This window comes from Stenotrophomonas sp. 22385 (assembly GCF_052045085.1).
Classification (GTDB): domain Bacteria; phylum Pseudomonadota; class Gammaproteobacteria; order Xanthomonadales; family Xanthomonadaceae; genus Stenotrophomonas.
In genome coordinates, this window is the sequence record NZ_JBQEOG010000001.1 from 57,672 (window position 1) to 113,046 (window position 55,375).

Here is a 55,375-nt window from a genome sequence, read left to right on the forward strand (position 1 = left end):
TACCCGCAATCCCGTCACCGGGGCGTGGACCAACGTGGCCAGCAACAGTGACCGCGGCTCTCTGCCGGACCTGACCCTGCGTTATGGCTGGAAGGGCGACTGGGGCACCTTCGGCGTCGGCGGTATCGTGCGCCAGCTCAAGGTCGACAACCAGGCCACCGGCGCCGACGCCGACAAGATCGGCGGCGGCCTGACCCTGGGCGGCAAGTGGGTGATGGGCGGCAGCGACCAGCTGCACTACCAGATCAGCGGTGGCGAAGGCATCGCCCGTTACGTAGGTCTGGGGGTCACCGCCGATACGGCCTACGACGTGGCCCAGGACGAGTTGAACCCCACCGGTGTACTGGCCGGCTATGTCGGCTGGCGCCACGCCTTCACCCCGAAGCTGCGCACCAACCTGATCTACGCCCGCAGCGATTACGACAACGACAGCGTGCTGGGCCCGCTGGTCACCAAGAGCGTGCAGAGCATCCGCGGCAACATCTTCTACACGCCGATGCCCAAGGTCGATATCGGCGCGGAGTACATGTACGGCGTGCGCGAGATCGAAGATGGTCGGAAGGGCGACATCAACCGCGTGCAGTTCACCACTAAATACAGTTTTTAAAGGAGTGCCGACCAACAGTCGGCGCTACCGGAACACAACACGAACGCCGGCACACAGTCGGCGCTACCAATGATTGCTTCGGAGGGGAAGCGTCTTATGTCCACCACACCCGTACCTGCAAAAGCAGAACTTACCAAGGGCCACAAGAAGGTCATCTTCGCGTCCAGCCTTGGCACCGTGTTCGAATGGTATGACTTCTTCCTGTATGGCTCGCTGGCGGCGATCATCGCCAAGCAGTTCTTCAGCGGGGTCAATGAAACCACGGGCATGATCTTCGCCCTGCTGGCCTTCGCGGCCGGCTTCTTCGTGCGCCCGTTCGGCGCGGCCTTCTTCGGCAGCCTCGGCGACCGCATCGGCCGCAAGTACACCTTCCTGGTCACGATCCTGATCATGGGCATCTCGACCTTCCTGGTCGGCGTGCTGCCCAACTACGCGTCCATCGGCTTCGCCGCGCCGGTGATCCTGATCATCCTGCGTCTGGCCCAGGGCCTGGCCATGGGTGGCGAGTACGGTGGTGCGGCGACCTACGTGGCCGAGCACGCACCGGCCAACAAGCGCGGCCTGTACACCAGCTTCATCCAGTGCACCGCCACGCTCGGCCTGTTCATGTCGCTGCTGATCATCCTGGCCTGCCGCTACTTCCTGGGCAACGAGGCGTTCGAAGCCTGGGGCTGGCGCATTCCGTTCCTGGTTTCCATCATCCTGCTCGGCATCTCGGTGTGGATCCGCCTGCAGCTGAGCGAGTCGCCGCTGTTCCAGCAGATGAAGGCCGAAGGGAAGGGCTCCAAGACTCCGTTCCGTGACAGCCTCAAGGACGGCAACCTCAAGCTGATGCTGCTGGTCCTGCTCGGCGCTGCGGCCGGCCAGGCCGTGGTGTGGTACGGCGGCCAGTTCTACGCGCTGTTCTTCCTGAGCAGCATGCTGAAGGTCGATGCCACCACCTCCTACCTGCTGATCGCCGGCGCGCTGGCCCTGGGTACGCCATTCTTCATCTTCTTCGGCTGGCTGTCCGATCGCATCGGCCGCAAGAAGATCATCCTGGCCGGCTGCCTGTTGGCCGCGGTGACCTACATCCCCGTGTTCAAGGGCCTGACCCACTTCGCCAACCCGGCCATCGAAGAAGCCCGCAGCAACTCACCGGCCCTGGTCATCGCCGATCCGAACACCTGCTCGTTCCAGTTCGATCCGGTGGGCCTGCGCAAGTTCACCAGCTCCTGCGACGTGGCCACCGCCGCGCTGACCAAGGCCGGTGTGCCGTACGACGTGCAGCCTGCCGCCGCCGGTTCGCTGGCGATGGTGAGCGTGGGCAACACCCAGGTGACCTCGTTCGAGGCCGCCGGCCTGACCAAGGATGAGCTCAAGGCCAAGGGCGATGCCTTCGGTGGCGAGCTCAAGGCGGCGCTGACCGCAGCGGGTTACCCGGCCAAGGCCGACAACGCGCGCATCAACATCGCCGGCACCGTGCTCATGCTGTGGATCCTGGTGCTGTACGTGACCATGGTCTACGGCCCGATCGCGGCCTACCTGGTCGAGCTGTTCCCGACCCGCATCCGCTACACCTCGATGTCGCTGCCGTACCACATCGGCAACGGCTGGTTCGGTGGCTTCCTGCCGGCGATTTCCTTCGCGCTGGTGGCGGGTACCGGCAACCTGTACTACGGCCTGTGGTACCCGATCATCATCGCGCTGATGACGGTCGTGGTGGGTGGCCTGTTCCTGCATGAAACCAAGGGCGTGGACATCACCAAGTAACCGGTGATGGCGTGAACCAGAAGGGCCGTGGCATTGCCACGGCCCTTTTCGTTTGGGTAACCGGGCATTGTCTCGCCGGTAGGGTCGCACCCCGATCGACTGCCGATGGCCCCACCACGGGCGATGGTGGTGGCATGACCGTGGATTGGAATGCGCTCTGCATCCTAAATCATGTGGGCTTGATCACGTTCATCCTATCTAAGACCTGATGCGCGGCATGGGTGGTCGATAGGGAGCCGACTCAACCAAGACCCCAATCAATCATTTCAATGCCACAACCCCTTTTCAATTCCAGATGATGACGCTGCCGTCTGGTCCGTTCAGCTGCATCGCCTCTGGCCCATCGTACCCGCTGTCGCTGAGGTCAACTTGCAGAGCAGATCCGTCATCAAACGCCAGCGTCATTGTTGTTCCATCGATGGTGCAACCCTTCAAATTCAGCAGGATGGAATTCTGCAAAGAATGCTCAAACGATGCTCGGTTGTAGATATGCAGTGACCACCCGTCGTCAGTACTGAGAGCGATTTGGTCTTCCAAGCGTGCAAGCGTCACGGTCTTTCCCTTGAAGGCGTGTAGGAGGTCCAAGCTGGGATCACTCATATCGAGGCTCCAGGACTACTTGATGGGGAAGTGGGATTTCGAATTTGGAAGGGTCTTTCCAGACAATGGATCAACACCCTGTTTCCCTGCATTCTCATATTTGATGTATCCACCGGGGTAGCCAGGACTATTGCCCTTGGCCGGTGTTGGATCCATGATTCGCATCGTTGAAACCTGCCCGTTCTCGCCGCCCTTGCCTCCAGTGAATGCAACTCCGGTCTGCTTGCCGCTGGGATTGATTACCGGCGTGGGCCCGGTGGATCCCGCAGGAACCGGAAATGCAGTGCCGTTCGATGAAACCACAAAGTTTGGCGCAGGCGTTGGAACAGCCGGTGTGGCGGGGGCTGGAGAGACAGATGGTGCCGGAGCGACAGGTGACGGGCCTTTCGGTTGCGCAGAGTCAACTGAGCTCGCCAATGCCGACGCCATGGCAGGGCCAACAACGGGTGTTGCCCGAACAATCACTGTCGTGACAGCAATAGCTGCCGGACCAAAGGCATCGTAAGCGCTGGGGTCACTTGCGACAGAGTCGCTGTGCCGCTCGGCAGCACGCTCCTGACGTCCGTCGGGGTCGTTGAACGTATAAGGATTGTTGGCTGCGTAGCTGTATCTATTGAATGCACCGCCAGATCGTTGCAGCGGTGTTACAGGGTCTGACGATAAGAACCTACCAAGCGCCGAGTCGTAGTAACGCTGCTGCATGTAGCTGAAGCCAGTGATCGAATCGGATACGTGGCCAGCATACCCAGGCATATCATTTTGTATCTTCTCGACCGTTTCGCCGAATGGTTGATAGGTGGCACGCCCAATAACGTTTCCAGCCTGATCAGTGATCGCTACCGGGGAACCAAGTGCATCTGTGTGGATGTACTCGACAGTCTCCTGTGCGAATGTCGATGCGCAAAATGCAAGTGAAATGATCGCAGCAAACATCAGTCTGATCAGAGCTTCCATATCAAGGTATTCCTCCGGTTGATGTAGATTCCTACGAAAGCGGATGCATCATCTTGCGCCAAGCGGCCCGGCCGTCTGAAGAACATCGAGCGAAAGAACGGCCGGTTTGGTCCGCATCGCATCAGCAACCCCGATTGCGCCACGCATGGTCTGTTGACAAGCGACCCCAATTGAAAAGAATCAGCGGGACTCTGGAGCCGCTGTCAGGAATTTTGGACAATGAATGATCGTCATACTGATGTCGAGAACCTGCCAACTGTCCTCCAATCGCTTAGCAGGTCGTGGCGGAAGCGGCGACCGCAGTATAGCCAGCGCCGCGCAGACCTTCAGCGCCTGCGCTCCGCGCTCAAGGCGCGCCTGCCGCAGATGACCGAGGCCATCGCCGCCGATTTCGGCCACCGCTCCACCCATGAGTCGCTGATCGCCGACGGCATGACCGTGCTCAATGAGATCGACCACCTGTTGCGGCATCTGGGCGGCTGGATGCGCCCGCGCCGGGTCGGGGTGGGCTGGCGGTTCTGGCCGGCGCGGGCGCAGACCCGGCCGGTGCCACTGGGCGTGGTCGGGGTGATCTCGCCCTGGAACTACCCGGTGAACCTGGCGCTGATCCCGCTGGCCACTGCGATTGCCGCCGGTAACCATGTCCTCCTGAAACCCTCCGAACACACCCCGCGCACCAGCGCCTTCCTGCAGGACCTGCTGGCCGAGGTGTTCCCCGCCGACCGGGTGGCGGTAGTGCAGGGCGATGCCGCGTTGGCAGCGGCGTTGGCCGGCTCGCCGCTGGACCACCTGGTGTTCACCGGCTCCACGGCCGTGGGCCGCAAGGTCATGGCCGGCGCCGCGGAGCACCTGACCCCGCTCACCCTGGAACTGGGCGGCAAGTCACCGGCCATCGTGTGCAGCGACTATCCGCTGGACAAGGCCGCCGCGCGGCTGGCTACCGGCAAGTGGTTCAACGCCGGCCAGACCTGCATCGCGCCGGACTACGTGCTGATCGACGGGCTCCGCCAGCGCGAGCTGGTGCAGCAGCTGCAGACCCAGGTGCACGCGCGCTACGGCGATTTCAGCAACACCGACGACTACACCCGCATCATCAATGAAGGCCAGTACCAGCGCCTGCTCAGTTACCTGGCCCAGGCGCGCGAACGCGGCGTGCCGGTGATCGAACTGGCCAGCATCGATCCCGAGCGCGCGCGCCGCGAGCGGCTGATCGTGCCCACCATCGTGCTCGACCCGCCGGCCGACCTGGACCTGATGCAGGAGGAAATCTTCGGCCCGATCCTGCCGGTCTGCGCCTATCCCGACCTGGATGCCGCCCTGGAATCCGTGCGGGGCCGAGACCGCCCGCTGGCGCTGTACATCTTCAGCGAACAGCGGCCAGTGGTGGAGCGCGTGCTCGGCCAGATCGTGGCCGGCGGCGTCACCGTCAACGACACGCTGCTGCATTTCGCCATCAACGGCCTGCCATTCGGCGGCGTCGGCCCCAGCGGCATGGGCGCCTACCACGGCCGCGCCGGCTTCGACGCCATGAGCAAGCAGCTCCCGATCCTGTGGCAGTCACGCTGGGCCGCGAGCGACCTGCTCAAGCCGCCTTATTCAAGAATAGCCACCTTGCTGAAGGCCATCCTCCGGTAGCGCCGGCCGTTGGCCGGCCCATGCAGGACCATCGGAGCCGATGAGGCCCGGGCAACGGCCGGCGCTACCGGCGGTGCGCCGACGCTACAATGCTCCCCATGAAAATCGCCTCCTGGAACGTAAATTCGCTCAACGTGCGCCTGCCGCACCTGGAACAGTGGCTCACCGCGTTCGCGCCGGACGTGGTCGGTATCCAGGAAACCAAGATGGAGGACCACAAGTTCCCCGACGCGGTGCTGGCCGGGCTGGGCTACCGCAGCGTGTTCGCCGGGCAGAAGACCTACAACGGCGTGGCGCTGCTGTCGCGCGAGCCGGCCCAGGACGTGCAGATCGGCATTCCCGGTTTCGAGGATGAACAGAAGCGGGCCATCGCCGGCACCGTCAACGGCGTGCGCATCATCAACCTGTACGTGGTCAACGGCCAGGACGTGGACACCGACAAGTACGCCTACAAGCTGCGCTGGTTGGACGCGGTGCATGCCTGGGTGGCCTCGGAACTGCAGAAGTACCCGGAACTGGTGGTGATGGGCGATTTCAACATCGCCCCCGACGCGCGCGACGTGCACGACCCGCTGGTCTGGAACGAGAACCACATCCTGACCTCCACCGCCGAACGTGGCGCGCTCAACAAGCTGCTGCAGCTGGGCCTGCACGATGCCTTCCGGCTGCACAGCGAGGACGAGGGTGTGTTCAGCTGGTGGGATTACCGCGCGGCGGGGTTCCGCCGCAATCTGGGCCTTCGTATCGACCTGACCCTGGTGTCCGATGCGCTCAAGGCACGTGCGCTGGCCTCGGGCATCGACCGCGAGCCACGGACCTGGGACCGGCCCAGCGACCATGCGCCGGCGTGGGTGCAGCTGGGGTAGAACCAGCAAGGCCCGGCGGGTGCCGGGCCTTGCTGGAAAGGGGCAACGACCAACGGTCGTTACCCACCCTGTCGGTTATCGGACGCTTCGGCGGGTGAAGAGGTTCACGATGGCCAGCAGGATCACGGCACCGATCAGCGAGAACAGGAACGTTCGGATGGTGATCGCCTCATTGATGCCGCCGCCGAACAGGAATCCGGCAATCAAGGCACCCACGATGCCGACCACGATGTTGAGGATGATGCCCTGCTGCGCGTCGCGTCGCATGATGATGCTGGCAAGCCAGCCCACGATGCCACCGACGATCAACCAGATGATGATGCCCATGTTGTTGACTCCAAGTGTCAGTGTGTGGATGAGACGCAGCCAGTTGACGGCAGCGCCTGTGAAGTCATCGTGCAGCCGCGTTGTCGGCCCGTTCGCATGACCCTCCCCGACACCCTCCCGGCAACCCTGGACGGCCCTTGGCGATTCGGCCCGGTCACCGTCTGGCGCCTGCCACACGTGCCCGGTACCCGTGGCGAGCCGCAGGCGCGGCTGCTGCTGGCCCAACAGCTGGGGGGCAGCCCGGAGCGCCTGCCGCTGCAGCGCGATCGGCGGGGCCGCCCTGAGCTGCATGGCCCGCTGGCCCATATCGGCACCGGCTGGAGCCACAGCCATGGCCTGCTGCTGGTAGGGCTGGGCGAGGGCGTGCGGCTGGGCGTGGATCTGGAGCCGCTGCGCCCACGGCCGCGCATGGCCGAGATCATCGAACGCTTCTTCCACCCGGCTGAAGTGGCCTGGCTGCTCGGCCTGGACGAGGATGCCCGTACCCATTGGTTCTTCCGGGTCTGGTGCGCAAAGGAAGCCATCCTCAAGGCGCAGGGGCAGGGCATCTCATTCGGCCTGCACCGCCTGCAGCTGGCGCCCGGCAGCGACGGCGCCCTGCACCTGGCCTGGTGCGACCCGGAACTGGGCCCAGCCCAGCGCTGGCACCTGCACGAATGGCAGGCCGCGGACGACTTCCGCGCCGCGCTGGCCTGGCACGCGCTCTGACCAAGCGCACCGAATCCGCGCAGTCAGCGGGCCGCCGGCCTGCGATAATGGGCGCATGACCGAACACACACTCCCGGCCGGCGTGGCCGAAGCGCTCGAGCGCGGCTTGGCCGCCATGGGCCTGGAGGCGGCCCTGGCGCCGCCCCTGCTGACCTACCTGGCCCTGCTCGACCGCTGGAACCGCACCTACAACCTCACCGCCATCCGCGATCCGATGGAGATGGTCACCCGCCATCTGCTCGACTCGCTGGCGATGCAGCCGTACCTGGAGCAGGGCACCCTGGCCGACCTGGGCACCGGCCCCGGCCTGCCCGGCATTCCGCTGGCGATCGCCCGCCCGCAGCTGCAGGTGACGCTGGTGGAGAGCAACGGCAAGAAGGCCCGCTTCATGCGCGAAGCGGTGCGCCAGCTGGGGCTGACCAATGCACGCGTGGCCGAATCCCGTGCCGAAGCGCTGGCCGAACCGGGCGCCTATGACCACCTGACCGCCCGCGCCATGGACACCCTGGCCGGCATCATCGCAGTTGGCGGGCACCTTCTTCGCCCCGGCGGACGCCTGCTGGCCATGAAGGGCGTCCATCCGCACGATGAGATCGCCCAGCTGCCGGCCGGCTGGCAGGTTGAACAGGTGCTGCCGCTGCACGTTCCGGGCCTGACCGGCGAGCGACATCTGGTGGTGGTGGCCGGTCCGTGAGACACGACACGCCCCATGCCCGCATAATGCCCAGTCCCACCCCCTGCCGATGAGGCTCACCCGCATGGCCCGCATCATCGCCATCGCCAACCAGAAAGGTGGCGTCGGCAAGACCACGACTGCCGTCAATCTGGCCGCCGCCCTGGCTGCTGCGCCCAAGCGCGTGCTCCTGGTCGACCTTGATTCCCAGGGCAATGCGACCATGGGCAGCGGCGTGGACAAGCGCGAAGTTGCCGCCTCCACCTGCGACCTGCTGCTGGGCGAAAGCACCGCAGCCGAAGTCCGGGTGACCACCCCGGAAGGCTTCGACCTGCTGCCGGGCAACATCGACCTGACCGCCGCCGAGATCCAGCTGATGGATCAGGGCGAGCGCGAACAGCGCCTCAAGCGCGCGCTGGCCCCGATCCAGGACGAGTACGACTTCATCCTGATCGACTGCCCGCCGGCGCTGTCGCTGCTGACCCTCAACGCGTTGGCCGCCGCCGATTCGGTGATCGTGCCGATGCAGTGCGAGTACTACGCGCTGGAAGGCCTGAGCGCGCTGGTGGAAACCATTGATGCGCTGCGCGCCAACCTCAATCCCAGCCTGGAGATCGAGGGCGTGCTGCGCACCATGTTCGATGTGCGCAACAACCTGGCCAATGCCGTGTCGGCCGAATTGACCGACCACTTCGGCGACCGCGTGTTCCGCACCATCGTGCCGCGCAACGTGCGCCTGGCCGAGGCGCCCAGCCACGGCCAGAGCATCGTCGGCTACGACCGCGCCTCGCGCGGCGGCGTCGCCTACCTCGGCCTGGCCGGCGAGATCATCCGCCGCCACCACCAACGCAACACGGCCGGCAAGGCCATGGAGACCGACTGATGAGCACCAAGCCCGCCCCCGGCAAGAAACGCGGCCTCGGCCGTGGCCTCGATGCGCTGCTGGGGCCCAAGGGCGCGGTGACACAGGTGCAGGCCGCGGCCGTGATCGAGCCGCTGCCGGGTGAAGTGCTGCGCAAGCTGCCGGTCAAGCACCTGCAGCCGGGCAAGTACCAGCCGCGCCGCGACATGGACGAAACCAAGCTCGCCGAGCTGGCCGACTCCATCAAGGCGCAGGGCGTGATCCAGCCGATCCTGGTCCGCCAGCTCGGCCCGGACAGCTTCGAGATCGTGGCCGGCGAACGCCGCTGGCGCGCGTCGCAGCTGGCCGGCCTGGACGAAGTGCCGGTGGTGGTGCGCGAGCTGGAAGACCGCACCGTCATCGCGATGGCGCTGATCGAGAACATCCAGCGCGAAGACCTCAACCCGCTGGAAGAAGCCGAAGCCCTGCAGCGGCTCATCAGCGAATTCGCCCTGACCCACGCCGAGGCCGCCCAGGCCGTAGGCCGCTCGCGCGCAGCGGTGTCCAACCTGCTGCGCCTGCTGGAGCTGCCGGTGGCGATCCGCCTGCTGCTGGAAACCCGCCGGCTGGAAATGGGCCATGCCCGCGCGCTGCTGACCCTGGCGCCGGAACTGGCCAGCAAGCTGGCCCAGGAAGCAGCCGACCAGGGCTGGTCGGTCCGCGAAGTGGAACACCGTGCGCAGCAGTTCGCCGCCGGCAAGGTGCCTGCCTCGCTGCGCCGCAAGCCGGGCGCGGCCGCCCCGCAGGCCGACATCGCTTCGCTGGAAACCGAGTTGTCCGAATCGCTGGGCGCCCGCGTGGCGATCAACCACGGCCGAGGCGGCAAGGGCAAGCTGATCATCCATTACACCGACCTGGACACGCTGGACGGCGTGCTCGAGAAGCTCCGCGTACGCAAGGGCTGAGTCCCCCACCACGCAAGAGGAACCCACCCGCCTGATGAACCCCTCCAAGGTCGATCGCAACCATCTGTTGCGCCTGACCGACCTGCCAAACGTCGGGCCGGCCTGTGAGAAGGATCTTCGTCTGATCGGCATCCGTGTTCCCGCGCACGTGCGCGGCCGCGATGCCTACGACATGTACGCACAGCTGTGCATGCGCACCGGCGTGCTGCATGACCCCTGCGTGATCGATGTGTTCCTGTCCATCGTGCGCTTCATGCAGGGCGAAGCCCCCCGTCCCTGGTGGGATTTCAGCAAGGAACGCAAGGCCACGCTGGCGCGCGAAGCGCCGCTGAGCCTGTAGTGACGTACGGGTAACGGCGCTATCCTGTCGCCTGGAATTCCCGGGACGATTGCCATGACGCTTCTTGTGACCGGCGCTGCAGGCTTCATCGGCGCCAATACCGTGCGTGCGCTGCTCGATGCCGGGCACACGGTGGTCGGCCTGGACAACTACAACGACTACTACGACCCGCAGATCAAGCGTGATCGCGTGGCCGCGCTGTGCCCGGAAGCGGATATCCGCGTGCTCGACCTGACCGACCGCGACGGCCTCGCGGCGCTGTTCGACGAGGTCCAGCCGACCCGGGTGATCCACCTGGCCGCGCAGGCCGGCGTGCGCTATTCGCTGGAGAATCCGCACGCCTACGTGGACAGCAACCTGACCGGGTTCGTCAACATCCTGGAACTGTGCCGTCATCGCGGCGTGGCCCACCTCGTGTACGCCTCCAGCAGCTCGGTCTACGGCGATTCGGCCACCCCGCCGTTCTCCGAAGACCAGCGCATCGACAAGCCGCGCTCGCTGTACGCGGCCACCAAGGCGGCCAACGAGCTGATGGCCTACACCTACGCGCAGCTGTACGGCCTGCATGCCACCGGCTTGCGCTTCTTCACCGTGTACGGCCCGTGGGGCCGCCCCGACATGGCGCCGCTGCTGTTCGCGCGCGCGGTGCTGGCCGGGCGCCCCATCGACGTGTTCAACGACGGCAGGATGCAGCGGGACTTCACACATGTTTCCGACATCGTGGCCGGTATCCTCGGCGCGCTGGCGCATCCGTCCGGCGAGGACGTACCGCACCGTGTCTTCAACCTGGGCAACCACACCCCCATCGAGCTGGAACATTTCATCGGGATCATCGAGGCCGCCGCTGGACGCCCGGCGCAGAAGGTCTACAAGCCGATGCAGCCCGGCGACATGGTCCGCACCATGGCCGATACCCGTCGTGCCCATGACGCTTTCGGCTATGAGCCGGTCACCCCGATCGAGCGCGGCCTGCCACCGGTGGTGGCCTGGTGCCGCGATTATTTCGGTGAGCGCGCCTGACTTACATGCCCGGGTTCATCTTCGGATAACCTTCATCTCGGAAAATGCGCGGTCTTTTTCATTCCTGGCCTTTCGCAGAGCCCGATCATGAGCCAACCCCAGTTGTCGGTCGTCGTCCCGGTATTCAATGAACGCGACAACGTGCAGCCCCTGATCGAGGAGATCACCGCGGCGCTGCGCGGCAAAGTGGATTTCGAGATCGTCTACATCGACGACCACTCACGTGATGACACCCTGGCGGTGCTGGAATCGTTGAAGCCGGCCAATCCCGAACTGCGGGTGCTGCACCATGTCACCCAGAGTGGGCAGAGCACGGCGGTGAAAAACGGGGTCAAGCACGCCCGCGCGCCGTGGATCGCCACGCTTGATGGCGACGGCCAGAACGACCCGGCCGACATTCCCAGGCTGCTGGCTGCACGTGCGACCGCCGAGCCCCAGGTCAAGCTGTTCGCGGGCTGGCGCGTCAACCGCCAGGACAGCGGCAGCAAGCGCTGGGCCAGCAAATGGGCCAATGCTATCCGTGCCCGCATGCTGCGCGACAACACCCCGGACACCGGCTGCGGCATCAAGCTGTTCGAGCGCGCCGCGTTCCTGGAGCTGCCGTATTTCGATCACATGCACCGCTACCTGCCCGCGCTGATGCAGCGGGCGGGCTGGAAGACGGTGAGCGTGCCGGTCAACCACCGCCACCGCACCGCCGGCGTATCCAAATACAACAACCTGGGTCGTGCACTGGTCGGCATCCGCGATCTGCGCGGCGTGGCCTGGCTGATCACGCGCAGCAAGCGCACGGACGTGGAAGAACGCTGATGGAACTGCATTGGCTTGATCAACCGCTGACGTGGCTGTTCTGGACCGGGCTGCATGTAACGGGCTGGAAGCTGATCGGCTATACCGGCGCGCTGATGTTCGGCGGCCGCTGGCTGGTGCAGTTCGTCGCCTCGCGCCGGGCCGGCAAGCCGGTCATCCCGCGGCTGTTCTGGTACATGAGCGTGGTGGGCAGCCTGATGACGCTGAGCTACTTCCTGTTCTCGGCCAAGCAGGACTCGGTGGGAGTGCTGCAGAACCTGTTTCCGGCGTTCACCGCGCTCTACAGTCTGAAGCTGGATATCCAGCACCGCGGGTGGAAGCGGGACAAGGCGGAACATTGAACGCCTGACCCGATTACCGCGCCTTTGGCGCGTGGGCCTCGGCTTGGGGCCGATCCCCGGTCCTGCCCGCTGCGCGGGCAGGACCTTTGATCCATGCGCGGGGGGGGATGGGGTGCCATGATCGGGGTTTGCCGCCCCTCGGGAACCCCTGCTCGTGAAATCACCGCTCGTTGCTGCGTTGCTGCTCGCCCTGGCCCTTCCTGCCCCTGTGGCGCTGGCCGCACCGCCGTCGGCACCGGCTGCCGCGCCGGCCAGCCTGGCCACCGGATCGCCCGCCGACGCCGCGTTCCGCGCCATCTACGAGAAGGAATGGGCCTGGCGCCAGGCCGGTGGGGGGGAAGCCAGTGAAGACGGCGACGGTCCGGCCACGGCCACCCGCATGCCCGACGTGGGCGCGGCGGCGCAGCAGGCACGCCTGGCCGTGTGGGATGACGTCCTGGCCCAGCTCGACAAGCTCGATACCCGGGCGCTCTCACCCACCAACCAGGTCAACCATGCGATCTACCGCGACCAGGTGTTCAACCTGGCCCAAGAAGTGCGCCTGCGCGGCTACGAAATGCCATTCAATTCGGATTCTTCGTTCTGGTCCAACCTGTCGTTCATGGCGCGCCGCGAGATGAAGACCGCTGAGGACTACCGCAACTACATCGCTCGTCTCAACGACGTGCCGCGCTACTTCGACCAGCAGACCGACAACATGCGCGCCGGCCTGAAGCGGGGATTCAGCGTGCCGCGCGCGGTGCTCGATGGCCGTGAAGTTTCCATCGCCACCGTGGCCGAGCTGAAGGATCCGACCCAGTCGCCCCTGTATGCGCCCTTCAGGAAGCTGCCTGCCAGCATTCCCGCCGCCGAGCAGGCCGCGCTGCAGGCGCAGGCACGCCAGGCCATCAGCGCCAGCGTGGTGCCGGCCTTCGTCAAGCTGCGTACCTTCTTCGTGAGCGAGTACGTGCCACAGGCACGCACCACCCTGGCCGCCGAAGCACTGCCCGATGGCAAGGCGTACTACCAGCAGCAGATCCACGAATACACCACGCTGGACCTCACCCCGCAGCAGATCCACGAGATCGGTCTGAAGGAAGTGGCGCGCATCCAGAAGGAAATGAACGACGTCATCAAGCAGGTGAAGTTCAAGGGCAGCTTCGCTGAGTTCCTGGCCTTCCTTCGAACCGACCCCCAGTTCTACGCCAGGACGCCGGACGAGCTGCTGCATCGTGCCGCCTGGATTTCCAAGCGGGTGGATGGGGTGATCGGCAAGTACATGACGCTGCCGCGTGCGCGCTTCACCATCGTGCCGGTGCCGCCGGATATCGCCCCGTTCTGGACCGCCGGCCGGGGCGGCATGGGGACCTACTGGGTCAACACCTACAACCTGCCGGCGCGACCGCTGTACAACCTGCCGGCGTTGACCCTGCACGAGTCAGACCCCGGCCACGCGCTGCAGGGCGCGCTGGCGGCCGAACAGGGCGAGCAGCCCGAGTTCCGCCGCAACGCCTACATCTCCGCCTATGGCGAAGGCTGGGGGCTGTACAGCGAAAAGCTCGGCGTGGAGATGGGCATCTACGAAACCCCGTATGAGGATTTCGGGCGGCTGACCTACGAAATGTGGCGCGCTGCGCGGCTGGTGATCGATACCGGCGTCCACCACAAGGGCTGGACCCGCGACCAGGCGCTGGCCTACCTGCGCGACCATACCGCGCTCAGCGAGCACGAAGTCACCACCGAAGTCGATCGCTACATTTCCTGGCCGGGCCAGGCGCTCAGTTACAAGCTGGGCGAAATCGCCATCGTGCGCCTGCGGGGTGAAGCGGAGAAGGCGCTGGGCGAACGCTTTGACGTCAAATCCTTCCATGACGCCGTGCTCAGGCAGGGTTCGGTGCCGTTGCCGGTGCTGGATGCGCAGATCCGCGCCTACATCGACGAGCGCCGCGCGCCCTGATGTCGTGAATGGTCGGTGCCGATGTGCGCTCGCGCACGCATCGGCACACGGCCTTCAGCACCGCGCTCAAAACTGCTTAGCCCATCGCAGCGTGGGTGCAGCAGATCACTAGGCTGGTCAGGGCGCGCCCATTGGCGCGCGTCTTCCCCCACAAGGAGCCTGACCATGCTGGATGCCCTGTCCGCACTGAAGTACCGCCTTTTCAACCCCACCGCGCCCGCACCACAGCGGCGCACCGGCACCGAGCCCAGCCTGCTCAGCCTGCGCAATCTTCCCGACAGCGGATGCTTGCGCCCCGGCAACGTGCCTTCACCCCGTGATACCCAGCCGGACCCGCTGCAGGCGTATACGATGTCCCCGCAACAAGGTCAGCTGCTGGTGGGACTGCTGCAGAAGCATCGCAAGGCGCTGGATCCAAGCTACTGCATGCCGATGGCGCCGGAACAGCGCGCGATGATGGATGACTTCTTCACCAAGCGCACGCAGCTGCTGGATGTGGCGCTGTCCAGCACGCCAAGCGCCGACACCGATCTGCGTGCGTGGCCCGATCTGGCGCCGGTGCGCACCCACGCCGACCTGCTCAGGGAGCTGCTCGGCAGCAACAAAGGGCTGCTCGTGGGCGAGACGCATGCGGGTCGGGCCAGCAAACTTCTCTTGATGGACAACATGGCGCACCTGCGCCACCTGGGCGTTGACACGCTGTACCTGGAGCATCTGCAGGCCGATATCCACCAGCCAGACCTGGATCGATACCACCGCACCGGCGTGCTTTCGCCCGCCCTTGTCCGTTTCCTTGCCGAACAGGACAGCGGCCACATGACGGACGCGGACAGTGGTGCCACCTTCCGCAACCTGGTCGATGCCGCGTTCAAGGTGGGAATGCGCATCGTGGCGCTGGACCTGATGACCAGCTACCACGTGCGCGGCCTGCAGCGTGGTGATGGCGAAGACATGGTCGACCCGCTGCAGGCGCGGATTCAGATGAAGAACTACGTCGCAACCGCACGGATCGTCCACGATCAGCGGCAGCAGGCCGGCAAACCCGGGCCGCAGCGCTGGGTTGCGCTGGTCGGCAATGCCCATGCAGGTGCCTTCCAGTCCATCCCCGGCATGGGCACGCTTCTAGGCGCTCCCAGCCTTCGCGTGGAAGACGCCAGCCGGTTCCAGGTGGGCTGCGACCCCGGCCGGACGGTGCCCCCAACGTTGCAGGGCAGCGGTGGCCAGATCCAATGCGACTACCTGCTCAAGATGCCTGCCGGGAAACGACGTTCCATGCCCGAGACGCCCGGGCCCTGCACGTCCGCCGAAGCGTTGCGCATGCGTAACCTCCGCCAGGCCATCTGCGCGCTGCCCGAGGCGCGCAGCGCATGAACGCGCGCCCGCGCTGCGATTGTGTAACGGGCAGCGCCGCCGCTACCCTGCGCCGATGATGTCCCGCCTGCGCCACCGCCTGTCGCTGCCCCTCCGCCTGCTGATGCTGGTGGTGGTGCTGTTGGGCACGGCCGGTGGCGCACTGGCGGCGGCGCTGGGTGACCTGCACGCACTGTCCCACAGCGACGCCGGACTTGCGCATGCGCTTTCGCATGCGCAACCGGCGGACGCCACAGCGGCACTGAATGCCGACGCCGATCACGACAAAGACGACAGCGCCCGCCTGCTGCACGCGCTGGTCCACTGCGGGCATTGCCATGGCCACGGCGGCGTGCTGCCGCTGGCCGCATCGGCGTGGTCGCTGCCGGCTGCCCCGGCCCACCTCGTGCCGGGCGGCCTGAGCGCGCAGCTGATGGCGCAGCCGCCCGAGAGCCTGCTGCGCCCCCCGATAGCGGTGTGATGCCACGCGGCCAACGGCCGCGGCTTCACCTCTGAACCGCTTTCTGGAGATTCCCATGTGGATGCGTCTGGCAGCCGTCGCTGCCATTGCGTTGCTGCCGTGCGCGTATGCGCAGGGCACTGCGTCTGTTGCCCCTTCCGCCCAAGCAGCGCCACCCGCTGCAGCGGCGTCGAACCCCCCATTGACCCTGGACGAGGCCATCGCCCGCGTCGCCCGGTACCACCCCGACCTGCGCCTGGCCGATGCCCAGCGTCCGGTCTGGGAGGCGCGTCGTGAGGCGGCCGCGTTCGGGCCGCCACTGACCGTCGGCGTCGAGCTGGAAAACGCGCTGGGCACCGGTGGCAGCCGTGGCTTCGATGCCGCCGAACTGACCGTCACCCTGGCCGGCGTGCTGGAGCGCGGCGGCAAGCTGGATGCCCGCCGGGTACTGGCCCAGGCAAATCTCGATGCGCTGGCACCGCAGCGCGAAACCGCACGGCTGGACCTGATGGCCGCCGTGGCCCAGCGGTATCTCGCCATTGCCGAAGCCCGCGCGCAGCTTGCCATTGCCGACACCGACATCGACCAGCGTCGCCGCGCGGTCGCCGCCGCCCGGATGCGTCTGCAGGCCGGCGCGTCGCCCGAATCGGTGTTGATGACCGCGCAGGCGATGTTGGCGCAGGCCGAAGTGGACCGCGATCGCGCCCGCCAGGCCGACCGCGCCGCCCGTCTCGCGCTGTCGGCGCTGTGGCGTGAGCGCGAGCCCGGCTTCGATGTGGTCAGCGGCGACCCGCTGCTGCTGCCCGCCCTGCAACCCTTCGATATCCTCGCCGACGAACTGCAGCGCACGCCGGAACTGGCCGTGCTGGCCGGCGAACGCCGCGTGCGCGACGCCCAGCTGCAGCTGGCACGCACCCAGGCACGGCCGGATATCAGCTGGCAGGTCGGCGTGCGCAGCAGCCGCGACAGCGGTGATACCGCGCTGGTGGGCGGCTTCAGCCTGCCACTGGGCAACGTGCGCCGCGCCGCTCCGGAGATCCGCGCGGCCGAAGCCGAGCTCACCCTCAACGGAGTGGAGCGCGAAGCACGCGCGCTGCAGCTGTACGCCACCCTGGCCGAAGCGCATGGACGCTATGAAACCTCGCGGCTGGAGGTCACCCGCATGGCGAGCGACGTATTGCCGCAGCTGCGGCGCGCCGAGAACGCCGCCGAAAAGGCGTGGCGTGCCGGTGCCATCAGCTACATGGAGTGGGCGCAACTGCAGGCCATGCGCATCGAGGCGCGGCAACGCCAGCTCGATGCCGCCATCGCCGCGCAGCGCGCGCTGATCGAACTGCAGCGTCTGACCGGCCAGGGCCTGCTTGCCCATGCCAACACCGCCCCCGCTACCGCGACCGTGTCCACGGAGGACCGCCGATGAACCTTTCGACCAGCCGCGCGGCGCGCATCGCCGCCCTCCTGCTGTGCCTGCTCGCACTGGCGGGCTGTGCCAAGGACGCATCCACCGCACCCGCCGACACCGACGCCGGCCACGCCGAGCCGGGCCACACCGACACGAGCGAAGACCACGACGACGCCCCCGACAGCACTACCATTCCCGCGGCGATGGCCGAGCAGTCCGGTATAAAGGTCGCCCCGGTCGCCGCCGGCACCATCGCCGACGAACACGACGTGCAGGGCCTGCTCACTCCGGTGGACGGCCGTGTCGCCCAGGTGATGGCCCGTTTCCCCGGCCCGATCCGCTCGCTGCGGGCCAACGTGGGCGACACCATCAAGGCCGGCCAGGTCCTGGCCAGCATCGAAAGCAACCTGAGCCTGACGACCTACACGATCAGCGCCCCGATCAGCGGCGTGGTGCTGGCCCGCCAGGCGCAGGTCGGCGGGGTGGCGGGCGAGGGCACGCCTTTGTTCGAAATCGGCGACCTCTCCACGCTGTGGGTGGACCTGCACATCTTCGGCAACGACACCCAGCACATCACTGCCGGCGTACCGGTCACGGTGTCGCGCATGACCGACGGCGTTACTCAGGCCACCACGCTGGAACGCGTGCTGCCCGGCACCGCCACCGCCAGCCAGAGCACTGTGGCGCGCGCCACACTGCGCAATGACGATGGCCTGTGGCGGCCGGGCGCTGCGGTGAAGGCACGCATCGTGGTCGCCACGCGACCTGCCCCGCAGGTGGTACCGCTCACCGCGCTGCAGACAATGGAAGGGAAGAATGTGGTGTTCGTACGCACCGGCGAGACCTACACCGCCCGTCCGGTGCGCCTCGGCGCGCGCGACGCCAACCAGGTGGAAGTGCTGGAGGGCCTTACCCTCGGCGATGAAGTCGTCACCGCGCAGAGCTACGTGGTGAAAGCCGACATCGGCAAGGCGGGAGCGTCGCATGAGCATTGAATACGCACCCATCCTCCGGCGCGGAGGGCATCGCCATGCTTGAGCGCATCATCGCCGCCTCCATCGCCCATCGCTGGCTGATGATGAGCCTCACCCTGGCGCTGATCGCTGTGGGCGCGTGGAGCTTCACCAGGCTGCCCATCGATGCCACCCCGGACATCACCAACGTCCAGGTGCAGATCAACACCGCCGCCCCGGGCTATTCGCCGCTGGAAGCCGAACAGCGTATCACCTACCCGGTGGAAACGGCGATGGCCGGCCTGCCACGCATGGAACAGGCACGCTCGCTGTCGCGCTACGGGTTGTCGCAGGTCACCGTCGTGTTCGAGGACGGCACCGACATCTACTTCGCGCGCCAACAGGTGTCCGAACGCCTGCAGCAGGTGAAATCACAGATCCCGGCCGGGCTGGACCCGCAGCTGGGGCCGATCTCCACCGGCCTCGGCGAGATCTTCATGTATACCGTCGACGCCGATCCCGCGGCGCGCAGACCCGATGGCAGCGCCTACACCGCCACCGACCTGCGCACTCTGCAGGACTGGGTGATCCGCCCTCAGCTGCGCAACGTGCCGGGCGTGACCGAGGTCAACACGATCGGTGGCTTCCAGCGCCAGGTGCACATCACCCCCGATCCGGCCCGCCTGCGCGCGCTGGGTTTCACCCTGGAAGACGTGGTCCAGGCGGTGGAGCGCAACAACCAGAACGTCGGCGCCGGCTACATCGAACGCAACGGCCAGCAGTTCCTGGTGCGCATTCCCGGCCAGGTGGCCAACCTGGAGGAAATCGGCAACATCGTGCTGGCCCGTCGCGAAGGCGTGCCGATCCACGTGCACGACGTGGCCGACATCGCCGACGGACCCGAACTGCGCAGCGGCGCCGCCACCCAGAACGGCCATGAAGTGGTGATGGGCACGGTGGTGATGCTGATCGGCGCCAACAGCCGCGACGTGGCCCAAGCCGCCGCCGCGCGGCTGGAGCAGGCGCAACGCAGCCTGCCGGAAGGCGTCACCGTCACCGCCAGCTACGACCGCACCACCCTGGTGGATCGCACCATCCAGACCGTGGCCAGGAACCTGGTGGAAGGCGCGCTGCTGGTGATCGTCGTGCTGTTCCTGCTGCTGGGCAATTTCCGCGCGGCGTTGATCACCGCCGCGGTGATTCCGCTGGCGATGCTGTTCACCCTCACCGGGATGGCACGCGGCGGGATCTCGGCCAACCTGATGAGCCTGGGCGCGCTGGACTTCGGCCTGATCGTCGACGGCGCGGTGATCATCATTGAGAACTGCCTGCGTCGCTTCGCCGAGCGCCAGCACGGGCTGGGGCGCGACATGACGCGCGAGGAGCGCTTTGTCGAAACCGCCAGCGCCACCGCCGAAGTAATCCGCCCGAGCCTGTTCGGCCTGGGCATCATCACCGCGGTGTACCTGCCGATCTTCGCGTTGTCGGGCGTGGAAGGAAAAATGTTCCACCCCATGGCCATTACCGTGGTACTGGCATTGACCGGGGCGATGGTGCTTGCCTTGACCTTCGTGCCAGCCGCCATCGCCCTGTTCCTGGGTGGCCGCGTGCAGGAGAAGGAAAACCGGGTGATGGCCTGGGTGCGCAGGCGTTACCAACCCCTGCTGGCGTTCTCGCTGCGGCGCGGGCGCTGGATGGTGGGTGGCGCGCTGGTGCTGGTGGTGGGATGCGGCCTGCTTGCCACCCGGCTGGGCAGCGAGTTCGTGCCCAACCTGGATGAAGGCGACGTGGCCATGCACGCCATGCGTATTCCCGGCACCAGCCTGAGCCAATCGATCGAGATGCAGAAGCTGATCGAGAACCGGCTGGTGCAGTTCCCGGAGGTGAGCAAGGTGTTTTCCAAGATCGGCACGCCCGAGGTCGCTTCGGACCCGATGCCGCCGTCGGTGGCCGATACCTTCATCATGATGAAACCGCGCAGGGACTGGCCGGACCCACGCAAAGCGCGCGCGGCGCTGTTGGCCGAACTGGAAGCAGCGGTGGAGCAGCTGCCCGGCAACAACTACGAGTTCACCCAGCCTATCCAGATGCGCACCAACGAGCTCATCTCCGGCGTGCGTGCCGACGTGGCGGTGATGCTGTTCGGCGATGACCTGGAGACGTTGCTGAAGGTGGGCAAGCGCATCGCCAGCGTGGCCGGCAGCGTGCCCGGCGCGGCGGATGTGCGCGTGGAGGAAACCAGCGGCCTGCCGCTGCTCACGGTCACCCCCAACCGCAGCGCGCTGGCCGGCTACGGGCTCAACCCGGGGCAGGTGCAGTCCACCGTGGCCACCGCCGTGGGCGGGCAGGTGGCCGGCCAGCTGTTCGAGGGCGACCGTCGCTTCGACATCGTGGTGCGCCTGCCCGAGGCCCTGCGCCAGGACCCGGCCGCGCTGGCCGACCTGCCGGTCTCGCTGGCGCCGGCACTGTACGGCGATGCCGACGAATCCAGCCAGGCCGGCGGCTGGACCAGCGGCGCCGCGCGCACCGTGCCGCTGCGCGAACTGGCCACGCTGGCCAACAGCGAGGGTCCAAACCAGATCAACCGCGAGAACGGCAAGCGCCGCATCGTGGTCACCGCCAACGTGCGCGATCGCGACCTGGGCAGCTTCGTCAGTGACCTGCAGCAGGTGATCAACCGCGATGTGCAGGTGCCCGATGGTTACTGGATCGAGTACGGCGGCAGCTTCGAGCAGCTGATCTCGGCCAGCCAGCGGCTGGCGATCGTGGTGCCGGTCACCCTGATCCTGATCTTCGCGCTGTTGTTCTGGGCGTTCGGCTCGGTCAAGGATGCGGCCATCGTGTTCAGCGGCGTACCGCTGGCGCTCACCGGGGGCGTGCTGGCCTTGGCCGCACGTGGCATTCCGTTGTCGATCTCTGCAGGCGTGGGCTTCATCGCGCTGTCGGGCGTGGCGGTACTCAACGGACTGGTGATGATCAGCTTCGTGCGCAGCCTGCGCCAGGGAGGCATGCCGCTGGCCGATGCGGTGCGCGAAGGCGCATTGGGCCGGCTGCGTCCGGTGCTGATGACCGCACTGGTGGCCTCGCTCGGCTTCGTGCCGATGGCCTTCAACGTAGGCGCCGGCGCCGAAGTCCAGCGCCCGCTGGCCACGGTGGTGATCGGCGGCATCGTCTCCTCCACGCTGCTCACCCTGCTGGTGCTCCCAGTGCTGTACCGCTGGCTACACAAACCGAGGTAGAGCCGGCCTCTGGCCGGCTTGCACCGAAGCCAAGCGCAAATCTGGGCACTGGTAGACGGCCAGAGCCCAGATTCCAGATGCTGCTTCGTCACCAATGATCTGGCTTCACGAGAGGACGCTTTCCTGTGTGTATACGAGAAGGGAGCTGACACGTCTCAAGCTCTTCGTCATGGATGTGACTGCGAGTCCAGCCTGCGTGCTTGGATAGGGACGACATGACATTTCGATGGGACCGGGTACCGGACTCCGGAGGCGGTCGGGGAGTTATCACTCCAATCCGGATTCCGGGAAAGTCTTCTCTGATCGCACGGAGTACAGGCTCAACGTCACTGTCATTGGAACAGATGACCAACTGCGAGAACCTGCCAGAGCGGGCGTCCCGATACATCGCCAAAGCAATGTTCACATCCGTCTGCTTCTCGTCCAGCCGCCATACCTTGACGCGATCGCGCCGGTTGAAGCGCGAACCTTCAACGTACCGAGGCATGCTGACACCGTAGCGGTCATGGGTATGAGTTCCCATCGTCTTGCAGAATCGTGGTCCATGCTTCATCTCATGGACGCGTAGATATCTGTTCTCGGCTTCGGCGGAATCCGTTCCATGCGTGGCGAAGTTTGCCAAGCAGTAGGCGCTGAAGTAGCGGACAACCTCCACCTGGCTATCGGGAGCCTGCTTCCGAACAACACTATCGAACAGTGCGACCAAGTCCACCCATTTGTAACGCGTGCCGCGGATACGACCGTAATAGAGGTTGTAGCCGTCAATGTACACGGCAGTAGATCCGCCCATCTCGATTCCCATCGGGCAAGAAAAAACCGCCTCGCGGCGGTTTTTTCAACCCAAGCCGCTTGGCCAACTTAATGACGGCTGCGAGGGCGAGGTCGTGGGATCATTAGATCAGGGGTTTAAACCCCAGTCAATGCAATCCATCGCACTTCAATTCGCCTGTTCAGAAAGCAACTGGCCTCTGGTCCGTCATCGGTTCTTGAAGGATGACCTTCAAGGGTCTCGGCAGTGCAACGCGTCGGCATTCGCCTATCCCGCCAATGGCTGAGGAAAGTGCAGAGCATGTCTGACTTCGCAGCGCGACTATCCTGTTTACAAGGTCCGATCAGCAGCGCCGCGCGCATGCTGGCACAGGCTGTGAGATTCTGCATCATTGCCCGACGCAACTGGCTCAGATGCGGCGCTTTCGCCTAGCGGGATGACAGTAACTGTTCGATGACACCGACAGCGACGGATACGCCATCCTCGCGTGCCATCGCATTTCCGAGCGTTCTCGCTCGACTGATGACATCGGAACGTCCGGCAAACGCAATCGCATTCACCAGCGTGTCGTGATCCAGTCGCTTCTGCGACAACGGCGCAGGCGCCACGCCCAAGGCCTGCAACCGTGCCGCCCAGAAGAACTGATCTGCCGCAAGCGGCATGACTATCGAAGGTACGCCTGCACGACAGGCAGAGTGCGTGGTGCCGCTGCCGCCGTGATGGATCACCATCGCGCAGCGCGGGAACAGTGCTTCGTGCGGACTAGGGCCAAGCACGAATACGTTCGCAGGCAGCGGTCCGTCGGGCACGCCGGCCCAGCCGGGGAACAACAGCACGCGTCGCGGTGCCAACGCCCGCAGCAGCGAGGGCATCACGCTGCGGTCGAAGCCAGTCATGCTGCCAAATCCCACATAGACCGGGGCAGGGCCCGCCTCCAGGAACGCCTGCAGCGCAGGCTCGGGTTGCCAGTGCGCATCCGGCGCACGCCACTGCCCGCACACATGATGATTGGCCGGCCAGTCCGCAGGCGGCGGCATCAGGCTCGGCGAGATGCCATACAGCATTGGAAGGTCACGCCACAGCGAGCGCCGCGCCGGCATGCCCAGCGCCCGCCGTGCGTCGTTGATGGGTGCGCGGAAGGTCCGCCACACCGCCTGGTTGACCAGCCCGTAGCTGAGTCGGTTGAGCAGGCCAGGCAGCCGCAGTCGCGGCAGGAACGGGGAGGGGAACGCACCGGTTGGGGTCAGCGGAATCATCCCCGTACCGATGGCGGGCACCCCGTGGTGCTCGGCCACCGTCATGCCCACGAAGGCGGCAAGCCCGCCCGTCAACACCGCATCGCACCCAGCCGCGGCCACATCGGCCTGCCGCATCCACGCCGGCACATGCCGCTGCGCCATCCGCGCCAGCCCGCGCGATGCCGCCGCCATGTCGTTGCCCCGCGACACCAGCGCCACCACCTCGTCGTGGATGTCGCCTTCCAGCGCCGCATGCGGCACACCCAGCGCCTGCGCGCTGCCCAGCGTGCCACCCTCGGCCAGCACCATCACCTCATGTCCAGCCGCCTGCAGCCCATGGCACAGCATCACCAGCGGCCGGGTGTCGCCTTCGGTTCCATAGGTCACTGCCAACAGCCGCATGCCATCCTCCCGGGTAGAGGGGGCAGTATCGCCAGCGGCTGCGACCGTGGTGTGCAGGGGCAGGTCGTTCAGCCACGGCTGGCAGGGTCAGTTGTGGACAACTTGCACCCAGGGGGCGGCTCCGGCATAATGCGCGGCTCGCTGTGTCCGGATTTGTTTGGATTGGTGGCCGGGAACACGTCATCCGGTCTGCCCACGTCAGCGTAACCCTTTGATTCTCATGACGTGTGGCGGGAAACCGTCGAGGCCGCCGTCGCCCGGGCTATGGGCTGACACATACTTTCATCGAGGTGCGCAATGTCCCGCGTATGCCAAGTTTCCGGCAAGCGAGTGCAGACGGGTAACAACGTCTCGCACGCCAACAACAAGACCCGTCGTCGTTTCCTGCCCAACCTGCACGAGCGTCGCTTCTGGGTCGCCAGCGAAAACCGCTGGGTCAAGCTTCGTGTTTCCGCGCATGCACTGCGCACCATCGACAAGAACGGCATCGATTCCGTTCTGGCTGAGCTGCGTGCGCGCGGCGAAAAGGTCTGAGGAGTAGACGATCATGGCAGGCAAGCGCGATAAGGTCCGTATGATTTCGACCGCCGGTACCGGTCACTTCTACACGACCGACAAGAACAAGAAGAACACCCCCGGGAAGATGGAATTCTCGAAGTACGATCCGGTCGTGCGCAAGCACGTCCCGTACAAGGAAGGCAAGATCAAGTAATCCCTCACGGGGTTGCTCGATGGCCAACGAAGAACCCGCCTCACGGCGGGTTTTTTGTTGGCAGAATGGGGCACACCCCAAACGGGCGCACCGATGCTGTTCGAATGGCTGCTGGGTTCATGGCTGCTGCTGCTGGACTGGCTGATCCGGCTGGCCGCGCTGTTCTGGATTCCCAGCCGCACCACGCCAGGCGCCGCGCGCAGCTGGCTGCTGCTGGTCGGCTTCGTGCCGCTGCTGGGCCTGCCACTGTATTTGCTGTTCGGCCACCCCTGGCTGTCGCGCCAGCGCGTGCAGCGCCAGGCCGAGGCCTCGCAGGTGATCCGCGAAGAACAGGCGCTGCAGCCGCCACTGCGCTGGACCCCGGTGCCCGATACCGCCACCGCTGAAATGGTGCCGCTGATCGAGCGCCAGGGCGACTTCATGCCCGTGCACGGCAACGCGGTGGAACTGCTGACCGACTACGACGCCTCGCTGCAGGCGCTGATTGACGACATCGACCAGGCCCGCGACCGCGTGCACCTGCTGTACTACCTGATGTTCGACGACGCGGTGGGCGAAGCGGTGGTGCAGGCGCTGCAGCGCGCCGCCGCGCGCGGCGTGCACTGCCGCCTGTTGCTGGATGCGGTGGGCGCCAAACGTGGCCTGCGAAGTTATCGCCACCGCCTGCAGGCGCTGGGCGTGGACGTGCGCGCGATGCTGCCCGGCGGACTGCGCTGGCGCCGCAGTGGGCGCATGGACCTGCGCAACCACCGCAAGATCGCGGTGATCGACAACCGGGTGGGTTACATCGGCTCGCAGAACCTGGCCCAGCCCGAATTCGTGCCCGGCTACCCCAATCGCGAGCTGGTCGCGCGGGTGCGCGGCCCGGCGGTGGCGCACCTGGAAGCGGTGTTCGCCAGCGACTGGTACATGGAAACCGGCCAGCGCCTGGACGTGATGATGGTCGAACCGGTCTGCGCCGACGACGTGCCCACCCAGCTGCTGCCCAGCGGCCCGGCCTATCCCTTCAGCAATGCGCGCGATGCGGTGAACGCGCTGATCCACCTCGCACGCCGCCGCATCGTGCTGGTCACCCCGTACTTCGTGCCGGACGAGGCCACGCTCAGTGCGCTGCGCATCGCCGCGCTGTCGGGGGTGCAGGTGCAGCTGATCCTGTCGGCCAGCAACAACCAGCACCTCACCGCGTGGGCGCAGGAGGCGTACTACGACGAGCTGCTGCGCGCCGGCGTGCGCGTAGCGTTGTACGAACCGCATTTCCTGCATGCCAAGCACCTCACCGTGGACGAGGACATCGCGCTGGTCGGCTCGATCAACCTGGACATCCGCTCGTTCGCCCTCAACGCCGAGATCGGCATGCTCTGCTACGACCGGGGGCTGGTACGACAGCTGATCGGGATCGAAGACGACTACCTGCGGCAGTCGCGCCAGCTCGAGCTGAAGGCGTGGCGGCTGCGGCCCGCGTGGCGACGCAGCCGGGAAGGCATCGCGCGGCTGGCCGATGCGTTGATGTAGCACACGGGGCGTCGTGGTCGCATGTCCTACAATGCGGGCATGACCGACTCCGAACCCATGCTCCAGGCCGACCTGGCCATCATCGGCGGCGGTGCAGCCGGCGTGCTGGTCGCGCTCAACGCGCTGCGCAGCGCCACGGCGCCCGTGCAGGTGGTCCTGTTCGAGCCCGCGTCCACGCTGGCCCAGGGCATCGCCTACGCCACGCCGTGGCCGGAGCACCTGCTCAACGTGCCGGCCGGCAAGATGAGCGGCCTGCCCGAGCAGCCGGGCGATTTCGTCGATTACCTGCTGCAGGCCGACGCATTGCCGGGCCTCTCGCGCGATGCACTGGCCGAGACCTTCGTTCCGCGCCGCCATTACGCGGCGTACCTGCAGCATCGCCTTGCCGACGCCGAGGCACAGAGCCCGGCGCACCTGCAGGTGGTGCACGCTCCGATCGTTTCCCTGGTGCCGGGTACGCCGTTGCACACACTGCTGCTGGCCGACGGTGGGCAGTGGCAAGCGCCGCAGGTGGTACTGGCCTGCGGCAACAGCATGCGCCCGTTGCCCGCGCCCGGTGCCGAGGCCCTTCCGCCCGGCCGTGTGGTGGACGCATGGGATTACGACGGCGTGCGCCTGCTGGCCGGCGATGGCGACGTGGCCATCATCGGCTCGGGCCTGAGCATGGCCGACAGTGTGGTGGCGCTGGCCACCGCCGGCCATCGCGGCCGCATTCACGTGCTTTCACGCCACGCTCTGCTGCCGCTGCCACATGCGCACGGTGGTATCGCCAAGTTCGATCCGCAGCCGCTGCTGGCGATGCCACTGCGCGCCCGCATGCGCGCGCTGCGTGGCCATGTGCGTGATGCGGCTGCAAAGGGCATTCCGTGGCAGGGCGTGATGGACCGTATCCGCCCGCTGGGCCAGGCACTGTGGCAGGGGCTGGATGCGGCCGACCAGCGCCGCTTCCTGCGCCATGTGGTGCGCTACTGGGACGTGCACCGGCACCGCATCGCCGAAACCGTGCACGCGCAGTTGGCGGATCTGGAGCAGTCAGGCCAGCTGCAGCGCCATCGCTCGCGGCTGGATGCGCTGCTGGTGCTGGACGGGACCCTGCAGCTGCACGCGCGCGCGCCACAGGGCGGCATGCAGCCACTGAACGTAGGCGCGGTGATCAACGCCACCGGCGTGGAAACCCGAGCGCTGGCCATGCGCAACCCGCTGTTGCAGCAGCTGCTGGCCGATGGCCACGCGCGCCCCGGCCCGCATGGGCTGGGGCTGGACAATGAAAGTGCGGGCTTCCTGTTGGACGGCCAGGGCAGGCCGCAGCCGGGCGTGCAGGTGGTGGGCAGCCTGCGTATCGGCACGTTGTGGGAAAGCCTGGCTGTCCCGGAACTGCGCGTGCAGGCCCAGCAGGCGGCAACGGCCGCGTTGAGGCGTCACGACCAACGGTCGTGACCTACCGTGAACGGGTTGCGCGGGCCGCCCCTGTGTGGCGGTGGGCGGGGTAAAATGGGGGCATGGATGTCTCCCACCTGCTCGACGGGCTCAACCCCGCTCAGCGCGAAGCTGTGTCCGCCCCGCCTGGCCACCATCTGGTGCTTGCCGGTGCCGGTTCCGGCAAGACCCGCGTACTGATCCACCGCATCGCCTGGCTCAATGAAGTCTGCGGCGTGCCTACCCATGGCATTTTCGCGGTGACGTTCACCAACAAGGCTGCCGGAGAAATGCGCCACCGCATCGACGTGCAGCTGCCGCACGGCAGCCGAGGCGCGTGGATCGGCACCTTCCACGGCCTCGCGCATCGTCTGCTGCGCCTGCACTACCAGGAAGCCAAGCTGCCCGACAGCTTCCAGGTGCTGGATTCGGACGACCAGCTGCGGTTGGTCAAGCGCGTGGTGCAGCAGCTGGAGATCGACGACAGCAAGCATCCGCCCAAGCAGATCGCCTGGTGGATCAACGAGCAGAAGGACGAAGGCCGCCGCCCGCAGCACATCCAGCCCGAGCCCAACGATGCCTGGCTGGAAACGATGCGCCAGGCCTACGCGGCCTACCAGGAGCGCTGCGACCGCGCCGGCCTGGTCGACTTTGCCGAGCTGCTGCTGCGCGCGCACGAACTGCTGCGCGACAACCCGGCACTGCTGGCCCACTACCGCTCGCGTTTCCGCGAGATCCTGGTGGACGAGTTCCAGGACACCAACGCCATCCAGTACGCTTTCGTGCGCGTGCTGGCCGGCGACAGCGGCCACGTGTTCGTGGTCGGCGACGATGACCAGGCCATCTACGGCTGGCGTGGTGCCAAGGTCGAGAACGTACAGCGCTTCCTGAAGGATTTCCCCGGCGCGCAGACCGTGCGCCTGGAGCAGAACTACCGCTCCAGCGCAAACATCCTGGGCGCGGCCAATGCGGTGATCGCGCACAACCCGGACCGGATCGGCAAAGAGCTTTGGACCGACAGCGGCGATGGCGACCCGATCGACCTGTACGCGGCCTACAACGAAATGGACGAGGCGCGTTATGTGGTCGAGCGCGCACGCCAGTGGGTGCGCGACGGGGGAAGTTACGGCGACGCGGCCGTGCTCTACCGGAGCAATGCGCAGTCGCGTGCATTCGAAGAAGCGCTGCTCTCCGAGCAGGTGCCGTACCGCGTGTACGGCGGCATGCGCTTCTTCGAGCGCGCCGAAATCAAGGACGCGCTGGCCTACCTGCGGCTGATGACCAACCGCAACGATGACGCCGCCTTCGAGCGCGCGGTCAACACGCCCACCCGTGGCATCGGCGACCGCACCCTGGACGAAGTGCGCCGGCTGGCGCGCACCCAGGCGATCTCGCTGTGGGAAGCCACCATGCTCACCACCCAGGGCAACGAGCTGGCTGCCCGCGCGCGCAACGCGCTGGCCGGCTTCCTCACCCTGGTCAACCAGCTGCACGCCGAAGCCGGCGAGATGACCCTGGCCGAGCGCATCGACCATGTGCTGATCCGCTCGGGCCTGCGTGAGCACTGGTCCAAGGAAAGCCGCAACGCGCTGGATTCCGAATCGCGCGCCGACAACCTGGATGAACTGGTCTCGGTGGCCTCGCGCTTCACCCGCCGCGAGGACGACGTCGAGGAAGCCGGCGAGACCATGAGCGAGCTGGTGGCCTTCCTGTCCTACGCCTCGCTGGAGGCCGGCGAAGGCCAGGCCCAGGCGGGCGAAGAAGGCGTGCAGCTGATGACCCTGCATTCGGCCAAGGGCCTGGAATTCCCGCTGGTGTTCCTGGCCGGCATGGAAGACGGCCTGTTCCCGAGCGCGCGTTCGCTGGAAGAAAGCGGCCGGCTGGAAGAGGAGCGCCGACTGGCCTACGTGGGCATCACCCGCGCACGCCAGAAGCTGGTGCTCAGTTATGCCGAATCGCGCCGCATCCATGGCCAGGAAAACTACAACGTGCCCTCGCGCTTCCTGCGCGAGATTCCGCGCGAGCTGCTCAACGAAGTGCGCCCGAAGGTGCAGGTCTCGCGGGGTGCCTCGCTTGGTGCCAGCCGCCCGGCCGGCCATGCCGCGCTGGAAGCGCCGCCGCTCAAGCTGGGCGCCATGGTCACCCATGCCCGTTTCGGCGAAGGCATGGTCACCGACTACGAAGGCAGCGGCGCACACGCGCGCGTGCAGGTGGAGTTCGCCGAAGCCGGCAGCAAGTGGCTGGTGATGGCCTACGCCAACCTCACCGTGATCTGACCGGGCGTGTCACGGATGACCCGCCATGTGCTCTTCCTCTGCAGCCAGAACCGCCTGCGCAGCCCCACGGCCGAGCAGGTGTTCGCCGACTGGCCGGGCGTGGAAACCGCCTCGGCCGGCGTGCTGGCCGATGCGGATGTGCCGGTCAGCCCGGAGCTGCTGCAGTGGGCGGATGTCATCTTCGTGATGGAGCGGGCGCACCGTACGCGGTTGTCGAGCCAATATCGGCAGTGGTTGAACGGGAAGCGGGTGATCTGCCTGGATATCCCGGACGACTACGACTTCATGCAGTCGGAGCTGGTGGCACTGTTGAAGAAGAAGGTCACGCCACACCTGCCGTAAACCCGTTTCCGCATCCATTTCCAGGTATCCCCATGTCCACCCCCCCCGTCGCCATCAACGTCAAACTCAACGCCCGGCTGCAGCCCGAGCACCGCCTGCAGCTGTTCGAGGATCCGCTCGAGGCGATGCTTGAAGCGGCCGGCATCGGCGAAATCATGGGCGGCGGCACTGCGCTGACCGACCAAGGCGAAGTGGAATACGGCGACCTGGAAATCCAGCTGCACGACGCCGCCGCAGTGCCGACCGTCATCGAACTGCTCGAACAGCTCGGCGCGCCCAAGGGTTCACTGATCCAGCGCGAAGGCGAGCCCGATGTACCGTTCGGCATCACCGAAGGCCTGGGCCTGTACCTCAATGGCACCGACCTGCCCGACGAGGTCTACGAGCAGTGCGATTCGAACTACGTGTTCGACCAGATCGTCGAGCGCATCGACGGCCACGGCGAAGTCTGCAGCTGGTGGCAGGGCCCGAGCGAAACCGCGCTGTACCTGTACGGCACCTCGTTCGAGACCCTGCGCAAGCGCATCGCCGAGCTGGTGGCAACCTACCCGCTGTGCCAGGGCGCGCGCGTCATTCAGATCGCCTGAGCCCCGCGCCTGGCTGCGCGGGAAGCGGTCATCCCCGCTTCCGTGCGCCCGCTTCATTCCCGGACAAGCGCGACTCATCCCGGATTTCGCATGCTTCGTCACGTGCGCCTTGTGAACTCCCGGGCGGGCGCCCAGAGTCTGGCGCTGTCTGCTGGGAGCGCGCACATGAACAAGGGAATCCCGTACCTGATGGCTGCACTGGTCGCGCTGACACTGTCGGCGGGCTGGGCGGCGCCGGTACTGGCCCTGTTCGAACACGCGGCCGCCTGCCTGGACAGCGGCGGCAGCCTGGACCTGCTGCGGATGCGCTGCACGCCGCCCAGTGCCGCGCGTGATCTGCTGCTGCAGGGTTGGTGCTTCTGGGTGACCGCGGCGGCAATCGCGGCGGTCGCGCTCGTGCTGACCCGGACGCGTCCGTCGCGCCGGCGTTCGTCCCTGCCGCAGTGATCTTTGCAACCAGTCCGAACGGTGGGCGAGCGGAACACTGATAGTGTCCTTGCCCTTCTCCGGACAGGCCCGGGCCATGATCTCCAGCGCGCCGCAGCGGGCGTCGTCCCTGCCATCCCTTTCCGCGCCGCACGCAGGGGCTGCGCGGGGCGAGTCGCAACCGACGTTGACCCTGACCGCGGCGCGTAATGACGGGTTTTGCGGCCGGTGCACGCTGGATCTGGCCCGGTGCCCGACCACCCCGTGGCGTGGGGCGGGCAGCCAGCCGGCCGTGGTGGTCGCGCGGGGGGCCGAACGCTGGCGGGTCAAGGCCACCGCAGACGCTGACTGCGCGGCCATGGAAGTCGCGCTGGGCAAGCTCTTCCAGCTCACCGGGCTGGTCGCACCCGACACCGAACGGGTGGCCGGTGTCGAGGGCCTGCCGCCCGGTGGCCAGCATGTCGGCTCACGCTTCGAGGCGGACTTCCAGGATCTGGGCGACTTCCTCGTCAGTGACGCGGCCGTGGCGCTGGTCGCGGCGGTCTGCCCTTCATCGGGCCGTGCCTACGAGGCATTGCGGGAAGACCATGCGCAGGCCGTATCCGACAACGCCAACCTGTTAAAGAACGCCGGGGTTGAATGGTGGGCCCTGCGCGGGGACGAAGCCCGACGGCACGCCGCCAACGACCAGCGCCGGTTCAACGCGCTGGACGCGATGAACCGCCGGCTGCCCGTACCCCTCCGCTGCGAACAGCTGCGCCATTTCATCGCTTCGAGATGGCTGTGCAACTGGGACCAGCTCAACTACCGGATGGAGAACTTCGGCTACACCCTCCGGGACGGGGTCAGGGTGGGCATGTCGCTGGATTTCGGCTCCTGTGGGTCGCTCGGCTTCCGCGACCTCCAGACGGGCGCGATGCTGCCCAAATCGGCAAGCCAGGCGGTAGCCATCGCACAACGGCCGCCATCGTTGTTCCCGATTCCACTGGCATATATGACCAACGTCGGTCATTTCGATGCGATGTGCGGTGATCCCGGGCCCCTGCACGATCTCAACGCGTGGCCCTATGGCTTCCAGTCCGAGAGCATCGCCACCCTGTTCCGGCCACCGGTCGCGCTTGATCCTGCGGTGGCCGACACGCTTGCCGAAATGGGCTACCGGCTGAAGCTGCTCTGCGTGCCTGCGCTCACCGCCATCATCCAGCGCCACTGGCCGAGGTCGCCTGGCGAGGCGGGGCAGGCGTGGCCCACGGCAGCCGAGCTGGCCGCGCACCTGCTCAGCCGCCGCGATGCCCTGCTGGCGCGGTTCGATCGAGCGCAGATCGCCGACTGGGTGCAGGCCGACCCCGACCGCGCGGCGAGGGTCCGGCAGGCGCTCACCAACGCCGCGCAGACGATGCTCGGCGCCCCGGCCAACCGCCCGGATTGATCCGCCTCAAGGCACGGTCTCCACGCCGGGTGTGCAATGGTGTTCCCACTGCCTTCGCCAAGGAGCGTGCCATGTACAAGCGGATCCTGATTGCCACCGATGGCTCCGAGCTGTCCGAAAAGGGCCTGCTCAAGGGGCTGGAACTGGCCCGCGACCTCAATGCCGAGGTCGATATCGTCACCGTTTCCGAGCCTTGGGCGGTGGGCATGTACGACGCGATGGGCTGGAGCGTGGGCTACATGAACAGCCCCGAGTACAAGGCCGACCGCGAAGAGACCGCAGAGAAAGTGCTGGCACCGGCCAAGGCTGCCTGCGAGGCCCAGGGCGTGCCCGCCACCACCGTGCACGTTCTGGACCGTTATGCCGCCGACGGCATCATCGACACCGCCATGGAGCGCAACAGCGACCTGATCGTGATGACCTCGCACGGCCGCCGCGGCGTCACCCGCGTCCTGCTCGGCAGCCAGACCGCCGAAGTCCTGGCACGCAGTACCGTGCCGGTGCTGGTCATCCGCTGACCGTTACGGGCGCAGCTTCAAGGTCATCGACTCGTCCAGGCTGCCGTCCGGCTGCAGTACCACGTACCGGGCTCCGGTGCGGTCGAACAGCACCGGGATCGGGTCGCGAAACAGCGGGCGGCGCACGAAGCGCAGCGCCCAGCCGAAATGCTCCAGGGTGTCCACCGCCTGGCGCTGCTCGTCGGTCAGCCCCGCGCGCAGGGCGGCGGGGTCCATGGGCTTGCGTCGTTCAGGGGTCGTCATCGGGTACGGCGCAACCAGCTCACCAGCTGTAGAGCTTCCAGTAGACCGGCGAGGTGCCATCCTTGCTCCGGTCCACGCCGCCGTGCTGGCTGCCTTCGTACATGTAGTACGGCGCGCCGCGGGAAGGGGTGACCTTGACCATGCGCAGCTGGCCGCTGACCCGGTATTCCTCGATCACATCGCCGTTGTCCATCACCCGCTTGGCGATATCGGCGCCCCGCACATCGACCGGGGGCACGCCCGCACCGCCCGGGGTGCTGGCACAACCCGCCAACACGAGCACGCCAGCCAGCAGCAGAGTTTTCATGGGCATGGTTCCTGGGTCGGGGGAGTCGCGATTATGCCCGATGCCCCGTGATGCCGGTGCCGCGAACGGCCCCGGCGGGGCGCGTAGAATCGTCGCATGAGCCGATTAGTCCTGATTGACGGGTCCAGTTACCTGTATCGCGCGTTCCACGCGCTTCCGCCGCTGACCAACGCGGCCGGTGAACCCACCGGCGCGCTGTTCGGCGTGGTCAACATGTTGCGCGCCACCCTGAAGGAGCGCCCCGAGTACGTGGCCTTCGTGGTCGACGCACCCGGCAAGACCTTCCGTGACGACCTGTATGCCGACTACAAGGCCAACCGGCCGCCGATGCCCGAGGACCTGCGCCCGCAGATCGAGCCGATGTGCCAGATCGTCGAGGCGCTGGGCCTGACCATCCTGCGCATTCCCGGGGTGGAAGCCGACGATGTGATCGGCACGCTGGCGCTGCAGGGCCAGCGCGAGGGAATGACGGTCACCATCTCCACCGGTGACAAGGATTTCGCGCAGCTGGTCCGCCCGGGCATCGAACTGGTCAACACCATGAGCGGCAGCCGCATGGATTCGGACGCCACCGTGATGGACAAGTTCGGCGTGCGCGCCGACCAGATCGTCGACCTGCTGGCGCTGATGGGCGACGCGGTGGACAACGTGCCCGGCGTGGAGAAGTGCGGCCCCAAGACCGCCGCCAAGTGGCTGGCCGAGTACCAGACCCTGGACGGGGTGATGGCCGCCGCGCCCGGCATGAAGGGCAAGATCGGCGAAAACCTGCGCGCGGCGCTGGAGCGCCTGCCGTTGAACCGCGAACTGGTCACCATCCGCACCGACGTGCCGCTGGATGCCACCCCGCAGACGCTGGCCCTGCGCGACCCGGACGTGCCCGCGCTGGGCGAGCTGTACCTGCGCTATGGCTTCACCCAGGCGCTGAAGGAGCTGGGCGGCCCGGTGCCGGCCCCCACAGCCGCCAGCGACGCGCCGGTGAGCCTGCGCGGCACCGCCGCCGGTTACGCCCGGGGCGCCTCCAGCGAGCCGGCACCCGTGCCGGATGCGGCCCTGTCCGCGCCGGGCGAGTACGAAACGGTGCTGACCACCGAACAGCTGCACGCCTGGGTGGCCCGCGCCGAGGCGGCCGAGCTGATCGCCTTCGATACCGAAACCGACGCGCTCGATGCCATGCGCGCCAACCTGGTGGGCATCAGCCTGGCGGTGGAGCCGGGCCGTGCTGCCTACATCCCGGTCGGCCATGACTACCCGGGCGCCCCGGCGCAGCTGCCGCGCCAGCAGGTGCTGGATGCGCTGCGCCCGGTGCTGGAGAACCCGGACAAGAAGAAGCTGGGCCAGCACGGCAAGTACGACCTGCACGTGCTGCGCCGCCACGGCGTGGACGTTCAGGGCTACCACGACGACACCATGCTCGAAAGCTTCGTGCTCAATTCCACCGCCACCCGCCACGACATGGATTCGCTGGCCATGCGCTACCTGGGTTACAGCACCCTCAAGTTCGAGGACGTGGCCGGCAAGGGCGCCAAGCAGATTCCCTTCTCGCAGGTGGGGCTGGAGGAAGCCAGCCGTTACGCCGCCGAAGATGCCGACATCACCCTGCGCCTGCACCACGTACTGCAGCCGCAGCTGGTGGCATCGGCCGCGCTGGACAACGTGTACCGCAGCATCGAAATGCCGCTGGTGCCGGTGCTGGCCCGGATCGAGGCCAACGGCGTGTACATCGACAGCGCCGAACTGCGCCGGCAGAGCCAGGACCTGGGTACGCGCATGCTGGCCGCCCAGCAGAAGGCCACCGAACTGGCCGGGCGCACCTTCAGCCTGGACTCGCCCAAGCAGCTGCAGGCGGTCCTGTTCGACGAACTGAAGCTGCCCGCGCTGGTGAAGACCCCCAAGGGTCAGCCGAGCACGAACGAAGAGGCCCTGGAGGCGATTGCCGAGCAGCACGAGCTGCCGCGGGTGATCCTGGAATACCGCGGCCTGGCCAAGCTGCGCAGCACTTACACCGACAAGCTGCCGGAGATGGTCAACCCCGATACGGGCCGGGTCCACACCAGCTACCACCAGTCCGGCGCGGCCACCGGCCGGCTCTCCTCGTCGGACCCGAACCTGCAGAACATCCCGATCCGCACCGAGGACGGCCGCCGCATCCGCCGCGCCTTCGTGGCCCCGCCGGGGCACAAGCTGCTGGCCTGCGATTACTCGCAGATCGAACTGCGCATCATGGCCCACCTGTCCGAGGACCCGGGCCTGGTACGCGCCTTCGAACAGGGCGTAGATGTCCACCGTGCGACCGCGGCCGAGGTGTTCAGCCGCGCACTGGATGAGGTCACCCCGAACGAGCGCCGCGCCGCCAAGGCCATCAACTTCGGCCTGATGTACGGCATGAGCGCCTTCGGCCTGGCCCGCAACCTGGGCATCGACCGCGGCCAGGCGCAGGATTACGTGGCCCTGTACTTCAGCCGTTACCCGGGCGTGCGTGATTTCATGGAACGCATGCGCCAACAGGCCCGCGACCACGGGTACGTGGAAACGCTCGAGGGGCGGCGGCTTTACCTGAACGACATTCACGCGCGCAACCAGGGCCTGCGTGCCGGCGCCGAGCGCGCGGCGATCAATGCACCGATGCAGGGCACCGCCGCGGACATCATCAAACGCGCCATGGTGAAGGTGGACGACTGGCTGCAAGGCCAGGGCGGCCGCGCCCGCATGATTCTGCAGGTGCACGATGAACTGGTATTCGAAACCGAAAGCGAGTTTCTGGAAACCTTGCGCACGCAGGTGGTCGAGCTGATGTCGTCTTCAGCTCAATTGCGCGTGCCGCTGGTGGTGGATGCCGGGGTCGGGGATAACTGGGATGAGGCACATTGAGACGTGAATCACGTTGAATAAGCTGAATTGGTTCATTGCGGGCCGATTAACTGACTCCTTGATGAATGTTTTGGGTTTCACCCCAGTATTAATTGGCGCCCTTCACGAACTATCAATGTTCGAGGTGCTTTTATAGACCTCGACAGGCGCAACGCCTGTTGTGGATCTCTCCCATCCCCTGGAGCAGATCTCGGAACGGGGGCTCCTCCCCAAGCACCCGTTCCCCGGCCCCGCTGACCTCCCCCTGGTCGGCGGGGCTTTTTATTTTCCGGCGTCCGGCCAACGGCCCGCGCTACCCGTATGCTTCAGGCCATCTTTTCCTCTGCGGGGTTCGCATGACCGATCTGTTCGACCTGGCCATGCCGTGGTGGGAGTTCATCCTGCGCGCGGTGGTGGTGTACGTGGTGGTGCTCGGCATGGTCCGGCTGTCGGGCAAGCGCGCGCTGGGACAGATCACCCCGTTCGATGTGCTGCTGATCGTGCTGCTCGGTAATGCGGTGCAGAACGCGCTGCTGGGCAAGGACACCTCGCTGGGCGGCGGCCTGCTGCTGGCGGCCACGCTGATCGGCATCAACTACGGCGTGGGTTGGCTGAGCACCCGCAGCAGGAAGGTGGAAGCACTGGTGGAAGGCGAACCGGTGCTGATCGCACGCGATGGCGAAGTGCTGGCCTCGGTGCTCAAGCGTGAGCTGGTCACCCGTGCCGACCTGGAAGCGGCCATGCGCCAGCAGGGCTGCACCCATATCAGCCAGGTGTCGATGGCGCTGCTGGAAATCAATGGCCACATCACCATCGTGCCCAGGCAGCCCAAGGAAGACGGTAACGGTTGAGCGGAACGTGAAAGTGCATCGCCGCACGCACTGCTGAAATCGGCCGCATCAGGGGCCGCTGCTGGAGTGGCCCATGCAACGGAGATGCCTGTCATGCCCCTCGAACCCGCTTCCTCGCCCCGTCCCTGGGTTGCGATCTACTCACCCCGGTCGGGTTTTGCCCGCGTCCGCAGCGATCCTGCGCCGGCAGAGGATCTGCCACCCACCTATGACGAGGTGATGAGCCAGGACATGGCTCAACGGCGGCTGCCGGCATCGCACGCCATTCCATTGGAGGTCGCCAACGAACCGCCCGCATGGCGATCGCATTCCGCCGCAGCACCCGCGCACCCCGCAACCCAGGCGCGCGAGCTGCAGAAGCTGCTGGACCGCCGCGCCCGCACCCAGCGCAAGCTGGATGTCGCCCGCGAGAATCTTGAAACGCTGCGGTTGGATCACGCCCTGCGGCCTGGCTCCTTCCGCAATTTCTGCGGCGGCGGACTATTCGACGACAGCCCATGCGTGGCGGAAGCGGTGGCCCAGCGCGAGGTCGAACATTACGAAGCGAAGAAGCAGACCCTTCTGCAGGAGCACATGGCAATGCTCAGCCGGTAGAGCTACGCCGCGCCCCGTGCCAGCAGGGCGAACTCGGGCGACCGCGTCGCCAGGCGCCCGGCACCACCGCGAGCAACGGGAATGATCCTGGTGCGTGACTGCTTATGGCAGCCAACCTGCTCAGCGCGCGGCCAACCACTCTCTAGGCACCAGGTAATCGCCCAGCCGCGCCTCGGCGCTGCCGGGCTCCGGCTGGAACCCATACTCCCAGCGCACGCGCGGGGGCAGGCTCATCAGGATGCTCTCGCTGCGCCCGCCGCTCTGCAGTCCGAACAGCGTGCCGCGGTCGTACACCAGGTTGAACTCCACGTACCGGCCCCGCCGGTACAGCTGGAACTCGCGCTCGCGTTCGCCGTACGGGGTGTGCTTGCGGCGTTCCACGATCGGCAGGTAGGCCTGCAGGAAGCCATCGCCCACCGCGCGCAGGTAATCGAAATCGCGTTCGAAGTCGCCGTGCAGGTCGTCGAAGAACAATCCGCCCACGCCGCGCGTTTCATTGCGGTGGCGCAGGAAGAAATACTCGTCGCACCAGCGCTTGTGCGCCGCATAGCGCTCTTCGCCGAACGGCGCGCACAGGTCGTGGGCAGCCTGGTGCCACTGCTGCACGTCCTCGTCAAACGGGTAGAACGGGGTCAGGTCGAAGCCGCCGCCGAACCAGGAAGCCACCTGCTGGCCATCACGCTCGGCGCTGAAGTAGCGCACGTTGGCGTGGGTGGTGGGCAGGTACGGATTGAGCGGGTGGAACACCAGCGACACGCCGGTGGCGCGCCACGAGGCGCCGGCCAGCTCCGGCCGGTTGGCCGAGGCCGACGGCGGCAGACGCGTGCCGGAGACGTCGGAGAAGCCGATACCGGCCTGCTCGAACACCGCGCCATCGCGCAGGATGCGGGTACGGCCACCGCCGCCTTCGGCGCGTTGCCAGAGGTCTTCGCTGAAACGGGCCTGGCCGTCGGCGGTTTCAACCGCGCCGCAGATGCGGTCCTGCAGGTCGGTCAGGTAGCTGCGTACGCGCTCGAATTCGTTCATGGCCGTACTTTACCGCAGGGCAGCCGGGCAGGGCCTGCACAGCGAGGCAGGACCTCGCGCTACGGGACTTTTCTGCCGAACAGGGCCCTTACGTCCGGGCGCAGCACGCGTGCCACCAGCCAGGCGTGCAGTGCGGCGAACGCCAGCGCGGTGAGCACGGTCAGGCCGGTGTAGATCACGCGCTGCGTCTGCAGGTCGCGGCGCAGCTGGCCGGCATCCGCGTCTGCGTGCGGCGGCAGGTGCACGATCAGCTGGCGGAATACCTCGTCGATCACCCACGCACCGACGAAGTTCAGCAGCGCGGTGACCACCAGCAGCGCGATGAAGGTCCACAGCGCCCAACGGTTGCGCCGCAGCAGGCCCCAGCACGCCGCAGCGCCCACCAGCGACAGGACCAGCATGCCCACGTTCACCGCCACCGCATTCCGGCCGAACCAGCGCAGCGATGACGGCATCCAGGACAGGTCGGTGCCGTCCAGCAGGTCCTTCAACCAGGCCGACTGCGTGAGGAGTGCGGAAACCACCGCACCACCGGCCCAGCACACGGCCGACACGATGCACACCACCAGCACCGACTTGGCCAGCGGGGCAAGGAAAGCAGGCGTGCCATCGCCCTTAGGGCGCGGGTTGGCAACAGGCAGCAGCGGGGGCGTGGTGGTAGACATCCGGTGTCCTGGCAGTGAGCGGTGGGGTCAGCCCGGCACGATCACGCGCGCGGCCGCCGGCAGGATATGGTCTTCGCTCAACGGTGCCAAGCGGCGTCCGTGCGGTGGCTGCAACGGCACCCAGGCCAGTTCGGCGATCTCCGCCCGCGCCTGTGGGGTGCCCAGCACCCGTACCCACCACGCATCGGCGTGCACCCGGCAGCCGGACTCGTGCACCGCCCAGTCGCTGTAGGTGCCCAGTGGCACCGCCGTGGCGGGCGCCAGCTGCACGCCCAGCTCCTCGTCCAGCTCGCGCGCCAGCGCAGCCAGCGGTGCTTCGCCCGGCTCGGGCTTGCCGCCCGGCTGGATGAACACCGCCGAGCCATGCTTGCGCACCACCAGCACGCGCTGGGCGGCATCGGTGATGACCGCGGCGACGATCCGTATCGTCGCCGCGTCGTGGCTCACTTCAGGTTCTCTTCGAACAGCTTCAGGATGCGCTTGTACTGGTCCAGCCAGGAATCGGCACGCACGTAGCCATGGCGTTCCAGCGGGTAGGGCGCGATGCTCCAGTTGTCCTTGTGCAGCTCGATCAGCTTCTGGGTGAGGTTGACCGAGTCCTGGAAGAACACGTTGTCGTCCATCATCCCGTGCGCGATCAGCAGGTGGTCCTGCAGGCCCTCGGCATACTCGATCGGCGAGGAGACGCGGTACGCCTCCGGGTCGATGTCAGGGGTGTTGAGGATGTTGGCGGTGTAGCCGTGGTTGTACTGGTGCCAATCCACCACCGGGCGCAGCGCGGCGCCGGCCTTGAACGTGCCCGGCGAACGGAACAGCGCCATGAAGGTCATGAAGCCGCCGTAGGAGCCGCCGTAGATGCCGGCATGGTCGCGGTCACCCTGCTGGGTGGCCACCAGCCACTCCAGGCCGTCCTTGTAGTCTTCCAGTTCCGGGTGGCCCATGTTGCGGTAGATCGCCGTGCGCCAGTCGCGGCCGTAGCCCTCGCTGCCGCGGTAATCCATGTCCAGCACCACGTAGCCCTGCTGCACCAGCAGGTTGTGGAACATCTGCTCGCGGAAGTAGGCGGGGTAGCGCTGGTGCACGTTCTGCAGGTAACCGGCGCCGTGCACGAACATCGCGATCGGGTACTTCTTGCCCGGCTCCAGGTTTTCCGGGCCGTAGTACTTGGCCCAGACCACGCCCGCGCCATGCCTGGACGGCACCTGCACCAGCTTGGGCTGGATCCACTCGCGCGCCTTGAAGGCCGCGCTGCGGGTATCGGTCAGCACCTTGGCCTGGCCACCGGCGGCAGGCACCACCGCCAGCTGCGCCGGCAGGTAGGCGCCGGAGTAGCGCACCAGCAGCTGCTGGCCGTCCGGGGACAGCGAGAAGTCTTCCACGCCGTTGAGCGAGGTCAGCTCACGCACCTGCCGCGAGGCGGTATCCACCGCACACACTTCGTAATCGCCCGGCGCCTGCTGGTTGCACAGCACGTAGAAGCCACGGCCGTCGGCGCTGGGCACCGGCATCGAGGTTTCCCACTTGCCGCCGGTCAACGCCTGCGGCTTGGCCGTGCCCTGCTGGGTGTACAGGTGCGAGTAGCCCGATTCCTCGGACAGCAGCCACAGCGTGCGGTTGTCGTTGGACCAGCCGAAGTCGTTGAAGCTCCAGTTGATCCAGGCCGCGTCGGTGAGGCGGTGGCGGGTCTGCAGCCTGGCGTCGGCCGGGCTGACGCTCGCGATCCAGCGGTCCTTGTTGTCGTTGGCGCGCAGCAGGATCGCGGCCTGCTGGCCGTCATTGCTCCAGCGGATGCCCGGCGCGCCGGGGCCGCCCAGCACCTGTACCGGGCGGCTGCCCTTCAGCGCGTCCTTGCCGGCGGCCTTGCGCAGCGCGGCCAGCGGGTCGGTGCCGATGCCCGGCAGGCTGTCCAGCGACAGCGGCTTGACCGTGCCAGTGACGGCGTCGACCAGCCACAGCGCGTTCGGTTCCGGGTCGTTGCGGCCGACGCGGGTACGGGTGTCCTCGAACTCCTCGTAGCCCGATTCGGTCACGTACTTGGGCATCTTGCCGCCACGGCCTTCATCGAAGCCCTTCGGCTTGGTCACCACGACCAGGCTGCGGGTGTCGGGCGACAGCGCGCTGTCGACGATCTCCACATCGGCGCCCAGATACACCGGACCGGGGGCGCGGGTACTGTCAGCGCGGCGCCAGCTGGCTTCCTGCTCCTTCAGTGCCTCCCGCTGGGCGCGGTCGTTGCGCAGCGTAGCCAGGGTGCGCAGCTGCTGGTCGCGCAGGACGTCCGCCTTGGGCGCGTCATCGGGGTTCTTCTCCGCCTTCAGGCTGGCCACCTGCTGCACCCCGCCGGCGGCGGTCCAGTGGAACCAGTTCTGGCCGGTGCGCCAGATCACCCCGCCGTCGCGGGCGAAGTTGACCGCGCTGGCCTTCTCGGTGCTGCGGGTGAGCTGGGTCAGCGCGCCGCTGCGCAGGTCACGCAGGAATACGTCGCCATTGCGCACGAACACGCTGCGCTGGCGGGTGCTGTCGTAGACCGGGCTGTCAACGTCGAGGCTGCCGCGCTGGTCATCGGCGACCTGGCTGGCGGCGCCGCCGCTGATCGGCTGGCGGAAGGTGTCGCGGACCGGGCTGCCGGTGCGCTTGAGCTGGTACTCCACCTGCTGGCTGTTCCACGACCACCAGGCGCTCTCGACCGGCGGACCGATCCAGTCCGGGTCGGCCATGGCCTGTTCAATGGTGATCGGCGTCGGTGCCGCGTGGGCCGTGCCGCCGAGGGCGGCGAGCAGCAGCAGGGACAAGGGCAGCGTTCTGGGCATTGCGGGCAGCACCGTGAAGGAAAACCCGACAAGCGTAGCAGCCGCAACGGCTCCGGGAGGGGGCCACAGGTCATGGACCGTGGCCCATGACCTGTGAATGGCACTCCATCCTGTACTGGGCGCCACCTGCGACCAAGTGAAGCAGCGCGTCACCGGGTCGCATGTGCCTTTCACAGATACAGGCCCAGACTGGTGCGGATTCCAGAAATCCTGCGGAGGCGTCGCTTGGACGCGTTGTTGTTGTCTCGGATCCAGTTCGGGTTCGTCATCAGTTTCCATGTGCTGTTCCCGGCCTTCACCATCGGCACCGCCAGCTGGCTGGCGTTCGTGGAAGGCCAATGGCTGCGTACCCGCAAGCCGATCTGGCGCGAGCTCTATTTCTTCTGGCAGAAGATCTTCGCCGTATCGTTCGGCATGGGCGTGGTCAGCGGCATCGTCATGGCCTTCCAGTTCGGCACCAACTGGCCGCGCCTGAGCCAGGTAGCCGGCAGCGTGATCGGGCCGTTGCTGACCTATGAAGTGCTCACCGCGTTCTTCCTGGAGGCCAGCTTCCTGGGCGTGATGATGTTCGGCTGGGGCAAGGTCTCCCCGCGCCTGCATTTCTTCTCCACCTGCATGGTGGCGCTGGGCACCCTGGTGTCCACCTTCTGGATCCTGTCCTCCAACAGCTGGCTGCAGACCCCGGCCGGGCACGCCATCATCGACGGCATCGTGGTGCCGCAGGACTGGTGGCAGGTGGTGTTCAACCCCTCCTTCCCCTATCGGCTGGCGCACATGGCGCTGGGTTCGTTCATCACGACCTGTTTCGTCATCGGCGGGGTCGGCGCCTGGTACCTGCGCAGGGGCACCCACGTGGAGGCCGGGCGCACCATGCTGCTGGCGGCGGTGGCGTTTGCCGCACTCACCGTGCCGGTGCAGATCTTCGTGGGCGACATGCATGGCCTGAACACGCTCAAGCACCAGCCGATGAAGATCGCCGCGGTGGAAGCGCACTGGCATGCCGAAGGCGAGGGTGAAGGGGTGCCGCTGGTGGTGTTCGCCGTGCCCAACGAAAAGGCCGAGCGCAACGATTTCGAGATCGCCATTCCGCGCCTGGGCAGCCTGATCCTGACCCATTCGCTGGACGGTACGTTCGACCCGCTCACCTCGGTGCCGGCCAGCGATCGCCCGCCGGTGGTGCCCGTGTTCTTCGCGTTCCGCATCATGGTCGGGCTGGGCACGCTGATGCTGCTGCTGGCCTGGGCCTCGGCGTTCCAGTGGTGGCGCGGCCGCCTGCTGGAATCGCGCTGGCTGGTGCGTGGCTGGAACTGGATGCTGCCCAGTGGCTTCATCGCGCTGCTGTCGGGCTGGTTCGTCACCGAAATGGGCCGCCAGCCGTGGGTGGTGTACGGCGTGCTGCGTACCGCCGATGCGGTGGGCCCGCAGAGCGCCTGGATGACCGCGCTGTCGCTGGGCGTGTACATCGTGGGCTATGCGTTCGTGTTCGGCTGGGGCGTCTGGTACCTGGTCAAGATCATCCGTACCGGGCCCAAGCCACACGACCAGCAACCGCCGATCGAAGACGGCAGCCACACCCCGGCGCGGCCGCTGTCCGGTGCCGACGAACCGCTGGAGGAGCGCTGACATGGAGATGACGACCTGGCTGCCGGTGGCATGGTTCGCGGTAATCGGCTTCGGCGTGCTGATGTACGTGGTGCTGGATGGCTTCGTGCTGGGCATCGGCATCCTCGCGCCGATGGCCGAGGATGAGGAACAGCTCGATGTGATGATGAATACCGCCGCCCCGATCTGGGACGGCAACGAAACCTGGCTGGTGCTGGGCGGGGCAGGGCTGATGGCCGCCTTCCCCAAGGCGTATGCCGCGCTGTTGTCGGCGCTGTACCTGCCGGTGCTGCTGCTGGTGGTGGCGCTGGTGTTCCGCGGGGTGGCGTTCGAGTTCCGCTTCAAGGCGCACCGCTCACGGCGGCTGTGGAGCGTGGCCTTCGGGCTGGGCTCGCTGCTGGCCGCGTTCGCCCAGGGGGTGATCCTGGGTGCGCTGGTGCAGGGCCTGCAGGTGGTGGACGGGCAGTACGTGGGCGGGCCGTTCGGCTGGTTCAGCCCGTTCTCGATGCTGACCGGAGCGGCGGTGGTGTTCGGCTATGCGCTGCTTGGCAGTACCTGGCTGATCCTGAAGACCGAAGGGCGCGAACAGACCTTTGCCCGCACCCTGACCCGGCCGCTGGTGGTGGCGGTGATCGTGTTCATGGGGTTGGTCAGCGCGTGGCTGCCGTTCCTGGATTCACGGCTGATGGCGCGCTGGTTCAGCGATGGCAACTTCTGGTGGCTGTCGCCGGTGCCGCTGCTCACCCTGGGCGTTGCAGTGGCGCTGTGGCGCAGCGCAATGCACCCGCGCCGCGACCTGCCGCCGTTCCTGCTCACGCTGGCGCTGTTCGTGCTCGGCTTCATCGGGCTGGTGCTGGGCATGTGGCCATACCTGCTGCCGCCCAGCATGACCTTGTGGCAGGCGGCGGCGCCGGCCTCGTCGATGGGCTTCAGCTTCGTCGGGCTGGTGGTGCTGCTGCCGGTGATCCTGGGCTACACCGCCTGGTCGTACCGCGTGTTCCGCGGCAAGGTCCGCGCAGACGCCGGATACCACTGACGGATCGGGTGACGACCGTTGGTCGTCACGCCCTTCAGCCGTGCAGGCCTTCGATCTCGACCAGCAGCTCCGCCCGGCACACCTCGGCATGCAATACCACGAACGCCGGTGAACCCGGCAGCTGCGCCATCCGCGCCGCAATGGCCGGCATGTCCCCGGCACGGCGCACATACACCTTCAACAGGGAGCCGGCGCCCAACGTGGCTGGCAACCCCGGCCGTTGCAGGCGCGCGGCATCCACAAGGCTCTGCAGGTTGGTCAGGGTCTCCTCCAGCTGTTCCATCACCGAACCGGTGTGCTGCGACACATGCCCCACGATGGCGGCGGTGCCCGATTGCAGCAGCGGCAGCCCGGTGGCCAGTGGCGGCAACAGGGCGCGCGAGAAGCTGGGCGACTGCGGCCCGTACTGGCGCGGGTACCGGAAGGCGCTGACCTGGCGTGGGTTCTCCAGCGGCAGGCCAGCCTCGCGGGCCGCCAGCCAGTACACCTGGAGCCGGCGCACCCCATCGAAACGGCCGATACAGGTGGCCGCCGGGAGGGCGGCTTCGTCCAGCTCGCGCAGGCCGCGCACCCGGCCCACGCAGAAGCGCCGGTAGCGCTCCTGGTCGCCATCGCCTTCGGTCACTGCATCCAGATAGTTCCAGGTGCGCAGCAGATGCGGGAAACCGCAGCTGGTCAGGAAACCACTCATGCGTGCGTACGCGTCTGCCGCCGCGGATTCGATATCGTCCTCGACCTCGTCAATCTCGATCGCACCGAACAGCAAGGTGTCGTTGGCCGACCAGCGCACGCCATCGCGCACACCGTGCTGGACGGGGCCGACGCCCTGCCAGATTTCGACCTGCGCCGGACCCTGTTCGGCCAACGGCACCCGCAGCCAGCGTGGGTCGTCGCTGGGCGCGGCACCGGCCGAAAACCCGAACACGGCCAGGGTGCGCGGGTCGGCCAGGGCGGCATCGCGTTCAGCAGCGGGGGCATAGAACGCACGGAACAGCGCGGAGTCTGCCGAAGGAGAAAGGACCTGCGCATCCGCTACGCTGTGGATCGTGCTACTCATTTCAGATTGTGAAAGCTGCCAGTGCCGAGGGTGTCATGATAGCGTGCGCTCCTTTCGCGGCGTGCCCGAACGCGCCGGACGATGTCGAAGACAGGCGTGGGCCGGCTGGAATGGGGGAGCCGATCCGCGTTGCCACCACGGCTCGTGCTGTCCAGGTGCCCATAAACATGTTGGCGTGAATGATCGAGTTCTCTGTTGTGGATTGGTCGGCCTGGGCACCGGGACTGACCACGAAATCGGATTGGCAGGCGTGGGCCCATGCCCCGACGTTGCCTGAAGGCGCCGACACGCCCGCGTTGCCGGAAGTGCCGGCCATGCAGCGCCGCCGCATCGAGCGCCTGGGCCGCATGGCCATCCAGGCCGCCTGCTGGTGCGAACAGCCTGACGATGCCGGCCAGGTGCCGCTGGTGTTCGCGTCCCGGCATGGCGACGTGGCCCGTTCGATGGAACTGCTCGACACCCTGCGCCAGGACGCCCCGATGTCGCCCACCGGCTTTGGCCTGTCGGTGCACAACGCGGTGGCCGCGCTGTATTCCATCGCCCGCGGCCAGCGCGGCAACTATCTGGCCCTGGCCGGCGGCCGTGGCACGGTGGAGGCCGCCTGCGTGGAGGCCTTCGGGCTGCTCGCTGATGGCGCCCCGGAAGTGCGCGTGATCGTCTACGAATCGCAGTTGCCGGCCGTATACGCCGGCTTCGCCGACGAGCCTGACCCGTTCTTCGCCTGGTGCTGGCGGCTGGCCCGCGCCGACGTGCCGGGCACCCGGCTCTCGCTGGGCTGGGGTCGGGGCGGACAGGACAGCCCGCCCGGCGCGCTGCCGCACAGTCTGGACGCGCTGCGCTTCCTGCTGTCGGCCGAGCCGGCGCTGCAGTTCCAGGCCGATGGTCAGCAGTGGTCCTGGCAACGCCATGGCTGAGCGCTGGCCCGCCCGCCTTGACCACGCCTGGCGCGTGGTCGGTACCGGCATCAGTTTCGCCGCCTTCGGAATCGGCGGGCTGCTGCTGGGCGGGCTGTTGTTTCCGCTGCTGTTCCTGGTCCGCCATACCGCCCGGCGGCGCAGGCTGGCGCGGCGGCTGGTCCAATTCAGTTTCGCCAGCCACGTGGCCCTGATGCGGCGGCTGGGACTCATGACCTATGAAATCCGGGGGGCCGAACGCCTGCAGCGCAACGGCCTGCTGATTCTGGCCAACCATCCCACGCTGATCGACGTGGTGCTGTTGATCGCCCAGCTGCCCAACGCCGACTGTGTGGTCAAGCAGGCAGTCGCATGCAACCCATTCATGCGCGGCCCGGTTCGCGCGGCCGGCTATGTGGCCAACAGCGACGGGGCGGGCCTGATCGACGACTGCATTGCGGCGGTGCGCGCCGGGGGCAACCTGGTGATCTTCCCCGAGGGCACCCGCACCGTCCCGGGACAGCCTCTGCGGCTGCAGCGGGGGGCCGCCAACATTGCCGTCCGGGGTCGGCTGGACATAACGCCGGTCAGAATCACCTGCACCCCGCCTACCCTGAGCAAGGGCCAGAAATGGTATCGTGTGCCATCACGGCGTTTTCACGTTCAGCTGGAAGTCGGGGAAGATCTCCCGATCACCCCCTTCCTGATGGGGGCCGACGACACGCCCAGGGGGGATGCCTTGGCGGCCAGGCGCGTGACCGATCATCTTGCCCACTACTTTGACTTCGCTGGAGAACCAAGCCGTGCAGGCACTTGAGCACGAGATCAAGGAATTGATCATTTCATCGCTTTCACTGGAAGACATCACTCCGGACGATATCGACGCCGCCGCACCCCTGTTCGTGGAGGGGTTGGGTCTGGATTCGATCGACGCGCTTGAACTTGGTTTGGCCCTGCAGAAAAAGTACGGTGTCAGCCTGTCCGCCGACTCGGAAGAGACCCGTCGCCATTTTTCCAGCGTGCGTGCACTTGGCGAGTTTGTCGCCGCACGCCAGCAGTCTTAACGGCGTCTCAGGATTTGCCATGACCAAGAACGAACTTTTCGATCGCATCGTCAAGATCCTCAAGGACAGCTTTGAGATCGAGCCGGTGCGCATCACGCCCCAGGCCCGCCTGTACGACGACCTGGACATCGACAGCATCGATGCCGTCGACCTGATCGTGCAGCTCAAGCCGCTGCTCGGCCGCAACCTGCAGCCGGAAGCCTTCAAGGCGGTCCGCACCGTGCAGGACATCGTCGATGTGGTGCATGGGCTGCTGCCCGGGCAAGCGGCCGCCTGACGGCCGCCGCTGAAGATCGACCATGGTCCGGGTGCGCGTCGCGGCGTTTGCAGTGCTGTCGCTGGCGTATCCGCTGGTGGTGTACTTCTCGCTGGGCCGCTTCGAGCCGCGCTGGATGGCGTTGCTGCTGTTCGCGCTGGCGGCGTTGCGCGCGCTGACCACCCGCCAGCCGGTGTGGTGGGTGGCCGCTGCAGGCGCCGGCCTGCTGGCCCTGCTGGCCACCGCGTTCAACCAGGCCCTGCCGCTGAAGCTGTACCCGGCGCTGGTCAACGCGGTGATGCTGGTGATCTTTGCCACCAGCCTGCGTTTTCCGCCCAGCGCGGTGGAGCGGCTGGCGCGCTTGACCGAGCCGGAACTGCCGCCATTCGCGGTGGTGTATACCCGCCGTGTCACCCAGGTGTGGTGCGGTTTTTTTGTTCTCAACGGGGGCCTGGCCCTGCTCACGGCGTTCTGGGCCTCCAACCAGGTCTGGGCGCTCTACAACGGATTGTTGGCGTACGTGATGATGGGAGTCCTGTTTGGCGGTGAATGGCTGGTGCGGCGGCGGGTGAAGGCGGCGCATGCGCATGGCTGAATGGATCGCGCTGGACCGGTTGGCGCAGCTGCCGCGGGCCGAACGCATCGTCGGCATCACGGCCGATGGCCGCACGGTGGCGCACCCGCAGTTCCGCGCCCGGGTCATCGGCTGGCAGCTGGCGTTCGCCGCCGTGCCCGGCCGCGACTGGGCCCTTTATTTCGACGACACCCTGGATTTCGCCGCCGCGCTGTTCGGCGCCTGGCACGCCGGCAAGCGGGTGTTCCTGGGCGGCGATAACCTTCCGGCCACCCTGGAAGGACTCGGGCCGCGCGTGGCCGGCTTCGCCGGTGATGTTCCGGCGCGTTATGCGCCGCTGCAACCGCGCGATGTGCACGATCCCCAGGGTGAACTGTCGCTGCTGGACGAAGACACGCTGGAACTGGTGGTGTTCACTTCCGGCAGCACCGGCGCGCCCAGCGCCATCAGCAAGCGCATGTGTCAGCTGAGCCGCGAGGTGGATGCGCTGCAGGCCGCCTTCGGTGACCAGCTCGATGGCGCGCAGGTGCACGGCACTGTGTCGCACCAGCATATCTATGGGTTGCTGTTCCGCGTGCTGTGGCCGCTGGCGGCGGGCCGCGCGATTCAGCCGCGCCGCTTCTTCCATGAAGACCTGGTCAGCGCACTGGCGCAGCAGCCCTCGGTGCTGGTGGCCACACCGGCCCACCTCAAGCGGCTGCCCGGACAGCTGGACTGGCCGTCGCTGGGCGGCCGGCTGCGCGCGGTGTTTTCCTCCGGCGGTCCGCTGCCCAGCGAGGCCGCGCTGCAGGCCCGCGCGCTGCTGGGCGTGGCGCCTACCGAAGTGTTCGGCAGCAGTGAAACCGGCGGTATCGCCTGGCGTCGCTGGAGCGCCGAACAGCCGCAGTGGCACCCGCTGCCGGGCGTGTCCTGGCGGATCGAGAACGGCTGCCTGGCCGTGTCCTCGCCGCACCTGGCCGATGACGCCTGGTGGCAGACCCAGGACCGCGTGGAAGCCGACGCCGGGCGGAGCTTCCGCCTGCTCGGCCGCGCCGACCGCATCGTCAAGATCGAAGAGCGCCGGGTCTCGCTGGACGCGCTGGAGCAGCAGCTGCGTGCCCACGCACAGGTACAGGACGTGCGCGTGCTGGTACTGCCGGGTGCGCGCGAACAGCTCGCTGCCGTGGTGGTTCCGTACGGCGAGGGCGTGGCACAGTGGACCGATGGCCAGCGCCGACAGCTGTCGCAGGCGCTAGGCGCCCACCTGGCCCACAGCCATGATGCCGTCACGCGCCCGCGGCGCTGGCGCTTCGTCGACGAGCTGCCCTACAACGCGCAGGGCAAGATCACCGCAGCGTCGCTGGAAGCGCTGTTCCGGCCGCTGCTGCCGGCGGCGCAGTGGAGGCAGCGCGACGCCGACGCTGCGCAGCTGGTGTTGCCGCTGGAACCGGACCTGGTGGCCTTTGATGGCCACTTTCCGCAGGCGAAGATCCTGCCCGGGGTGGTCCAGCTGGACTGGGCGATCCATTACGCGCGAGAAGCGTTCAGCATGCCGCCTCGCTTCGAGCGGATGGATGCCCTCAAGTTCCAGCACGTGGCGCGGCCGGGCGACCAGCTGCACCTGACCCTGGGCTGGGATGCGCTGAAATCGGTACTGAGTTTCCGCTATGTCTCCGACCATGGCGTGCACGCCAGCGGCCGGGTGGTGTTCGGCGATGCATGAGCCGCTGGTGGTAATTCCGGTCTACGACCACGAACACGCCATCGGCGCGGTGGTGCAGGGCGTGCGTGCCAGTGGGCTGCCATGTCTGCTGGTGGATGACGGGTCGCACCCGGCCTGCGCGCAGGTGTTGCAGGCCCTGGCGCAGGCACATCCGGACCAGGTCACGCTGCTGCGCCTGGCGGTGAACCAGGGCAAGGGCGGCGCGATGCTCGCCGGCTTCGCCGAAGCGGCGCGGCGTGGTCACACCCACGTGCTGCAGATCGATGCCGATGGTCAGCACGACCCGTCTGATATTCCGCGCTTCGCAGCCTTGTCAACGCAGCACCCGCAGGCGGTCATCTGCGGCATTCCGGTCTACGACGACAGCGTGCCCAAGGCGCGGCTGTATGGTCGCTACGCCACCCACATCTGGGTCTGGATCAACACGCTGTCGCTGCAGATCCGCGATTCGATGTGCGGCTTCCGGTTGTATCCGCTGGTGCCGGTCATCGGCCTGGTGGGCGAGGAAACCATCGGCCGGCGCATGGATTTCGACAGCGAGATCCTGGTGCGGCTGTTCTGGCGCGGCGTGCAGGTGATCAGCCTGCCCACCCGGGTTACCTATCCCAGTGATGGCGTGTCGCACTTCGATGTGTGGCGTGACAACGTGCGTATCAGCCGCATGCACACCCGGCTGTTCTTCGGCATGCTCCGGCGCGCACCGCGCCTGCTGTGGCGCCGTGCCCGTGGAGCAGCTGCGGCATGAGCGCACCGGTGCCGGCCAACGCCCCGCACTGGGCCGACCTGGGCGAAAGCACCTCCGCTGCCGGAGTGCTGTTCCTGTGCTGGGTGCACCGCTGGTTCGGGCGCTGGCCGTTCCGCCTGTGCGTGTACCCGGTGGTGCTGTGCCACTGGTTGAGCAACGGCGTGGCGCGTCGCGCCTCACTGCAGTACCTGCAGCGGCTGCAGGCGCACACCGGAGTGTTCGGCGGCCCTCCGGGGCGCTGGACCAGCCTGAAGCACTTCGCGCTGTTCGCCGACACGTTGCTGGACAAGCTGCTGGGCCTGGGCGGGCGTTACCCGCCCGAGCGCATCCACCTGCAGCGCGACCTGATGCTGGAAAAGATCGCGCGCCGCGAGGGCGGGCTGATCCTGACCGCGCACATCGGCTGCCTGGAACTGTGCCAGGTGCTGGCCGAGCAGGTGCCGGGCTTCCACATCACCGTGCTGGTACACACCGCGCACGCGCAGCGCTTCAACCGGCTCATGCAGCGGCTGGACCCATTGGCCTCGGTCGAACTGATGCAGGTCACCGACATGGGCCCGGCCACTGCCGTGGAACTGCAACGGCGCGTGCAGGCCGGCGGCTTCGTGGCCATCGTCGGCGACCGCGTGCCGCTGCGCGGCGGCCGCACCGTGCCGGCACCCTTCTTCGGCCACACCGCACGGTTCCCGATCGGCGCCTACGTACTTGCCTCGGCGCTGGGCTGCCCGGTGTACACCATGGCCTGCCTGCACCAAGGCAACGGCTACCGCGTGCGCTTCGAGCACTTCAGCGACCGCATCACCCTGCCGCGCGGCTCGCGCGACGCCGCGCTGACCGCGCAGGCCGAACATTTCGCCCGGTGGCTGGAACTCCAGGTCACCGAAGCCCCCTTGGACTGGTTCAACTTCTTCCCCTTCTGGGATCAGGCATCTCATGGCACGTAATGCAGGCTCCACCCCGGCCCGGACCCTTCGCTTCGGCGATGCGCCGCTGACCATCGAAGACGTGGTCGCGCTGTCGCAGCGCAAGGCCGACGCCGTGGTCAGCGACGACCCGGCGTTCACCGCGCGCATCCAGCGCGGCGCCGATTTCCTTGACCGCCTGCTGCGCGAAGACGGGGTGATCTACGGCGTGACGACCGGCTACGGCGATTCGTGCACGGTGAACATTCCGCCGGCCCTGGTGGCCGAACTGCCGCACCACCTGTTCACCTACCATGGCTGTGGCCTGGGCCGCTTCCTGGACGAGCAGGAGACCCGCGCGGTCATCGCCGCACGCTTGGCCTCGCTGGTGCGCGGCATGTCGGGCGTGAGCCATCCGCTGCTGCAGGGCCTGGCCACGCTGCTGCGCCACGATGTGCTGCCGCTGATTCCGGCCGAAGGTTCGGTCGGCGCCAGCGGCGACCTCACCCCGCTGTCCTACGTGGCCGCCGTGCTCTGCGGCGAACGCGACGTGATGTACCAGGGTGCACGCCGCCCGGCAGCCGAGGTACTGGCCGAGATCGGCATGGTGCCGCTGCGGCTGCGGCCGAAGGAAGGCCTGGCGATCATGAACGGCACCGCGGTGATGACCGCGCTCGCGTGCCTGGCTTACGACCGCGCCGATTACCTGACCCGGCTGGCGACCCGCCTGACCGCGTTCAACGTGCTGGCCAGCGACGGCAACGCACACCATTTCGATGAAATGCTGTTCGCCGCCAAGCCGCACCCCGGCCAGATGCAGATCGCCGCGCGCCTGCGCGACGACCTGCACAGCGACCGCCCGCCGCGCAACGAACAGCGCCTGCAGGACCGCTACTCGCTGCGCTGCGCCCCGCACGTGATCGGCGTGGTCCAGGACGCGCTGCCGTTCCTGCGCCAGTTCATCGAAACCGAACTCAACAGCGCCAACGACAATCCGCTGATCGATGCCGATGGCGAGCGCATCCTGCACGGTGGCCACTTCTATGGCGGCCACATCGCCTTCGCGATGGATGCACTCAAGAACACCATCGCCAATCTGGCCGACCTGCTCGACCGCCAGCTGGCGCTGGTGGTGGATGCGCGCTACAACCACGGCCTGCCGGCCAACCTGTCGGCCTCCACCGGCGAGCGCGCGGCGATCAACCACGGTCTGAAGGCGCTGCAGATCAGCGTCTCGGCCTGGACCGCCGAAGCACTCAAGCAGACCATGCCGGCCTCGGTGTTCTCGCGGTCCACCGAATGCCACAACCAGGACAAGGTCAGCATGGGCACCATCGCCGCGCGCGACTGCCTGCGCGTGATCGAGCTGACCGAACAGGTGGTGGCCGGCATGCTGATCGCCGCGCGCCAAGGCGTGGCCCTGCGCGAACGGGTCGGCATGAACGCCACCCTGCACGGCGACCTTGCCGCCATGTACCAGGATCTGTGCGAGCGCATCGCGCTGGTGGAAGAAGACCGCGCCCTGGACGGCGAGCTGCGCTGCCTGCTCGCCGATATCCGGGGCCAGCGCTGGAGTCTGTATGACCGCCCCTGACCTGAGTTTGGACGTGGCCCTGTCGCCGACCTTCCACGACTGCGATCCCATGCACGTGGTGTGGCACGGCAACTACTTCAAGTACTTTGAAGTGGCCCGCTGCGCGCTGCTGCAGCGCTACGACTACGACTACCCGCAGATGCGCGATTCCGGCTACATCTGGCCGGTGGTCGACGCGCGGGTGAAGTACATCCGCCCGCTGCTGTACGGCCAGGCGCTGCGCGTGCGCGCCACCATCACCGAGTGGGAAAACCGCCTGAAGATCGCCTACGAGATCTTCGATGCCGACAGCGGCCAGGTGCTCACCCGCGCCCATACCATCCAGGTCGCGGTCGACGCGGCCACCAACGAAATGCTGTACCTGTGCCCGCCGGTGCTCTGGGAACGGCTGGGAGTGCAGGCCCCATGATCCGATTCGTTCGCACGCTGGCCGTGCTGGTGCTGTTGGCCGTGACCAGCCCCGTGCTCGCCGCGACGGCCGCCAGCGTGGACCTGGTCAAGCAACGCGTGGCCAAGGTCGAGGTGCTGCGTGGTGAGTTCAGCCAGGACAAGCAGGTGGCCGGTTTCAAGAACCCGCTGCGCTCGCAGGGCCGCTTCGTGCTGGCCCAGGACCGGGGCGTGATCTGGACCACGCTCAAGCCGTTCCCCTCCGAGGTGGTGGTCACCCGCGACCGCATCCTCAGCCGCCAGCGCGACGGCAGCAGCCGGGTCGAACTGGATGGCCGCCAGCAGCCGGCGATGCGCTCGGTCAACGCGATCATGTTCGCGCTGATGAGCGGTGATGCGCAGGCGCTGTCGGCGCAGTTCACGGTCAAGGTCGATGCGCTGCCCGACAACGGCTGGCGCATGCACCTCACCCCGCGTTCCCCGATGCTGGCCAAGGTGTTCAGCGCGCTCGAACTGAGCGGCGACCGTTACGTGCGCGAGGTGCAGATCACCGAAGCCAACCAGGATGTCACCCGCATCCACTTCGCCGCCCTGAGCGAAACCCCGGCGCAGCTGAGCGCCGACGAGGACCGCCGGTTTGAATGAGTCGTTGAATTCGGCCTGGCGCGAGAACGGCCGGCTGCAGCGCGCATGGCGCTGGCTGGCGGTGGCGTGGCTGCTGGTGCTGGTCGGGCTGGGCGTACAGCAGTGGCAACTGTGGTCGAAGGAATCGCGGATCGACACCGACATCCTGGCGCTGCTGCCGCAGGATGCG

At 67.1% G+C, this 55,375-nt stretch carries 57 protein-coding genes (2 of these 57 only partly in view); 45 read left to right on the forward strand and 12 right to left on the reverse strand.

Going from position 1 to position 55,375, the window contains the following annotated elements; translation table 11 throughout:
- Positions 1-607, forward strand: the end of a protein-coding gene (locus ACTJI4_RS00150; protein ID WP_392922137.1) for a DcaP family trimeric outer membrane transporter. It extends 821 nt beyond the left edge of the window; the window shows 607 of its 1,428 coding nt (coding positions 822-1,428); its start codon lies off the left edge, out of view; the stop codon is at positions 605-607.
- Positions 608-703: 96 nt separating this feature from the next.
- Positions 704-2,359 (forward strand): MFS transporter, encoded by a 1,656-nt coding sequence (locus ACTJI4_RS00155; RefSeq protein WP_392922140.1) that lies wholly within the window; start codon positions 704-706, stop codon positions 2,357-2,359.
- 285 nt (positions 2,360-2,644) lie between these two features.
- Here the strand turns inward: ACTJI4_RS00155 and ACTJI4_RS00160 are convergent, their stop codons facing one another.
- Positions 2,645-2,959, reverse strand: a complete 315-nt coding sequence (locus ACTJI4_RS00160) for a hypothetical protein (protein WP_440868178.1) — start codon at positions 2,957-2,959, stop codon at positions 2,645-2,647.
- 15 nt (positions 2,960-2,974) lie between these two features.
- On the reverse strand, positions 2,975-3,913 hold the full coding sequence (locus ACTJI4_RS00165) for an RHS repeat-associated core domain-containing protein (RefSeq protein ID WP_440868179.1): 939 nt from the start codon (positions 3,911-3,913) through the stop codon (positions 2,975-2,977).
- Between the two features lie 219 nt (positions 3,914-4,132).
- Between ACTJI4_RS00165 and ACTJI4_RS00170 the strand changes: the two genes are divergently transcribed.
- Together ACTJI4_RS00170 and xth are read left to right on the forward strand one after the other, a co-directional pair.
- A complete protein-coding gene (locus ACTJI4_RS00170; protein WP_440868180.1) occupies positions 4,133-5,548 on the forward strand; it encodes a coniferyl aldehyde dehydrogenase in 1,416 nt (471 codons plus the stop codon).
- A gap of 98 nt (positions 5,549-5,646) precedes the next feature.
- Positions 5,647-6,414 carry an exodeoxyribonuclease III gene (gene xth, locus ACTJI4_RS00175; RefSeq protein ID WP_440868181.1) on the forward strand — a complete coding sequence of 256 codons (768 nt, stop codon included), beginning with the start codon at positions 5,647-5,649 and terminating at the stop codon, positions 6,412-6,414.
- A gap of 75 nt (positions 6,415-6,489) precedes the next feature.
- Here the strand turns inward: xth and ACTJI4_RS00180 are convergent, their stop codons facing one another.
- Complete coding sequence (locus ACTJI4_RS00180; protein WP_068854466.1) at positions 6,490-6,741, reverse strand: GlsB/YeaQ/YmgE family stress response membrane protein; 252 nt, start codon at positions 6,739-6,741, stop codon at positions 6,490-6,492.
- Positions 6,742-6,837: 96 nt separating this feature from the next.
- Here ACTJI4_RS00180 and ACTJI4_RS00185 point away from each other — a divergent pair, with 96 nt between their 5' ends.
- From ACTJI4_RS00185 to ACTJI4_RS00250, 14 genes are all read left to right on the forward strand, one after another.
- Complete coding sequence (locus ACTJI4_RS00185) at positions 6,838-7,449, forward strand: 4'-phosphopantetheinyl transferase family protein (RefSeq protein ID WP_392922149.1); 612 nt, start codon at positions 6,838-6,840, stop codon at positions 7,447-7,449.
- 55 nt (positions 7,450-7,504) lie between these two features.
- Entirely contained in the window at positions 7,505-8,143 is a 639-nt protein-coding gene (gene rsmG, locus ACTJI4_RS00190; protein WP_440868182.1) for a 16S rRNA (guanine(527)-N(7))-methyltransferase RsmG, read from the forward strand.
- Positions 8,144-8,207: 64 nt separating this feature from the next.
- Complete coding sequence (locus tag ACTJI4_RS00195) at positions 8,208-9,005, forward strand: ParA family protein (RefSeq protein WP_440868183.1); 798 nt, start codon at positions 8,208-8,210, stop codon at positions 9,003-9,005.
- Entirely contained in the window at positions 9,005-9,928 is a 924-nt protein-coding gene (locus ACTJI4_RS00200; protein ID WP_320457695.1) for a ParB/RepB/Spo0J family partition protein, read from the forward strand. Before ACTJI4_RS00195 ends, ACTJI4_RS00200 begins: the two co-directional genes overlap by 1 nt.
- Before the next feature lie 34 nt (positions 9,929-9,962).
- The gene (locus ACTJI4_RS00205; protein ID WP_440868184.1) at positions 9,963-10,268 is read left to right on the forward strand and encodes a helix-hairpin-helix domain-containing protein; all 306 of its coding nucleotides are present in this window, start codon (positions 9,963-9,965) and stop codon (positions 10,266-10,268) included.
- 54 nt (positions 10,269-10,322) lie between these two features.
- On the forward strand, positions 10,323-11,288 hold the full coding sequence (locus ACTJI4_RS00210) for an NAD-dependent epimerase/dehydratase family protein (RefSeq protein ID WP_392922162.1): 966 nt from the start codon (positions 10,323-10,325) through the stop codon (positions 11,286-11,288).
- Between the two features lie 87 nt (positions 11,289-11,375).
- Positions 11,376-12,098, forward strand: coding sequence for a glycosyltransferase family 2 protein (locus ACTJI4_RS00215; protein ID WP_392922165.1), 723 nt, complete (start codon positions 11,376-11,378; stop codon positions 12,096-12,098).
- A complete protein-coding gene (locus tag ACTJI4_RS00220) occupies positions 12,098-12,439 on the forward strand; it encodes a lipid-A-disaccharide synthase N-terminal domain-containing protein (protein ID WP_392922168.1) in 342 nt (113 codons plus the stop codon). The genes ACTJI4_RS00215 and ACTJI4_RS00220 overlap by 1 nt, the downstream gene beginning before the upstream one ends.
- Positions 12,440-12,593: 154 nt before the next feature.
- On the forward strand, positions 12,594-14,375 hold the full coding sequence (locus ACTJI4_RS00225; protein WP_440868185.1) for a DUF885 domain-containing protein: 1,782 nt from the start codon (positions 12,594-12,596) through the stop codon (positions 14,373-14,375).
- Between the two features lie 165 nt (positions 14,376-14,540).
- Entirely contained in the window at positions 14,541-15,746 is a 1,206-nt protein-coding gene (locus ACTJI4_RS00230; RefSeq protein WP_440868186.1) for a membrane-targeted effector domain-containing toxin, read from the forward strand.
- 58 nt (positions 15,747-15,804) lie between these two features.
- Positions 15,805-16,206 carry a hypothetical protein gene (locus ACTJI4_RS00235; protein WP_440868187.1) on the forward strand — a complete coding sequence of 134 codons (402 nt, stop codon included), beginning with the start codon at positions 15,805-15,807 and terminating at the stop codon, positions 16,204-16,206.
- A gap of 55 nt (positions 16,207-16,261) precedes the next feature.
- Positions 16,262-17,605, forward strand: a complete 1,344-nt coding sequence (locus ACTJI4_RS00240; protein WP_440868188.1) for a TolC family protein — start codon at positions 16,262-16,264, stop codon at positions 17,603-17,605.
- Positions 17,602-18,582, forward strand: coding sequence for an efflux RND transporter periplasmic adaptor subunit (locus ACTJI4_RS00245; protein ID WP_440868189.1), 981 nt, complete (start codon positions 17,602-17,604; stop codon positions 18,580-18,582). Before ACTJI4_RS00240 ends, ACTJI4_RS00245 begins: the two co-directional genes overlap by 4 nt.
- A 35-nt stretch (positions 18,583-18,617) precedes the next feature.
- Positions 18,618-21,779, forward strand: a complete 3,162-nt coding sequence (locus ACTJI4_RS00250; RefSeq protein ID WP_440868190.1) for an efflux RND transporter permease subunit — start codon at positions 18,618-18,620, stop codon at positions 21,777-21,779.
- A gap of 88 nt (positions 21,780-21,867) precedes the next feature.
- Here ACTJI4_RS00250 and ACTJI4_RS00255 read toward each other — a convergent pair whose 3' ends face one another.
- Together ACTJI4_RS00255 and ACTJI4_RS00260 are read right to left on the reverse strand one after the other, a co-directional pair.
- Positions 21,868-22,581, reverse strand: coding sequence for an NYN domain-containing protein (locus ACTJI4_RS00255; protein ID WP_440868191.1), 714 nt, complete (start codon positions 22,579-22,581; stop codon positions 21,868-21,870).
- A gap of 395 nt (positions 22,582-22,976) precedes the next feature.
- Positions 22,977-24,188 (reverse strand): glycosyltransferase, encoded by a 1,212-nt coding sequence (locus ACTJI4_RS00260; protein WP_440868192.1) that lies wholly within the window; start codon positions 24,186-24,188, stop codon positions 22,977-22,979.
- Between the two features lie 297 nt (positions 24,189-24,485).
- Between ACTJI4_RS00260 and rpmB the strand changes: the two genes are divergently transcribed.
- From rpmB to ACTJI4_RS00310, 10 genes are all read left to right on the forward strand, one after another.
- A complete protein-coding gene (gene rpmB / locus ACTJI4_RS00265) occupies positions 24,486-24,722 on the forward strand; it encodes a 50S ribosomal protein L28 (protein WP_005411638.1) in 237 nt (78 codons plus the stop codon).
- 10 nt (positions 24,723-24,732) lie between these two features.
- Positions 24,733-24,900, forward strand: a complete 168-nt coding sequence (gene rpmG / locus ACTJI4_RS00270; protein WP_170272460.1) for a 50S ribosomal protein L33 — start codon at positions 24,733-24,735, stop codon at positions 24,898-24,900.
- 93 nt (positions 24,901-24,993) lie between these two features.
- Positions 24,994-26,412: a cardiolipin synthase gene (gene cls / locus ACTJI4_RS00275; RefSeq protein ID WP_392922211.1), complete on the forward strand. Its 1,419-nt coding sequence runs from the start codon at positions 24,994-24,996 to the stop codon at positions 26,410-26,412.
- 21 nt (positions 26,413-26,433) lie between these two features.
- Positions 26,434-27,849, forward strand: coding sequence for an FAD/NAD(P)-binding protein (locus tag ACTJI4_RS00280; RefSeq protein WP_440868193.1), 1,416 nt, complete (start codon positions 26,434-26,436; stop codon positions 27,847-27,849).
- A gap of 62 nt (positions 27,850-27,911) precedes the next feature.
- Positions 27,912-30,104: a DNA helicase II gene (gene uvrD, locus ACTJI4_RS00285; protein WP_392922217.1), complete on the forward strand. Its 2,193-nt coding sequence runs from the start codon at positions 27,912-27,914 to the stop codon at positions 30,102-30,104.
- Positions 30,105-30,119: 15 nt separating this feature from the next.
- Positions 30,120-30,446, forward strand: a complete 327-nt coding sequence (locus ACTJI4_RS00290) for a low molecular weight protein tyrosine phosphatase family protein (protein ID WP_440868194.1) — start codon at positions 30,120-30,122, stop codon at positions 30,444-30,446.
- A 32-nt stretch (positions 30,447-30,478) separates the two neighbouring features.
- Positions 30,479-31,033 carry a hypothetical protein gene (locus ACTJI4_RS00295; RefSeq protein WP_440868195.1) on the forward strand — a complete coding sequence of 185 codons (555 nt, stop codon included), beginning with the start codon at positions 30,479-30,481 and terminating at the stop codon, positions 31,031-31,033.
- A 165-nt stretch (positions 31,034-31,198) separates the two neighbouring features.
- On the forward strand, positions 31,199-31,480 hold the full coding sequence (locus tag ACTJI4_RS00300) for a hypothetical protein (protein ID WP_440868196.1): 282 nt from the start codon (positions 31,199-31,201) through the stop codon (positions 31,478-31,480).
- A gap of 166 nt (positions 31,481-31,646) precedes the next feature.
- Entirely contained in the window at positions 31,647-32,888 is a 1,242-nt protein-coding gene (locus tag ACTJI4_RS00305; protein ID WP_440868197.1) for a hypothetical protein, read from the forward strand.
- Between the two features lie 71 nt (positions 32,889-32,959).
- Positions 32,960-33,406 (forward strand): universal stress protein, encoded by a 447-nt coding sequence (locus tag ACTJI4_RS00310; protein ID WP_392922232.1) that lies wholly within the window; start codon positions 32,960-32,962, stop codon positions 33,404-33,406.
- Between the two features lie 3 nt (positions 33,407-33,409).
- On the opposite strand, the gene ACTJI4_RS00315 is transcribed toward ACTJI4_RS00310, so the two are convergent.
- Positions 33,410-33,622 carry a hypothetical protein gene (locus ACTJI4_RS00315; protein WP_392922235.1) on the reverse strand — a complete coding sequence of 71 codons (213 nt, stop codon included), beginning with the start codon at positions 33,620-33,622 and terminating at the stop codon, positions 33,410-33,412.
- Positions 33,623-33,668: 46 nt separating this feature from the next.
- Positions 33,669-33,956, reverse strand: a complete 288-nt coding sequence (locus tag ACTJI4_RS00320; protein WP_392922238.1) for a DUF2782 domain-containing protein — start codon at positions 33,954-33,956, stop codon at positions 33,669-33,671.
- Between the two features lie 96 nt (positions 33,957-34,052).
- Between ACTJI4_RS00320 and polA the strand changes: the two genes are divergently transcribed.
- The 3 genes from polA (at position 34,053) to ACTJI4_RS00335 (ending at position 38,248) form a co-directional block, all read left to right on the forward strand.
- Entirely contained in the window at positions 34,053-36,824 is a 2,772-nt protein-coding gene (gene polA, locus ACTJI4_RS00325; RefSeq protein ID WP_440868198.1) for a DNA polymerase I, read from the forward strand.
- Positions 36,825-37,159: 335 nt separating this feature from the next.
- Positions 37,160-37,654 (forward strand): DUF421 domain-containing protein, encoded by a 495-nt coding sequence (locus ACTJI4_RS00330; RefSeq protein ID WP_392922243.1) that lies wholly within the window; start codon positions 37,160-37,162, stop codon positions 37,652-37,654.
- A gap of 93 nt (positions 37,655-37,747) precedes the next feature.
- Positions 37,748-38,248, forward strand: a complete 501-nt coding sequence (locus tag ACTJI4_RS00335; RefSeq protein WP_440868199.1) for a hypothetical protein — start codon at positions 37,748-37,750, stop codon at positions 38,246-38,248.
- A 120-nt stretch (positions 38,249-38,368) separates the two neighbouring features.
- Here the strand turns inward: ACTJI4_RS00335 and hemF are convergent, their stop codons facing one another.
- Genes hemF through ACTJI4_RS00355 form a run of 4 tightly spaced genes read right to left on the reverse strand, consistent with a single transcriptional unit; the run spans position 38,369 to position 42,749 of the window.
- Complete coding sequence (gene hemF / locus ACTJI4_RS00340) at positions 38,369-39,274, reverse strand: oxygen-dependent coproporphyrinogen oxidase (RefSeq protein WP_392922249.1); 906 nt, start codon at positions 39,272-39,274, stop codon at positions 38,369-38,371.
- A 59-nt stretch (positions 39,275-39,333) separates the two neighbouring features.
- Positions 39,334-39,939 (reverse strand): hypothetical protein, encoded by a 606-nt coding sequence (locus ACTJI4_RS00345; RefSeq protein WP_440868200.1) that lies wholly within the window; start codon positions 39,937-39,939, stop codon positions 39,334-39,336.
- Positions 39,940-39,966: 27 nt separating this feature from the next.
- Positions 39,967-40,386, reverse strand: coding sequence for an NUDIX hydrolase (locus ACTJI4_RS00350; protein WP_392922255.1), 420 nt, complete (start codon positions 40,384-40,386; stop codon positions 39,967-39,969).
- Complete coding sequence (locus ACTJI4_RS00355; protein WP_440868201.1) at positions 40,383-42,749, reverse strand: S9 family peptidase; 2,367 nt, start codon at positions 42,747-42,749, stop codon at positions 40,383-40,385. The genes ACTJI4_RS00350 and ACTJI4_RS00355 overlap by 4 nt, the downstream gene beginning before the upstream one ends.
- A 225-nt stretch (positions 42,750-42,974) precedes the next feature.
- Between ACTJI4_RS00355 and ACTJI4_RS00360 the strand changes: the two genes are divergently transcribed.
- Positions 42,975-44,372, forward strand: a complete 1,398-nt coding sequence (locus tag ACTJI4_RS00360) for a cytochrome ubiquinol oxidase subunit I (protein WP_440868202.1) — start codon at positions 42,975-42,977, stop codon at positions 44,370-44,372.
- 1 nt (position 44,373) lies between these two features.
- A complete protein-coding gene (gene cydB, locus ACTJI4_RS00365) occupies positions 44,374-45,387 on the forward strand; it encodes a cytochrome d ubiquinol oxidase subunit II (RefSeq protein WP_440868203.1) in 1,014 nt (337 codons plus the stop codon).
- 34 nt (positions 45,388-45,421) lie between these two features.
- Here the strand turns inward: cydB and ACTJI4_RS00370 are convergent, their stop codons facing one another.
- Positions 45,422-46,444, reverse strand: coding sequence for a pteridine-dependent deoxygenase (locus tag ACTJI4_RS00370; RefSeq protein ID WP_440868204.1), 1,023 nt, complete (start codon positions 46,442-46,444; stop codon positions 45,422-45,424).
- 179 nt (positions 46,445-46,623) lie between these two features.
- On the opposite strand from ACTJI4_RS00370, the gene ACTJI4_RS00375 reads away from it, so the two are divergent.
- The 12 genes in view from ACTJI4_RS00375 to ACTJI4_RS00430 are tightly spaced (at most 22 nt apart) and all read left to right on the forward strand, a layout consistent with a single transcriptional unit that may run on beyond the window.
- Positions 46,624-47,358, forward strand: a complete 735-nt coding sequence (locus tag ACTJI4_RS00375; RefSeq protein ID WP_392922269.1) for a beta-ketoacyl synthase chain length factor — start codon at positions 46,624-46,626, stop codon at positions 47,356-47,358.
- Positions 47,351-48,154: a lysophospholipid acyltransferase family protein gene (locus ACTJI4_RS00380; RefSeq protein ID WP_392922272.1), complete on the forward strand. Its 804-nt coding sequence runs from the start codon at positions 47,351-47,353 to the stop codon at positions 48,152-48,154. Before ACTJI4_RS00375 ends, ACTJI4_RS00380 begins: the two co-directional genes overlap by 8 nt.
- Positions 48,141-48,401 carry a phosphopantetheine-binding protein gene (locus ACTJI4_RS00385; RefSeq protein WP_068854459.1) on the forward strand — a complete coding sequence of 87 codons (261 nt, stop codon included), beginning with the start codon at positions 48,141-48,143 and terminating at the stop codon, positions 48,399-48,401. Before ACTJI4_RS00380 ends, ACTJI4_RS00385 begins: the two co-directional genes overlap by 14 nt.
- Before the next feature lie 19 nt (positions 48,402-48,420).
- A complete protein-coding gene (locus ACTJI4_RS00390; RefSeq protein WP_068854458.1) occupies positions 48,421-48,678 on the forward strand; it encodes an acyl carrier protein in 258 nt (85 codons plus the stop codon).
- Positions 48,679-48,700: 22 nt separating this feature from the next.
- Positions 48,701-49,252, forward strand: a complete 552-nt coding sequence (locus tag ACTJI4_RS00395; protein ID WP_392922276.1) for a hypothetical protein — start codon at positions 48,701-48,703, stop codon at positions 49,250-49,252.
- Entirely contained in the window at positions 49,245-50,933 is a 1,689-nt protein-coding gene (locus tag ACTJI4_RS00400; RefSeq protein WP_392922279.1) for an ApeI family dehydratase, read from the forward strand. Before ACTJI4_RS00395 ends, ACTJI4_RS00400 begins: the two co-directional genes overlap by 8 nt.
- Positions 50,926-51,678: a glycosyltransferase family 2 protein gene (locus tag ACTJI4_RS00405; RefSeq protein WP_440868205.1), complete on the forward strand. Its 753-nt coding sequence runs from the start codon at positions 50,926-50,928 to the stop codon at positions 51,676-51,678. Before ACTJI4_RS00400 ends, ACTJI4_RS00405 begins: the two co-directional genes overlap by 8 nt.
- Positions 51,675-52,622 (forward strand): LpxL/LpxP family acyltransferase, encoded by a 948-nt coding sequence (locus ACTJI4_RS00410; RefSeq protein WP_440868206.1) that lies wholly within the window; start codon positions 51,675-51,677, stop codon positions 52,620-52,622. The genes ACTJI4_RS00405 and ACTJI4_RS00410 overlap by 4 nt, the downstream gene beginning before the upstream one ends.
- A complete protein-coding gene (locus ACTJI4_RS00415; protein ID WP_440868207.1) occupies positions 52,612-54,174 on the forward strand; it encodes an HAL/PAL/TAL family ammonia-lyase in 1,563 nt (520 codons plus the stop codon). The genes ACTJI4_RS00410 and ACTJI4_RS00415 overlap by 11 nt, the downstream gene beginning before the upstream one ends.
- Complete coding sequence (locus tag ACTJI4_RS00420; protein ID WP_392922291.1) at positions 54,161-54,583, forward strand: acyl-CoA thioesterase; 423 nt, start codon at positions 54,161-54,163, stop codon at positions 54,581-54,583. The genes ACTJI4_RS00415 and ACTJI4_RS00420 overlap by 14 nt, the downstream gene beginning before the upstream one ends.
- Positions 54,580-55,206 (forward strand): LolA family protein, encoded by a 627-nt coding sequence (locus ACTJI4_RS00425; RefSeq protein ID WP_440868208.1) that lies wholly within the window; start codon positions 54,580-54,582, stop codon positions 55,204-55,206. Before ACTJI4_RS00420 ends, ACTJI4_RS00425 begins: the two co-directional genes overlap by 4 nt.
- Positions 55,199-55,375, forward strand: the start of a protein-coding gene (locus ACTJI4_RS00430) for an MMPL family transporter (RefSeq protein ID WP_440868209.1). It continues 2,184 nt past the right edge of the window; 177 of the gene's 2,361 nt are visible here — the first part of the coding sequence; it begins with the start codon at positions 55,199-55,201; its stop codon lies off the right edge, out of view. Before ACTJI4_RS00425 ends, ACTJI4_RS00430 begins: the two co-directional genes overlap by 8 nt.

What these genes read in the sequence shown, in the direction of transcription:
- ACTJI4_RS00155 (WP_392922140.1), top strand. Translation starts at nt 704, where the DNA reads ATGTCCACCACACCCGTACCTGCAAAAGCAGAACTTACCAAGGGCCAC.
- ACTJI4_RS00160 (WP_440868178.1), bottom strand. Translation starts at nt 2,959, where the DNA reads ATGAGTGATCCCAGCTTGGACCTCCTACACGCCTTCAAGGGAAAGACC.
- ACTJI4_RS00165 (WP_440868179.1), bottom strand. Translation starts at nt 3,913, where the DNA reads ATGGAAGCTCTGATCAGACTGATGTTTGCTGCGATCATTTCACTTGCA.
- ACTJI4_RS00170 (WP_440868180.1), top strand. Translation starts at nt 4,133, where the DNA reads ATGAATGATCGTCATACTGATGTCGAGAACCTGCCAACTGTCCTCCAA.
- xth (WP_440868181.1), top strand. Translation starts at nt 5,647, where the DNA reads ATGAAAATCGCCTCCTGGAACGTAAATTCGCTCAACGTGCGCCTGCCG.
- ACTJI4_RS00180 (WP_068854466.1), bottom strand. Translation starts at nt 6,741, where the DNA reads ATGGGCATCATCATCTGGTTGATCGTCGGTGGCATCGTGGGCTGGCTT.
- ACTJI4_RS00185 (WP_392922149.1), top strand. Translation starts at nt 6,838, where the DNA reads ATGACCCTCCCCGACACCCTCCCGGCAACCCTGGACGGCCCTTGGCGA.
- rsmG (WP_440868182.1), top strand. Translation starts at nt 7,505, where the DNA reads ATGACCGAACACACACTCCCGGCCGGCGTGGCCGAAGCGCTCGAGCGC.
- ACTJI4_RS00195 (WP_440868183.1), top strand. Translation starts at nt 8,208, where the DNA reads ATGGCCCGCATCATCGCCATCGCCAACCAGAAAGGTGGCGTCGGCAAG.
- ACTJI4_RS00200 (WP_320457695.1), top strand. Translation starts at nt 9,005, where the DNA reads ATGAGCACCAAGCCCGCCCCCGGCAAGAAACGCGGCCTCGGCCGTGGC.
- ACTJI4_RS00205 (WP_440868184.1), top strand. Translation starts at nt 9,963, where the DNA reads ATGAACCCCTCCAAGGTCGATCGCAACCATCTGTTGCGCCTGACCGAC.
- ACTJI4_RS00210 (WP_392922162.1), top strand. Translation starts at nt 10,323, where the DNA reads ATGACGCTTCTTGTGACCGGCGCTGCAGGCTTCATCGGCGCCAATACC.
- ACTJI4_RS00215 (WP_392922165.1), top strand. Translation starts at nt 11,376, where the DNA reads ATGAGCCAACCCCAGTTGTCGGTCGTCGTCCCGGTATTCAATGAACGC.
- ACTJI4_RS00220 (WP_392922168.1), top strand. Translation starts at nt 12,098, where the DNA reads ATGGAACTGCATTGGCTTGATCAACCGCTGACGTGGCTGTTCTGGACC.
- ACTJI4_RS00230 (WP_440868186.1), top strand. Translation starts at nt 14,541, where the DNA reads ATGCTGGATGCCCTGTCCGCACTGAAGTACCGCCTTTTCAACCCCACC.
- ACTJI4_RS00235 (WP_440868187.1), top strand. Translation starts at nt 15,805, where the DNA reads ATGTCCCGCCTGCGCCACCGCCTGTCGCTGCCCCTCCGCCTGCTGATG.
- ACTJI4_RS00240 (WP_440868188.1), top strand. Translation starts at nt 16,262, where the DNA reads ATGTGGATGCGTCTGGCAGCCGTCGCTGCCATTGCGTTGCTGCCGTGC.
- ACTJI4_RS00245 (WP_440868189.1), top strand. Translation starts at nt 17,602, where the DNA reads ATGAACCTTTCGACCAGCCGCGCGGCGCGCATCGCCGCCCTCCTGCTG.
- ACTJI4_RS00250 (WP_440868190.1), top strand. Translation starts at nt 18,618, where the DNA reads ATGCTTGAGCGCATCATCGCCGCCTCCATCGCCCATCGCTGGCTGATG.
- ACTJI4_RS00255 (WP_440868191.1), bottom strand. Translation starts at nt 22,581, where the DNA reads ATGGGAATCGAGATGGGCGGATCTACTGCCGTGTACATTGACGGCTAC.
- ACTJI4_RS00260 (WP_440868192.1), bottom strand. Translation starts at nt 24,188, where the DNA reads ATGCGGCTGTTGGCAGTGACCTATGGAACCGAAGGCGACACCCGGCCG.
- rpmB (WP_005411638.1), top strand. Translation starts at nt 24,486, where the DNA reads ATGTCCCGCGTATGCCAAGTTTCCGGCAAGCGAGTGCAGACGGGTAAC.
- cls (WP_392922211.1), top strand. Translation starts at nt 24,994, where the DNA reads ATGCTGTTCGAATGGCTGCTGGGTTCATGGCTGCTGCTGCTGGACTGG.
- ACTJI4_RS00280 (WP_440868193.1), top strand. Translation starts at nt 26,434, where the DNA reads ATGTCCTACAATGCGGGCATGACCGACTCCGAACCCATGCTCCAGGCC.
- uvrD (WP_392922217.1), top strand. Translation starts at nt 27,912, where the DNA reads ATGGATGTCTCCCACCTGCTCGACGGGCTCAACCCCGCTCAGCGCGAA.
- ACTJI4_RS00290 (WP_440868194.1), top strand. Translation starts at nt 30,120, where the DNA reads ATGACCCGCCATGTGCTCTTCCTCTGCAGCCAGAACCGCCTGCGCAGC.
- ACTJI4_RS00295 (WP_440868195.1), top strand. Translation starts at nt 30,479, where the DNA reads ATGTCCACCCCCCCCGTCGCCATCAACGTCAAACTCAACGCCCGGCTG.
- ACTJI4_RS00300 (WP_440868196.1), top strand. Translation starts at nt 31,199, where the DNA reads ATGAACAAGGGAATCCCGTACCTGATGGCTGCACTGGTCGCGCTGACA.
- ACTJI4_RS00310 (WP_392922232.1), top strand. Translation starts at nt 32,960, where the DNA reads ATGTACAAGCGGATCCTGATTGCCACCGATGGCTCCGAGCTGTCCGAA.
- ACTJI4_RS00315 (WP_392922235.1), bottom strand. Translation starts at nt 33,622, where the DNA reads ATGGACCCCGCCGCCCTGCGCGCGGGGCTGACCGACGAGCAGCGCCAG.
- ACTJI4_RS00320 (WP_392922238.1), bottom strand. Translation starts at nt 33,956, where the DNA reads ATGAAAACTCTGCTGCTGGCTGGCGTGCTCGTGTTGGCGGGTTGTGCC.
- polA (WP_440868198.1), top strand. Translation starts at nt 34,053, where the DNA reads ATGAGCCGATTAGTCCTGATTGACGGGTCCAGTTACCTGTATCGCGCG.
- ACTJI4_RS00330 (WP_392922243.1), top strand. Translation starts at nt 37,160, where the DNA reads ATGACCGATCTGTTCGACCTGGCCATGCCGTGGTGGGAGTTCATCCTG.
- ACTJI4_RS00335 (WP_440868199.1), top strand. Translation starts at nt 37,748, where the DNA reads ATGCCCCTCGAACCCGCTTCCTCGCCCCGTCCCTGGGTTGCGATCTAC.
- hemF (WP_392922249.1), bottom strand. Translation starts at nt 39,274, where the DNA reads ATGAACGAATTCGAGCGCGTACGCAGCTACCTGACCGACCTGCAGGAC.
- ACTJI4_RS00345 (WP_440868200.1), bottom strand. Translation starts at nt 39,939, where the DNA reads ATGTCTACCACCACGCCCCCGCTGCTGCCTGTTGCCAACCCGCGCCCT.
- ACTJI4_RS00355 (WP_440868201.1), bottom strand. Translation starts at nt 42,749, where the DNA reads ATGCCCAGAACGCTGCCCTTGTCCCTGCTGCTGCTCGCCGCCCTCGGC.
- cydB (WP_440868203.1), top strand. Translation starts at nt 44,374, where the DNA reads ATGGAGATGACGACCTGGCTGCCGGTGGCATGGTTCGCGGTAATCGGC.
- ACTJI4_RS00370 (WP_440868204.1), bottom strand. Translation starts at nt 46,444, where the DNA reads ATGAGTAGCACGATCCACAGCGTAGCGGATGCGCAGGTCCTTTCTCCT.
- ACTJI4_RS00375 (WP_392922269.1), top strand. Translation starts at nt 46,624, where the DNA reads ATGATCGAGTTCTCTGTTGTGGATTGGTCGGCCTGGGCACCGGGACTG.
- ACTJI4_RS00380 (WP_392922272.1), top strand. Translation starts at nt 47,351, where the DNA reads ATGGCTGAGCGCTGGCCCGCCCGCCTTGACCACGCCTGGCGCGTGGTC.
- ACTJI4_RS00390 (WP_068854458.1), top strand. Translation starts at nt 48,421, where the DNA reads ATGACCAAGAACGAACTTTTCGATCGCATCGTCAAGATCCTCAAGGAC.
- ACTJI4_RS00395 (WP_392922276.1), top strand. Translation starts at nt 48,701, where the DNA reads ATGGTCCGGGTGCGCGTCGCGGCGTTTGCAGTGCTGTCGCTGGCGTAT.
- ACTJI4_RS00400 (WP_392922279.1), top strand. Translation starts at nt 49,245, where the DNA reads ATGGCTGAATGGATCGCGCTGGACCGGTTGGCGCAGCTGCCGCGGGCC.
- ACTJI4_RS00405 (WP_440868205.1), top strand. Translation starts at nt 50,926, where the DNA reads ATGCATGAGCCGCTGGTGGTAATTCCGGTCTACGACCACGAACACGCC.
- ACTJI4_RS00410 (WP_440868206.1), top strand. Translation starts at nt 51,675, where the DNA reads ATGAGCGCACCGGTGCCGGCCAACGCCCCGCACTGGGCCGACCTGGGC.
- ACTJI4_RS00415 (WP_440868207.1), top strand. Translation starts at nt 52,612, where the DNA reads ATGGCACGTAATGCAGGCTCCACCCCGGCCCGGACCCTTCGCTTCGGC.
- ACTJI4_RS00420 (WP_392922291.1), top strand. Translation starts at nt 54,161, where the DNA reads ATGACCGCCCCTGACCTGAGTTTGGACGTGGCCCTGTCGCCGACCTTC.
- ACTJI4_RS00425 (WP_440868208.1), top strand. Translation starts at nt 54,580, where the DNA reads ATGATCCGATTCGTTCGCACGCTGGCCGTGCTGGTGCTGTTGGCCGTG.